Source organism: Streptomyces sp. NPDC016640 (genome assembly GCF_043076215.1).
Classification (GTDB): Bacteria; Actinomycetota; Actinomycetes; order Streptomycetales; family Streptomycetaceae; genus Streptomyces.
Map to the genome: position 1 here is coordinate 224,121 of NZ_JBIBRG010000008.1, position 56,621 is coordinate 280,741.

Annotated in this window: 51 protein-coding genes and 1 pseudogene (2 of these 52 cut by a window edge); 14 read left to right on the forward strand and 38 right to left on the reverse strand. The window is 71.7% G+C overall.

The window, feature by feature from the left end; all coding sequences use genetic code 11:
* A protein-coding gene (locus ACF07S_RS18850) for an amino acid deaminase/aldolase (protein ID WP_391964532.1) crosses the window boundary here: on the forward strand, positions 1-400 show its final stretch. 803 nt of this gene lie to the left of the window's left edge; only the last 400 of its 1,203 coding nucleotides appear in the window; its start codon lies beyond the left edge, outside the window; its stop codon occupies positions 398-400.
* On the opposite strand, the gene ACF07S_RS18855 is transcribed toward ACF07S_RS18850, so the two are convergent.
* The 4 genes from ACF07S_RS18855 to ACF07S_RS18870 are packed head-to-tail and all read right to left on the reverse strand — an operon-like array spanning position 397 to position 4,889.
* Complete coding sequence (locus ACF07S_RS18855) at positions 397-1,320, reverse strand: DUF2510 domain-containing protein (protein WP_391974668.1); 924 nt, start codon at positions 1,318-1,320, stop codon at positions 397-399. The two genes, ACF07S_RS18850 and ACF07S_RS18855, sit on opposite strands and share 4 nt — an antisense overlap.
* 27 nt (positions 1,321-1,347) lie before the next feature.
* Positions 1,348-2,130 (reverse strand): 3-oxoacyl-ACP reductase, encoded by a 783-nt coding sequence (locus tag ACF07S_RS18860; RefSeq protein ID WP_391964533.1) that lies wholly within the window; start codon positions 2,128-2,130, stop codon positions 1,348-1,350.
* A 6-nt stretch (positions 2,131-2,136) separates the two neighbouring features.
* Positions 2,137-3,510 (reverse strand): aldehyde dehydrogenase family protein, encoded by a 1,374-nt coding sequence (locus ACF07S_RS18865; protein ID WP_391964534.1) that lies wholly within the window; start codon positions 3,508-3,510, stop codon positions 2,137-2,139.
* A gap of 8 nt (positions 3,511-3,518) precedes the next feature.
* Complete coding sequence (locus tag ACF07S_RS18870; RefSeq protein ID WP_391974614.1) at positions 3,519-4,889, reverse strand: glutamine synthetase family protein; 1,371 nt, start codon at positions 4,887-4,889, stop codon at positions 3,519-3,521.
* An 85-nt stretch (positions 4,890-4,974) separates the two neighbouring features.
* Between ACF07S_RS18870 and ACF07S_RS18875 the strand changes: the two genes are divergently transcribed.
* From ACF07S_RS18875 to ACF07S_RS18885, 3 genes are all read left to right on the forward strand, one after another.
* Positions 4,975-5,709, forward strand: a complete 735-nt coding sequence (locus tag ACF07S_RS18875) for a FadR/GntR family transcriptional regulator (protein ID WP_391964536.1) — start codon at positions 4,975-4,977, stop codon at positions 5,707-5,709.
* A 251-nt stretch (positions 5,710-5,960) separates the two neighbouring features.
* Complete coding sequence (eat, locus tag ACF07S_RS18880; RefSeq protein WP_391974615.1) at positions 5,961-7,406, forward strand: ethanolamine permease; 1,446 nt, start codon at positions 5,961-5,963, stop codon at positions 7,404-7,406.
* A 26-nt stretch (positions 7,407-7,432) separates the two neighbouring features.
* Positions 7,433-8,164, forward strand: coding sequence for a gamma-glutamyl-gamma-aminobutyrate hydrolase family protein (locus ACF07S_RS18885; protein ID WP_391964538.1), 732 nt, complete (start codon positions 7,433-7,435; stop codon positions 8,162-8,164).
* Positions 8,165-8,356: 192 nt separating this feature from the next.
* On the opposite strand, the gene ACF07S_RS18890 is transcribed toward ACF07S_RS18885, so the two are convergent.
* A complete protein-coding gene (locus ACF07S_RS18890; RefSeq protein ID WP_391974616.1) occupies positions 8,357-9,292 on the reverse strand; it encodes a LysR family transcriptional regulator in 936 nt (311 codons plus the stop codon).
* Between the two features lie 70 nt (positions 9,293-9,362).
* Between ACF07S_RS18890 and ACF07S_RS18895 the strand changes: the two genes are divergently transcribed.
* Positions 9,363-10,514 (forward strand): TDT family transporter, encoded by a 1,152-nt coding sequence (locus ACF07S_RS18895; RefSeq protein ID WP_391964540.1) that lies wholly within the window; start codon positions 9,363-9,365, stop codon positions 10,512-10,514.
* On the opposite strand, the gene ACF07S_RS18900 is transcribed toward ACF07S_RS18895, so the two are convergent.
* From ACF07S_RS18900 to ACF07S_RS18915, 4 genes are all read right to left on the reverse strand, one after another.
* On the reverse strand, positions 10,426-11,154 hold the full coding sequence (locus ACF07S_RS18900) for a helical backbone metal receptor (RefSeq protein ID WP_391964541.1): 729 nt from the start codon (positions 11,152-11,154) through the stop codon (positions 10,426-10,428). The genes ACF07S_RS18895 and ACF07S_RS18900 overlap by 89 nt on opposite strands.
* Entirely contained in the window at positions 11,151-11,726 is a 576-nt protein-coding gene (locus tag ACF07S_RS18905) for a helix-turn-helix domain-containing protein (protein WP_391964542.1), read from the reverse strand. The genes ACF07S_RS18900 and ACF07S_RS18905 overlap by 4 nt, the downstream gene beginning before the upstream one ends.
* A 431-nt stretch (positions 11,727-12,157) precedes the next feature.
* Positions 12,158-14,767: an ABC transporter permease/substrate binding protein gene (locus ACF07S_RS18910; protein WP_391974617.1), complete on the reverse strand. Its 2,610-nt coding sequence runs from the start codon at positions 14,765-14,767 to the stop codon at positions 12,158-12,160.
* Entirely contained in the window at positions 14,760-15,851 is a 1,092-nt protein-coding gene (locus ACF07S_RS18915; protein ID WP_391964544.1) for a glycine betaine/L-proline ABC transporter ATP-binding protein, read from the reverse strand. The genes ACF07S_RS18910 and ACF07S_RS18915 overlap by 8 nt, the downstream gene beginning before the upstream one ends.
* A 253-nt stretch (positions 15,852-16,104) precedes the next feature.
* Between ACF07S_RS18915 and ACF07S_RS18920 the strand changes: the two genes are divergently transcribed.
* The 4 genes from ACF07S_RS18920 (at position 16,105) to ACF07S_RS18935 (ending at position 19,322) form a co-directional block, all read left to right on the forward strand.
* Positions 16,105-17,010, forward strand: coding sequence for a 5'-3' exonuclease H3TH domain-containing protein (locus ACF07S_RS18920; protein WP_391974669.1), 906 nt, complete (start codon positions 16,105-16,107; stop codon positions 17,008-17,010).
* Positions 17,011-17,114: 104 nt separating this feature from the next.
* The gene (locus ACF07S_RS18925; protein ID WP_391964545.1) at positions 17,115-17,960 is read left to right on the forward strand and encodes a siderophore-interacting protein; all 846 of its coding nucleotides are present in this window, start codon (positions 17,115-17,117) and stop codon (positions 17,958-17,960) included.
* A gap of 102 nt (positions 17,961-18,062) precedes the next feature.
* Complete coding sequence (locus tag ACF07S_RS18930; RefSeq protein WP_391964546.1) at positions 18,063-18,347, forward strand: hypothetical protein; 285 nt, start codon at positions 18,063-18,065, stop codon at positions 18,345-18,347.
* A gap of 24 nt (positions 18,348-18,371) precedes the next feature.
* Positions 18,372-19,322, forward strand: coding sequence for an RluA family pseudouridine synthase (locus tag ACF07S_RS18935; RefSeq protein WP_391964547.1), 951 nt, complete (start codon positions 18,372-18,374; stop codon positions 19,320-19,322).
* Here ACF07S_RS18935 and ACF07S_RS18940 read toward each other — a convergent pair.
* From ACF07S_RS18940 to ACF07S_RS19020, 17 genes are all read right to left on the reverse strand, one after another.
* Positions 19,316-20,821 (reverse strand): cytochrome P450, encoded by a 1,506-nt coding sequence (locus ACF07S_RS18940; protein ID WP_391964548.1) that lies wholly within the window; start codon positions 20,819-20,821, stop codon positions 19,316-19,318. The genes ACF07S_RS18935 and ACF07S_RS18940 overlap by 7 nt on opposite strands.
* Before the next feature lie 54 nt (positions 20,822-20,875).
* Positions 20,876-21,496 (reverse strand): ATP/GTP-binding protein, encoded by a 621-nt coding sequence (locus tag ACF07S_RS18945; RefSeq protein WP_391964549.1) that lies wholly within the window; start codon positions 21,494-21,496, stop codon positions 20,876-20,878.
* Positions 21,477-21,887, reverse strand: coding sequence for a DUF742 domain-containing protein (locus ACF07S_RS18950; protein WP_391974618.1), 411 nt, complete (start codon positions 21,885-21,887; stop codon positions 21,477-21,479). Before ACF07S_RS18950 ends, ACF07S_RS18945 begins: the two co-directional genes overlap by 20 nt.
* Positions 21,884-22,291: a roadblock/LC7 domain-containing protein gene (locus ACF07S_RS18955; protein ID WP_391964551.1), complete on the reverse strand. Its 408-nt coding sequence runs from the start codon at positions 22,289-22,291 to the stop codon at positions 21,884-21,886. The genes ACF07S_RS18950 and ACF07S_RS18955 overlap by 4 nt, the downstream gene beginning before the upstream one ends.
* Positions 22,288-23,895 (reverse strand): sensor histidine kinase, encoded by a 1,608-nt coding sequence (locus ACF07S_RS18960; protein ID WP_391964552.1) that lies wholly within the window; start codon positions 23,893-23,895, stop codon positions 22,288-22,290. The genes ACF07S_RS18955 and ACF07S_RS18960 overlap by 4 nt, the downstream gene beginning before the upstream one ends.
* A 389-nt stretch (positions 23,896-24,284) precedes the next feature.
* On the reverse strand, positions 24,285-27,143 hold the full coding sequence (locus tag ACF07S_RS18965; protein WP_391974619.1) for a DEAD/DEAH box helicase: 2,859 nt from the start codon (positions 27,141-27,143) through the stop codon (positions 24,285-24,287).
* Positions 27,144-27,183: 40 nt separating this feature from the next.
* Positions 27,184-28,074, reverse strand: a complete 891-nt coding sequence (locus ACF07S_RS18970) for a diacylglycerol kinase (protein ID WP_391964554.1) — start codon at positions 28,072-28,074, stop codon at positions 27,184-27,186.
* Between the two features lie 31 nt (positions 28,075-28,105).
* On the reverse strand, positions 28,106-29,047 hold the full coding sequence (tatC, locus tag ACF07S_RS18975; RefSeq protein ID WP_391964555.1) for a twin-arginine translocase subunit TatC: 942 nt from the start codon (positions 29,045-29,047) through the stop codon (positions 28,106-28,108).
* A 48-nt stretch (positions 29,048-29,095) separates the two neighbouring features.
* Positions 29,096-29,377: a Sec-independent protein translocase subunit TatA gene (gene tatA / locus ACF07S_RS18980; protein WP_366402923.1), complete on the reverse strand. Its 282-nt coding sequence runs from the start codon at positions 29,375-29,377 to the stop codon at positions 29,096-29,098.
* Positions 29,378-29,625: 248 nt separating this feature from the next.
* Positions 29,626-29,820, reverse strand: a complete 195-nt coding sequence (locus ACF07S_RS18985; protein WP_391964556.1) for a hypothetical protein — start codon at positions 29,818-29,820, stop codon at positions 29,626-29,628.
* A 10-nt stretch (positions 29,821-29,830) separates the two neighbouring features.
* Positions 29,831-30,124: a hypothetical protein gene (locus ACF07S_RS18990; RefSeq protein WP_391964557.1), complete on the reverse strand. Its 294-nt coding sequence runs from the start codon at positions 30,122-30,124 to the stop codon at positions 29,831-29,833.
* Positions 30,125-30,176: 52 nt separating this feature from the next.
* The gene (locus ACF07S_RS18995) at positions 30,177-31,172 is read right to left on the reverse strand and encodes a helix-turn-helix transcriptional regulator (RefSeq protein WP_391974620.1); all 996 of its coding nucleotides are present in this window, start codon (positions 31,170-31,172) and stop codon (positions 30,177-30,179) included.
* Positions 31,173-31,189: 17 nt separating this feature from the next.
* Positions 31,190-32,143 (reverse strand): helix-turn-helix transcriptional regulator, encoded by a 954-nt coding sequence (locus ACF07S_RS19000; protein ID WP_391964559.1) that lies wholly within the window; start codon positions 32,141-32,143, stop codon positions 31,190-31,192.
* Positions 32,144-32,266: 123 nt separating this feature from the next.
* Positions 32,267-32,638 carry an FKBP-type peptidyl-prolyl cis-trans isomerase gene (locus ACF07S_RS19005; protein WP_006132299.1) on the reverse strand — a complete coding sequence of 124 codons (372 nt, stop codon included), beginning with the start codon at positions 32,636-32,638 and terminating at the stop codon, positions 32,267-32,269.
* Positions 32,639-32,699: 61 nt separating this feature from the next.
* Positions 32,700-33,701, reverse strand: coding sequence for an FKBP-type peptidyl-prolyl cis-trans isomerase (locus ACF07S_RS19010; RefSeq protein WP_391964560.1), 1,002 nt, complete (start codon positions 33,699-33,701; stop codon positions 32,700-32,702).
* A 135-nt stretch (positions 33,702-33,836) separates the two neighbouring features.
* Positions 33,837-35,198 carry a Pup--protein ligase gene (pafA, locus tag ACF07S_RS19015; RefSeq protein WP_391964561.1) on the reverse strand — a complete coding sequence of 454 codons (1,362 nt, stop codon included), beginning with the start codon at positions 35,196-35,198 and terminating at the stop codon, positions 33,837-33,839.
* A 9-nt stretch (positions 35,199-35,207) separates the two neighbouring features.
* Complete coding sequence (locus ACF07S_RS19020; protein ID WP_391974621.1) at positions 35,208-36,467, reverse strand: MFS transporter; 1,260 nt, start codon at positions 36,465-36,467, stop codon at positions 35,208-35,210.
* A 64-nt stretch (positions 36,468-36,531) separates the two neighbouring features.
* Between ACF07S_RS19020 and ACF07S_RS19025 the strand changes: the two genes are divergently transcribed.
* Positions 36,532-37,593 carry a LacI family DNA-binding transcriptional regulator gene (locus tag ACF07S_RS19025; protein WP_391964563.1) on the forward strand — a complete coding sequence of 354 codons (1,062 nt, stop codon included), beginning with the start codon at positions 36,532-36,534 and terminating at the stop codon, positions 37,591-37,593.
* 219 nt (positions 37,594-37,812) lie between these two features.
* On the opposite strand, the gene prcA is transcribed toward ACF07S_RS19025, so the two are convergent.
* From prcA to arc, 6 genes and pseudogenes are all read right to left on the reverse strand, one after another.
* Positions 37,813-38,559 carry a proteasome subunit alpha gene (prcA, locus tag ACF07S_RS19030; protein WP_391964564.1) on the reverse strand — a complete coding sequence of 249 codons (747 nt, stop codon included), beginning with the start codon at positions 38,557-38,559 and terminating at the stop codon, positions 37,813-37,815.
* A 60-nt stretch (positions 38,560-38,619) separates the two neighbouring features.
* Positions 38,620-39,465, reverse strand: a complete 846-nt coding sequence (gene prcB / locus ACF07S_RS19035) for a proteasome subunit beta (RefSeq protein ID WP_391964565.1) — start codon at positions 39,463-39,465, stop codon at positions 38,620-38,622.
* Positions 39,417-39,611, reverse strand: a pseudogene (locus ACF07S_RS19040) (endonuclease domain-containing protein); the annotation flags it as partial. The pseudogene ACF07S_RS19040 and the gene prcB, both read right to left, overlap by 49 nt.
* 120 nt (positions 39,612-39,731) lie before the next feature.
* Positions 39,732-39,950 (reverse strand): ubiquitin-like protein Pup, encoded by a 219-nt coding sequence (locus tag ACF07S_RS19045; RefSeq protein WP_391964566.1) that lies wholly within the window; start codon positions 39,948-39,950, stop codon positions 39,732-39,734.
* 176 nt (positions 39,951-40,126) lie between these two features.
* Positions 40,127-41,638 carry a depupylase/deamidase Dop gene (dop, locus tag ACF07S_RS19050; protein WP_391964567.1) on the reverse strand — a complete coding sequence of 504 codons (1,512 nt, stop codon included), beginning with the start codon at positions 41,636-41,638 and terminating at the stop codon, positions 40,127-40,129.
* Between the two features lie 234 nt (positions 41,639-41,872).
* Entirely contained in the window at positions 41,873-43,639 is a 1,767-nt protein-coding gene (arc, locus tag ACF07S_RS19055; protein WP_391964568.1) for a proteasome ATPase, read from the reverse strand.
* Positions 43,640-43,884: 245 nt separating this feature from the next.
* Between arc and ACF07S_RS19060 the strand changes: the two genes are divergently transcribed.
* Positions 43,885-44,190, forward strand: a complete 306-nt coding sequence (locus tag ACF07S_RS19060) for a ferredoxin (RefSeq protein ID WP_391964569.1) — start codon at positions 43,885-43,887, stop codon at positions 44,188-44,190.
* Positions 44,191-44,269: 79 nt separating this feature from the next.
* Here ACF07S_RS19060 and ACF07S_RS19065 read toward each other — a convergent pair whose 3' ends face one another.
* The 3 genes from ACF07S_RS19065 to ACF07S_RS19075 all read right to left on the reverse strand — a co-directional run bounded on the left by ACF07S_RS19065 (position 44,270) and on the right by ACF07S_RS19075 (position 47,635).
* Complete coding sequence (locus ACF07S_RS19065) at positions 44,270-44,848, reverse strand: hypothetical protein (protein WP_391964570.1); 579 nt, start codon at positions 44,846-44,848, stop codon at positions 44,270-44,272.
* A gap of 229 nt (positions 44,849-45,077) precedes the next feature.
* On the reverse strand, positions 45,078-45,980 hold the full coding sequence (locus tag ACF07S_RS19070; protein WP_142196364.1) for a tRNA (adenine-N1)-methyltransferase: 903 nt from the start codon (positions 45,978-45,980) through the stop codon (positions 45,078-45,080).
* A 68-nt stretch (positions 45,981-46,048) separates the two neighbouring features.
* A complete protein-coding gene (locus ACF07S_RS19075; RefSeq protein WP_391964571.1) occupies positions 46,049-47,635 on the reverse strand; it encodes a site-2 protease family protein in 1,587 nt (528 codons plus the stop codon).
* A gap of 184 nt (positions 47,636-47,819) precedes the next feature.
* Here ACF07S_RS19075 and ACF07S_RS19080 point away from each other — a divergent pair, with 184 nt between their 5' ends.
* On the forward strand, positions 47,820-48,764 hold the full coding sequence (locus tag ACF07S_RS19080) for a RecB family exonuclease (RefSeq protein ID WP_391974622.1): 945 nt from the start codon (positions 47,820-47,822) through the stop codon (positions 48,762-48,764).
* Positions 48,765-48,778: 14 nt separating this feature from the next.
* Positions 48,779-49,450 (forward strand): response regulator transcription factor, encoded by a 672-nt coding sequence (locus tag ACF07S_RS19085; protein WP_184766662.1) that lies wholly within the window; start codon positions 48,779-48,781, stop codon positions 49,448-49,450.
* 89 nt (positions 49,451-49,539) lie between these two features.
* Here the strand turns inward: ACF07S_RS19085 and ACF07S_RS19090 are convergent, their stop codons facing one another.
* The 3 genes from ACF07S_RS19090 to metH all read right to left on the reverse strand — a co-directional run bounded on the left by ACF07S_RS19090 (position 49,540) and on the right by metH (position 55,933).
* Positions 49,540-51,147, reverse strand: coding sequence for an ABC transporter substrate-binding protein (locus tag ACF07S_RS19090; RefSeq protein ID WP_391964573.1), 1,608 nt, complete (start codon positions 51,145-51,147; stop codon positions 49,540-49,542).
* 445 nt (positions 51,148-51,592) lie between these two features.
* Positions 51,593-52,294, reverse strand: coding sequence for an HAD family hydrolase (locus tag ACF07S_RS19095; RefSeq protein WP_391964574.1), 702 nt, complete (start codon positions 52,292-52,294; stop codon positions 51,593-51,595).
* 126 nt (positions 52,295-52,420) lie between these two features.
* On the reverse strand, positions 52,421-55,933 hold the full coding sequence (gene metH / locus ACF07S_RS19100) for a methionine synthase (protein ID WP_391964575.1): 3,513 nt from the start codon (positions 55,931-55,933) through the stop codon (positions 52,421-52,423).
* Between the two features lie 297 nt (positions 55,934-56,230).
* On the opposite strand from metH, the gene ACF07S_RS19105 reads away from it, so the two are divergent.
* Positions 56,231-56,621 carry the 5' portion of an IclR family transcriptional regulator gene (locus ACF07S_RS19105; protein WP_391974623.1) on the forward strand. It continues 374 nt past the right edge of the window, so only the first 391 of its 765 coding nucleotides appear in the window; the start codon lies at positions 56,231-56,233; its stop codon lies beyond the right edge, outside the window.

Sequence of the window (56,621 nt, forward strand, 5' to 3'; positions counted from 1 at the left end):
GTCGGGGCTGTTCGTGCCGCGATTGTTCGACAACTACACGTCGTTCAGCGGGCGTCCGTCGGCCCTGTTCGCCCTGCCGGTGGTGCGGCGGCCGGGGGTCGGCGTGGTGACGGTGCTGGGCGGCGGGTATCCGGCCTCCGGCGCCCCCGGCGCGGACCGGCTGCCGGTGCCGTATCTGCCCGAAGGGCTGCGCTACGACGCGCAGGAGGGGGCCGGCGAGGTGCAGACGCCGTTGCTGGGCCCGCCCGCCGACGATCTGCTGATCGGCGACAAGGTGTGGTTCCGGCACGCCAAGGCGGGCGAGCTGTGCGAGCGGTTCGACGCGCTGCACCTGGTCGAGGGCGACTCGGTGACGGGGACGGTGCCGACGTACCGCGGCGAGGGCCGCGCTTTCCTCTAGGGCCGCGTCGGCCGGGGTCGGTCGGTGGGGCCGATGCCGCTGCCGACGCCACCGCCGGAGGCCGCGTCGGCGACCGAGCGGATGCCCTCGGTGATGCGGTCCATGTCGGCCAGGGGCGGACCGTCCTCGCCGGCGTCGAAGACGTAGCGGACGACGACCGGGGACTCGGTCCCGACGCTGGACGGGAAGACCGTCGACTGCACGTACCCGCCGGGGCCCTCGGCGGTGGTCACGCGCCAGCGCACGAAGTACCCGGCACGGCCCGCCACGGCGACCGTGCCGGACCCCACCACCTCGTGGGACTCGACGCCGCCGTAGGGGCGGTCGCCGACGGGGTCCTCGTCGAAGGCCTCGTCGGCCGCGTCCGGGATGTCCTCCTCGGCGAGCACCCGGGGCGTCTTCCCCTCCCCGGCGGACACCGTGCGGGAGATGACCAGGCCGTGGCGGCAGACGGTGCCCTCGCCGGGGCAGTCGTACGTGCCCTCGGTGGTCATGACGACGTCGTCCTCGGCCACGTGCTCGGGCCGGACCCAGCCGTCGAGGAGCGGGAAGGTGATCCCGTTGAGCTGGTCCTCGACCGTGTCCGGGTCCCCGGCGGAGGACGGCGAGGGCGACGGCGGCCCGGTCTCCGGTGCGGGGGCCGAGGCGGTGGCCGTCGGGCCGGTACGCGCCTGCGGGTCCCCGTCGTCACCGGCGAGGAACACCGCGCCGGTGACGATCGCGGCGACGAGCACCGCCCCCGCCGTGGTGAGCGCGACCGCCCGGGCGCGGCCGGTTCCCGCGCCGCCGTCCGGGGAGGGGTGCAGCGCCGCGGTGGGGACGTCCGGGGTGCGGCGGTGCTCGGTCCAGGCCGTGCCGTCCCACCAGCGTTCCAGGTGCGGGGCGTGCGGGTCGGGGTACCAGCCGGGCGGGGGCGTCATGCTCATCCCGGCACTGTAGGACGAGCGCTACAGCGGTGTGACGTACGCCCCCGAGATTCCGCCGTCCACCAGGAAGTCGGTGGCGTTGACGAAGGAGGAGTCGTCGCTGGCCAGGAAGGCGACGGCGGCGGCGATCTCCTCGGCCTCGGCGAACCGGCCGAGCGGGATGTGCACCAGGCGGCGGGCCGCGCGCTCGGGGTCCTTGGCGAACAGCTCCCGGAGGAGCGGGGTGTTGACCGGGCCCGGGCACAGGGCGTTGACGCGGATGCCCTCGCGGGCGAACTGCACGCCGAGTTCCCGGGACATGGCGAGGACGCCGCCCTTGGAGGCGGTGTACGAGATCTGGCTGGTGGCCGCTCCCATCCGCGCCACGAAGGACGCGGTGTTGATGATGGAGCCCTTGCCCTGGCGCCGCATGTAGGGGATGGCGGCCTTGCAGCACAGGTAGACGGAGGTGAGGTTGACCTCCTGGACGCGCTTCCAGGCCTCCAGGCCGGTCTCCAGGATGGAGTCGTCGTCGGGTGGGGAGATACCGGCGTTGTTGAAGGCGATGTCGACGCTGCCGTAGGTGTCGTAGGCGGTCCGGAACAGGGCCTCGACCTGCTCGGGGTCGGTGACGTCGACGTCGGCGAAGATGCCGCCGGTCTCCTCGGCGGCCGCCTTGCCGCGTGCCTCGTCCACGTCGCCGCAGACCACGTGCGCGCCCTCGGAGGCGAGCCGTCGGGCGGTGGCCAGGCCGATGCCGCTGCCCGCGCCGGTGACGACGGCGGTGCGGCCGGTCAGGCGGCGGCAGATGTTCTCTTCGCTCATGAGCGGTCAGGCCTCCGTGCTGATGAAGACGTTCTTGGTCTCGGTGAAGGCGGCGAGCGCGTCCGGGCCGAGTTCGCGGCCCACGCCGGACTGCTTGAACCCGCCGAAGGGGGTCCAGTAGCGGACGCTGGAGTGGGAGTTGACGGACAGGTTGCCCGCGCGGACCGCCTGGGAGACGCGCAGGGCGCGGCCGGCGTCCCGGGTCCAGACGGAGCCGGACAGGCCGTAGTCGGTGGCGTTGGCCAGGCGTACGGCGTCGGCCTCGTCGTCGAAGGGGAGGACGACGGCGACGGGGCCGAAGACCTCCTCGACGGCCACGCGCGCGGCGGGGTCGACGCCGGTGAGGACGGTGGGCGGGAACCAGTGGCCGGGGCCCTCGGGGGCCTTGCCGCGGATGCCGTCGAGGCCGTCGGGGACGTAGGAGCGGACACGGTCCAGCTGGGTGCGGGAGATCAGCGGGCCCATCCGGACCGTCTCGTCGGCCGGGTCGCCGACCCGGACGGAGTCGATCGCCGGCGCGAGCAGTTCCAGGAAGCGGTCGTGCACGGAGCGCTGGACGAGGATGCGGGTGCGGGCGCAGCAGTCCTGTCCGGCGTTGTCGAGGAAGGACATGGGGGCGGCGGCCGCGGCGGTCTCCAGGTCGGCGTCGGCGAAGACGATGTTGGGGCTCTTGCCGCCGAGTTCGAGGGTGACGCGCTTGAGGTGCGCCGCGCCCTTGGCCCACACCCGTCGGCCCACGGCGGTGGACCCGGTGAACACGATCTTGGCGACCCCGGGGTGCTCCACGAGTGCGTTGCCGGCGACGGGGCCGTGTCCGGGGAGCACCTGGAACAGGTGCTCGGGGAGCCCTGCCTCCAGGGCGAGTTCGGCCAGGCGCAGGGCGGTGAGGGGCGTGGTCTCGGCGGGTTTGAGGAGCACCGCGTTGCCGGCGGCGAGGGCGGGTGCGGTGCCCCAGGCCGCGATGGGCATCGGGAAGTTCCAGGGGGCGATCACGCCGACGACGCCGAGCGGTTCGAGGAAGGTGACGTTCACTCCTCCGGGGACCGGGATCTGCCGGCCGGTGAGGCGTTCCACTCCCCCGGCCGCGTAGTCGAGCAGGTCGCGGACGTTGCCCGCCTCCCAGCGGGCGTTGCCGATGGTGTGGCCGGCCTCGCGGACCTCCAGGCGGGCCAGTTCCTCGGTGTGCTCGTCGACGGTGACGGCGAACCGGCGCAGCAGCCGGGCCCGGTCGCCGGGGGCGAGGGCGGCCCAGGCGGTCTGCGCGCGGGTGGCGCGTACGACGGCGGCGTCGACGTCCGCGGGGGACGCGGCCGGGACGGTGGCGATCACCTCCTCGGTCGCGGGGTTGCTGACCTGGAGTTCGGTGGACCGGTCGGACACGGAGGGCCTCACATGCGTTCGAAGGAGCGGCGCAGCTCCCAGTCGGTGACCGCGGCGTCGAAGGCGTCGGTCTCGACGCGCGCCATGTTGCGGTAGTGCGCGACGACGTCGTCGCCGAAGGCTGCCCGGGCGATCGCGCTGTCCTGCCAGAGCTCGGCGGCCTCGCGCAGGGTGGTGGGGACGTGCTCGAAGCCGGCGGCGTAGGCGTTGCCGGCGCAGGGCTCGGGCAGCTCCAGCTTCCGCTCGACGCCGTACAGGCCGGCGGCGACCATGCCCGCCACGGCGAGATACGGGTTGGCGTCGCCGCCCGGGAGCCGGTTCTCGAAGCGCAGGGAGCGGCCGTGGCCGACCACGCGCAGGGCGCAGGTGCGGTTGTCGTGGCCCCAGGCGACGGCGGTCGGGGCGAAGGAGCCGGGCTGGAACCGCTTGTAGGAGTTGATGTGCGGGGCGTAGAGCAGGGAGAACTCGCGGAGCGCGGCGAGCTGCCCGGCGAGGAAGTGCCGCATCACCTCGGACATGCCGCCCGGGTCCCGGTCCGGGCCCGCCATGGCGTTGTCGCCGCCGGCGTCGGCGAGGGAGAGGTGGATGTGGCAGGAGTTGCCCTCACGCTCGTTGTACTTGGCCATGAAGGTGATCGAGACGCCCTCCTGGGCGGCGATCTCCTTGGCGCCGGTCTTGTAGATCGCGTGCTGGTCGCAGGTGACCAGGGCCTCGTCGTAGCGGAAGACGATCTCGTGCTGGCCGGGGTTGCACTCGCCCTTGGCGGACTCGACGGTGAGTCCGGCGCCGGCCATCTCGTTGCGGATGCGGCGCAGCAGGGGCTCGACGCGTCCGGTGCCGAGCACGGAGTAGTCGATGTTGTACTGGTTGGCCGGGGTGAGGCCGCGGTAGTTCGCGTCCCAGGCCTGTTCGTAGGTGTCCTTGAAGACGATGAACTCCAGCTCCGTGCCGACCTGGGCGGTGAGGCCGAGTGCGGCGAGGCGCTCCAGCTGGCGGCGCAGGATCTGGCGGGGGGCGGCGACGACCGGGGAGCCGTCGTCCCGGGCGAGGTCGGCGATCACCATGGCGGTGCCCTCGTTCCACGGCACGCGGCGCAGTGTGGCGAGGTCGGGGTGCATGGCGAAGTCGCCGTAACCGCGCTCCCAGGAGGACATGGCGTAGCCGTCGACGGTGTTCATGTCGGCGTCGACGGCGAGCAGGTAGTCGCAGCCCTCGGTGCCGTGCCGGAGCACCTCGTCGAGGAAGAAACGCGCGGCGAACCGCTTGCCCTGGAGCCGTCCCTGCATGTCGGGGAAGGCCAGGACGACGGTGTCGATCTCACCGCCCGCGACGAGGGCGTGCAGCTCCTCGACACCGAGCGGGGGTGTGCGCTCTGCCACGGGAGAGCCTCCTCGGGCTTCTTCGGTCAGCCGGGAGCCATAAGGTATTGCCGAGGACCATTGCTTGGGAAGGGGGCACGGCCAGATGCCACAGGAAGCGGCCGGCGGGGTCGGGGACCGCCTGGCGCCGGTGCTGCGGCCGGTCCGCGCGGGCAACGGCTTCGAGGAGGCGCTGGAGCAGATCCTCCAGGTGGTGCGCCTCGGCCTGGTGGCGGGCGGGGAGCGGCTGCCGGCCGAGCGGGAGCTGGCGGAGCGGCTCGGGATCAGCCGGGTGACGCTGCGCGAGGTGCTGAGGGTGCTCCACGACCAGGGGCTCGTGGAGTCGCGGCGCGGCCGGTACGGCGGCACCTTCGTGCTGCCCCGGCCGACGGACACCGGCGAGGCGGAGCTGCGGCGGCGGATCGCGGAGACCGACATCGAGGACGTGCTGCGCTTCCGGGAGGTGCTGGAGGTGGGCGCGGCGGGCCTGTGCGCGGCGCACGGGCTGACGGAGGCGCGGGCGGCGCGGCTGCGCGAGGCGCTGGCCCGCACGCACGACGCCCCGCTGGCCGAGTACCGGCGCCTGGACACGCTCTTCCACCTCACCCTGGCCGGACTGTGCGGCTCGCCGACGCTGACCGCGCAGTACGCGGCGGTGCGGGCGACGGTGAACGAGCTGCTGGACTGCATCCCGCTGCTGGTGCGCAACCTGGAGCACTCCCAGCGGCAGCACGTGGCGCTGGTCGGAGCGGTGCTGGAGGGCGACGCGGACGGGGCGCGGGAGGTGATGCGCGAGCACTGCGCGGGGACGGCGGCGCTGCTGCGGGGGTTCCTGGCGTGAGGGTGCGACGGCCACGGGTCGTCACGGACACGGGTCGTCACGGACACGGGGGTATGACGCCGCGGGCGTGGCGGACACGCAGGTGTGAGGTCGTGAGGGCGTGACGCGCCTCGGACCGGGGGAGGGTTCACTGCGGCTTGACGCACGGGTCTTGCGCTCACGGCGTCCACGCCGCGAAGGTATGGGCCCACAAAGGTCTGCATCCGTTCCATTGCCTCCTTCCTCGCCGCAGCCCCCTGGGGAGTCGCCCCGTGAGCCTTCCGTCCGCGTCCCACGAACCCGCCGGTGCGGCGGACGACTACCTCGAGCGCAGGAAGCTGCGCCGCGGCAGCGCCGGCTGGCTGCTGCTGACCGGCCTGGGCGTCGCCTACGTCGTCTCCGGCGACTACTCGGGCTGGAACTTCGGCCTGGCCGAGGGCGGCTTCGGCGGGCTGGCGATCGCCATGGTGCTGATGGGCGCCATGTACACCTGCATGGTCTTCGCCCTCGCCGAGCTGTCCTCGATCCTGCCCACGGCCGGCGGCGGCTACGGCTTCGCCCGCCGGGCGCTCGGGCCGTGGGGCGGATTCCTCACCGGCACCGCGATCCTCATCGAGTACGTCCTCGCGCCCGCCGCGATCTCCGTCTTCATCGGCGACTACGTCGAGTCCCTGGGCCTGTTCGGGCTGGAGTCGGGCTGGCCGGTCTACCTGGCCTGCTTCGTGATCTTCATCGGCATCCACCTCTGGGGCGTGGGCGAGGCGCTGCGTTTCAGTTTCGTCGTCACCGGCATCGCGGTGGCGGCGCTGATCGTCTTCGCCCTGGGGGCGCTGCCCGGGTTCGACGCCTCGTCGCTGGACGACATCCCGGTGGACCCCTCCGCGTTCGGCGCGAACTCCTGGCTGCCGATGGGGCTGCTGGGCATCTGGGCGGCGTTCCCGTTCGGCATGTGGTTCTTCCTGGGCGTCGAGGGCGTACCGCTGGCCGCCGAGGAGACCAGGGAACCGGCCAGGACCCTGCCGAGGGCGATCCGCTGGTCCATGGCCATCCTGGTGGTGCTGGCGGTGGTGACCTTCCTCGCGGCGGCCGGGGCGCGCGGCTCGGCCGCGGTGCAGGACGCGGGCAACCCGCTGGTGGAGGCGCTCCGGCCGGACGGGGAGGCGACGGCGCTGAGCCGGGTGGTGAACTACGCGGGCCTCGCGGGACTGGTCGCCTCGTTCTTCTCGCTGATCTACGCCGGTTCGCGCCAGTTGTTCGCACTGTCCCGCGCGGGCTATCTGCCGAGGTTCCTGTCCCTCACCAGCAGCCGCAGGGCGCCGTACCTCGGCCTGGTCGTGCCCGGCGCGATCGGCTTCGCCCTGGCCGCCGGGACGGGCGACGGCGCGCGCATGCTGAACATCGCCGTCTTCGGCGCGACGATCTCGTACGCGCTGATGTCCCTCTCCCACATCGTGCTGCGCCGCCGGGAGCCGGAGCTGCCTCGGCCGTACCGTACGCCGGGGGGCGTGCTGACCTCCTCGGTGGCGCTGGTGCTGGCCTGCGCGGCGCTGGCGGCGACGTTCCTGGTGGACGTGACGGCGGCGTTCATCGCCCTGGCCGTGTACATCGTGGCCGTGGCGTACTTCGGTCTCCACAGCCGCAAACACCTGGTGGCGAAGGCGCCGGAGGAGGAGTTCGCCGCGCTGGCGGCGGCCGAGGCGGAGTTGTCACGGGACTGACCGAGGGAGAGCGAGGTGTTGCCGGCATGGCGCCCAGACCGCTGATCGGCATCAGTACGTACGCGGAATCCGGTGTGCGCTGGGGCGTGTGGCAGATGGACGCCGCGCTGCTGCCCGCCGTCTACCCGAGCCTGGTGCAGCGGGCGGGCGGGCTGGCGGCGATGCTGCCGCCGGACGCGCCGGAGCACGCCCCGGCGGCCGTGGCCCGGCTCGACGGCCTGGTCGTCGCGGGCGGTCCGGACGTGGAGCCCGTCCGCTACGGTGCCGAGCCCGATCCGCGCACCGGGCCGCCCGCCCGGGCGCGGGACGCCTGGGAACTCGCCCTGATCGAAGCGGCCCTGGACCGGCGGATCCCGCTGCTCGGGATCTGCCGTGGCATGCAGTTGCTGAACGTCGCCCTGGGCGGCACTCTCGTCCAGCACGTCGACGGGCACGCCGGGACCCCGGGCGTCTTCGGCCGGCACGCGGTCAAGCCGGTTCCGGGCACCCGGTACGCCGCCCTGGTCCCGGAGCAGGCCTCCGTGCCGACCTACCACCACCAGGCCGTGGACCGCCTCGGCGAGGGCCTGGTCCCGTCCGCCCACGCGGAGGACGGCACGGTGGAGGCGATCGAACTGCCGTCGGCGCCCTGGGTCCTGGGCGTCCAGTGGCACCCGGAGATGGGCGAGGACCTGACGGTGACACGCGCCCTGGTCACCACGGCCCGCACCCGTGCGCCGGCCCACCCGGGAACCACCGCGGCGGCGCCGGCCCCGTGACACCCGCCCCGGCCGCCACACTCCCGGCACGGGCCGTCCCGGCCCCGGCCGGTCCGGTGGGCGGGCCGTCCGGCCCGTCGGCCGGCGGGCGGAGCGGTCCGGCCGACGTGGTCGGGACGGGCCGGGACGGGTGTCCTCGGTCGCGGGCCGGGGGCCGGGACCAGGGCCGGGGCCGGGCAGGGACAGGTGCCCTCAGGCGCGGGTCAGGGCCAGCAGGTCCCGTGCCGGGCCCGTGGGGCGGTGCCCCGTGGGCCAGACCGCGCGGAGGTCGCGGGCGAGGGCGACGCCGTCGACGGGGACGCGGACCAGACGGCGCATCGCCAGTTCCTCGCCCACCGCCAGTTCGCTGAGGACCGCCGGTCCGGCGCCGCTGACCACCGCCGCCTTCACCGCGGTCGTGGAGGACAGCTCGATCAGCGGGCGGGCCAGTCCGCCCAGGGCGGCGTCCAGCACCTGGCGGGTCCCGGAGCCCTTCTCCCGCAGGATCAGCGCGGTGGCCGCCAGTTCCGCCGCGGCGAGCGGGCGGCGACGGCGGGCCCAGGCATGCGTCGGGGCCGTCACGACGATCAGCCGGTCGCGGGCGATCACCGCGGAGTCCAGCCCCGCCGGCACCGTCAGCCCCTCCACGAAACCCACGTCCGCCTCCCCGGACACCAGCCGCTCCGCCACCGCCGCCGAGTTCCCGGCGAGCAGCGACACCGCCGTGTCCGGCCGCTGCGCCCGCAGCGCGATCAGCCACCCCGGCAGCAGGTACTCGGCGATCGTCATGCTCGCCGCCACCCGCAGCCGCGAGTCCCGGCGGTCCCGCAGCGCCTGCGCGCCCGCGTCGAAGGCCTCCGCCGCCTCCACGATCCGCCGCGCCCAGTCGGTGACCAGCGCCCCCGCGTCGGTCAGCCGTGATCCCCGCGGCGAGCGGTCGACCAGGGCCACCCCGAGCCGGCGTTCCATGGACCGGATCCGGCTGCTCGCCGCGGGCTGGGTGATGCCCAGCTCCCGCGCCGCGCCGCCCAGGCTCCCCAGCCGCGCCACCGCCAGCAGCAGCTCCAGCGCCCCGAGATCCGGCACCCGGTGGGCCAGGGACCCGGTGCTCACCGGCCGGTCACCGGCGTGCTCCTCCGTCGCGCTCATAAGTCCAGCTTATGCGGCCATAGGAGGGAACTCCCTGGTGACGGCCCTCCCCCACCGCCACCGTGGGACCATGGTCATCACCACCGTACGACCCCCGCGCGCCACGCCCGTCCGTCACCTCGGACCCAACTGGTACGCCTGCGTCATGGGCACCGCCGCCGTGGCCGCCTCGGGTACCGCGCTCCCCGTGCGCATACCCGGCCTGCGCACCGCCCTCGCCGCCGTCTGGGCCCTGTCCCTGGTCCTCCTCGTGGCCCTGCTCGCGGCCCGCGTCCTGCACTGGGCCCACCACCGCGACCAGGCCCGCGCCCATCTGCTGGACGCGTCCGTCGCCCCGTTCTACGGCTGTCTGTCGATGGCCCTGCTCGCCGTCGGCGGCGGCGCCCTGACCGTCGGGCGGGACTGGATCGGGACCGGTCCGGCCGTCGCCCTGGACGCCGTGCTGTTCGGCGCCGGTACGGCCGTCGGGCTGGCGGCCGCCGTGGCCGTCCCGTACCTGATGGCCGTGCGCCACCGCCTCACCCCGGAGCAGGCGACGCCCACGTGGCTGCTGCCGCTGGTCGCGCCCATGGTGTCCGCCGCCCTCGGGCCGCGTCTGGTGCCGCACCTGCCGCCGGGGCAGCCCCGGGCGACCCTGCTGCTCGCCTGCTTCACGCTGTTCGGGATCAGCCTGCTCGCGACCCTGCTGATGCTGCCGCTGGTCTTCGCCCGGCTGGTCACCGGCGGCCCCCTGCCCCTCGCGCTCACCCCGACGCTGTTCCTGGTGCTCGGTCCGCTGGGCCAGTCCACCACCGCCGTCGGCGCGTTCGCCGACATCGCCCCCGGTGTCGTACCGGCGCCGTACGACCAGGGCTTCGGCCTCCTCGCCGTCCTGTACGGGGTGCCCGTGACGGGCTTCGCGCTGCTGTGGTTCTGCCTCGCCACCGCCCATGTCGTGCGGGCCCGCCGCCACGGGATGCGCTTCTCGATGAGCTGGTGGTCGTTCACCTTCCCGGTCGGCACCTGTGTCACCGGCGCCGCGGCCCTGGCCCGGCACACCGGGCTCCTCCTCTACGACGGGCTGACGCTCCTCCTGTACGCCGTCCTCGTCGCCGCCTGGGGCACCGCCGCACGGCACACCGTGCGCGGCCTGGTCAGCGGCGCGCTGCTCGCAGCGCCCGGCCCAGTACCGCCGGTGCCTCGGCCAGCGACGGTCCGTACCAGGTCAGATGCCGTCCGCTGACCAGCGCGCAGGGCAGCCCGGCGAAGGCCTCGGGACCGTCGGCGGCGGTGAAGCGGTACGGCTCGTCGGGGAGCACGACGAGGTCCGGCCGCGCCGCGCGCAACTCCTCGAGCGGGACGCGCGGATAGCGTTCGGGATGGGTCGCGTACAAGTGGCCCACGCCCAGCCGGGAGAGCACGTCGCCCGCGAAGGTGTCCCGGCCCAGGACCATCCAGGGCCGCCGCCAGACCGGCACCACGGCCGTGCGGGGCGCCGCGGGCGGGGGCGGGGCGTCCCAGGCCGCCTCGGCCTCGTCCAGCCACCGGGGCCGCGCCCGCACTCCGCACGCCGCGAGCACCCGGGCCAGCTCGCCGAAGGCCTCCGGCAGCGTCCGCACCTGCGTCACCAGGACCTCCAGGCCCGCCGCGCGCAGCGCCGCCAGATCCGGCTCGCGGTTCTCCTCCTCGTTGGCGATCACCAGATCCGGGGCGAGGCCGATGATCCGGTCCACGTCCGGGTTCTTCGTGCCGCCGACGCGTACGACGTCCAGTCCGGCCGGACGCGTGCACCAGTCGGTGGCACCGGCCAGTGCGCCGGGTGCGGAGCGCGCCACGGCCTCCGTCAGGGACGGGACGAGGGAGACGGTCCTGACCGGAGTCATCGGCGCGGCCTGTCCCGCACCGCCTCGATGTGCTCGGCGACGGCGACCACGAGCAGCCGCGTCTCGGGGACCGTGGCCCGCCAGCGGTGCCGGACGCCGCCGGTGAGGTACAGGGTGTCGCCACGGCCGAGGCGGTACGCGCGGCCCTCCGCCTCGATCTCCACGGCACCGTCCGCCACGTACATCAACTGGTCGTTGCGGAACTGCAGTTCACGGCCGGCGTCGTGGTCGCCGGTGAACTCGGAGGCGGACATCTGGTGGTGGCCGCGCACCAGGGGGCGCACTCTCGGATCGGGCACCGGGCCGCCGCCGGCCCCGTCGGCGCGCACGACGTCCACGCTGCACGCCGGGTCGGCGGCGGCCAGGAGCTCCACGGCGGTGGTGCGCAGGGCGTCGGCGACCTTCTCCAGGGAGCTCTGGCTGGGACGCGCCCGCTCGTTCTCGATCTGGCTCAGGAACGGGACCGACAGACCGCTGCGCTCCGCCACGACGGCGAGGGTGAGCTCCAGCGCGCGGCGTCGCCGTCGCACGGCCGCGCCCACCCGCAGTGGCTGTTCCTTGTGGTCGCCCATCGCTCCGGCTCCCTCCTTCGCCGATCGCCCCCGCGCCCCGTGCGCCGATGGCCCGGCGCACTCCCTCTGTCGCGTTGTCTGCACCCTACGCACGTTCGGCGAACCGTTTCAGGCGCCCGTCACGTCGCCGTCCCGTGCGGGCGGAGCCGACCTCACACTTCACGCCAGCCGCCCGACGGGCCCCTCGGTTCCCCTCATGTGCGATACGGGGTGTTCCCGCCATTGTTCCCCCTCCCCGGCGGAAGGTCGCGGGGAGGTCCGGGCAGGACGTCGCGCTCCGTGGTTGTCCGGATTCCCACGTGTCCCCGCCGCGCTGCGCACACGGCCCGGGGGGCGGGCCCGCCGCGCCGTCGGACGCGGTCGTGGGCCCGCCCCCCGGGGACGGCCGGTACGGCGGCCGACCGCGCGATCGCCGGTCGCCGCCGTGCCGATTACTGCGGGGTCATCCGCTGCACCATGTCCGGGTGCTCCTCGAGCCAGGCGGCGACGGCCTCCTCCTCGTGGCCCTGGCCGCGGTCCTTGATCTCCGCCTCCAGGGTGCCCAGCTCGTCCTCGCTCATGTGGAAGCCCTTGATCCACTTCGTGAGCTGCGGGTACTGCTCGGGGAACTTCTCGCTCGCGATGGTGTGGATGGTGTTCCCCTCGCCGAAGAGCTTCTTGGCGTCCTTCAGCTTGGTCAGCTCGTACTCGGTGTACGCCCAGTGCGGCGACCACAGCGTGACGGCGATGGGCTCCTTCTTGGCGTAGGCACGCTTGAGCTCGGCCAGCATCGCCGGCGTGGAGCCGTCGACGACCTCGTACTCCTCGTCCAGGCCGTACCCCGGCAGGACCTTGGTCTTGAGCAGGTTCATCTCACCGGTGCCCGGCTCGATGCCGATGATCCGCCCGTCGAAGAGGTCGGCCTTGCCCTTGAGGTCCTCGAGGGACTTCACGTCCTTGACGTAGGAGGGCACGGAGACCTCCAGCGAGGTGGGCTCGTACCAGGTGCCGAGGTCGGTGAGTCTGTCCTTGTTCTCGTCCCAGTAGTTCTTCTGCGCGTGCGGCAGCCAGGCGTCGAAGTTGAGGTCGAGGTCCCCGGAGGCGAGGCCGGTGTAGACCGGGCCGACGTCCATCTGCTTGAGGTTCAGCCGGTAGCCGCGCCGTTCCAGGACGTTCTTCCACAGGTAGGTGACGGCGATGTCCTCGTCCCAGGGGAACCAGGCGATGTCCAGCGGGCGCTTCGCCTCGGCGGGGGCGGCGGACGCGACCGGGGCCAGCTCGTCGACGACGTCCGGGTTGGCCTTCAGCCAGGTGCGGACGGCGTCCTGCTGCCTGCCCTTGCCGGCCTTGTTGATCTCGGCCTCCAGGCCGGTCAGCTGCTCCTCGGTCATCGAGAAGTCCTTCAGCCACTTCCCGACGACGGGGTTCTCGCCGGCGAAGCCCTTGCGGGACAGCGTGTGCACGCCGTCGCCCTTGCCCCAGGCGCCCTCGGGGTCCTTCAGTTTCTTCAGGTCGTAGTCGCTGTACGCCCAGTGCGGCGACCAGAGGGTGACGAGGACCGGTTCCTTCTTGCTGTAGGCACGCTTGAGCTCGGCCAGCATCGCCGGCGTGGAGCTGTCGACGACCTCGTACTCCTCGTCCAGGCCGTACTCCTCGAGGACCTTGCTCTTGAGCAGGCCCATCATGCCGGCGCTGGACTCGATGCCGGTGATCTTCCCGCCGAAGCGGTCCGCCTCGCCCTTGAGGTCCTCGAGCGAGTCGATGTCCTCCATGTACGCCGGGACGCTCAGCTCCAGCGACGTCTCGTCGTACCAGGCCCCGAGGTCCTCGAGCCGCTCGCCGTACTTCTTCCAGTACGCCTCGTGGGTGGTGGGCAGCCAGCCGTCGGTCTGGAAGTCGACGTTGCCCTGCGCGAGCGCGGTGTAGAGCGGTCCGGCCTCGAACTGCTTGGCCTCGACCTCGAAGCCGCGCCGCTCGAGGATCTCCTTCCACAGGAAGGTGGAGGCGACGGCCTCGTCCCAGGGGATGTAGCCGATGGTGATCTTCTTGCCGTTGCCGACGTTCCCGCCGTCGGCGGTGGTGCCGGAGCCGTCGGCGGCGCTGCCGAACACCCCCATGCCGCCCGCCACCAGGGCGAGGACGACGACACCGATCACGGCGACCTGCGGGCGCGGCCGGTAGGACCAGATCTTCAGTCCCTGGGCGGCGCGTGCCTTGGCGGCGGCGCGGCGGCCCAGCGGGGAGACCTGGGTGCCCAGGGCGCTGGTCATGCGGTCCAGGTAGATCGCCAGGATGACGATGGCGACGCCGGCCTCGGAACCGAGGCCGATGTTGAGCTGGCCGATGGACTCGATGACCGCGCCGCCCAGTCCGCCGGTGCCGACCATGCCGGCGATCGCGGCCATGGACAGGCCGAGCATGATGACCTGGTTGACGCCCGCCATCACCGTCGGCAGCGCCAGCGGCAGCTGGACGCGCAGCAGGGTGTTGCGGGGGGTGGTGCCGAACGCCTCGGCGGCCTCGACCAGTTCCTTGTCGACCTGGCGGATGCCCAGCTCGGTCATGCGCACGCCGGGGGCGAGCGCGAAGATCAGGGTGGCGACGATGCCCGGGGCGGGGCCGGTACCGAAGAACAGGATGGCCGGGATGAGGTAGATCATCGCGGGCAGCGTCTGCATGAAGTCCAGGATCGGCCGGACGAATCCGCTGACCCGGTCCGAGCGGGCCGCCCAGATGCCCACCGGCACCGATATGACCAGCGCGATCACCGTGGCGACGATGACCAGCGCCAGCGTCACCATCGAGTCCTCCCACAGTTCGAGGGAGTCCAGGAAGGCGAACCCGGCGAAGGTGAGGACACCGGCGAAGGTGCCGCGCAGCCAGAAGGCGATCACCGCGAAGATACCGGCGAGCAGCAACGGCTCGGGCGCCTGCAGGACGGCGTTGACACCGTCGTAGGCGCCGGTGAAGACGGCCTTGAAGAAGTCGAACAGCCAGGTCACGTTGGCGAGCAGCCAGTCGACGGTGCTGTTGACCCAGTCGCCGAGCGGAATCCTAGGCACTGGCCATCACCTTCTCGCCGCCCTTGTCCCGCGAGGAGTCGCAGACGCCGGGGGCGGCCTCCTCGTCGCCGAGGAACCCGATGAGCCGCTGCCGGGGCACGACGCCGACGACCGCGCCCTCCCGGTCGAGCACGGCCACCGGGTGCGGCACCCGGGCGCTGATCGCGCACAGGTCGGTGAACGGCGTCTCGGGCGTCGCGGTCTCGCAGCCGCAGTCGGCCTCGTCGCCGCGCACCTCGCGCTCCATCACCGCGCCGGCGGTGAGCACGCGGGAGCGGTCGACGTCCTGGGTGAAGGAGGCCACGTAGTCGTTGGCGGGCCGGATCAGGATGTCCTGCGCGGTGCCGATCTGCACGATGCGGCCGTCGCGCATCACCGCGATGCGGTCGCCCAGGCGCATGGCCTCGTTGAGGTCGTGGGTGATGAAGACGATCGTCTTCTTCAGTGTCTTCTGCAGTTCGAGCAGCTGGTCCTGCATGTCGCGGCGGATCAGCGGGTCGAGGGCGCTGAAGGACTCGTCCATCAGCAGCAGGTCCGCGTCGGTGGCGAGCGCGCGGGCGAGGCCGACACGCTGCTGCATGCCGCCGGACAGCTCGTCGGGCCACGACTTCTCCCAGCCGGCCAGGCCGCACAGGGCGAGCGCCTCGTCGGCGCGGGCTTCGCGCTCGGCGCGGGGCACGCCCTGCACTTCGAGTCCGTAGGCGGCGTTGTCGCGGACGCTGCGGTGCGGGAACAGCGCGAAGTGCTGGAAGACCATGCTGATCTTCTTGGAGCGGACCTGGCGCAGCTCCCGGTCGGGCAGCGCGGTCAGGTCCTGGCCGTCGAAACGCACATGTCCGGCGGTCGGCTCCAGCAGGCCGTTCAGCATGCGCAGCAAGGTGGACTTGCCGGATCCCGAGAGGCCCATGACGACGAAGATCTCGCCCGGCTCCACGGTGAAGGAGGCGTCGATGACGGCGGCGGTGGTGCCGTCGGCGCGGAGCTCCTCCCGGTCCGCTTTCTTCTCACGCAGTCGTTCGACCGCCTGGTCCGGTCGTCTGCCGAACACCTTGAACAGATGCTCGGCCTCAAGCCTGGATGACACGCGTACCTCTTGTCTCGACGGCGGATGGCGAAGCGGTGCCCGTCGGACCTCACGCGGCCCACAACAGTTGAACCTGTAACCGGCATCGCTCCGGGGCCGCGCCTTCCCGCTTTTGCACAAGGCAAACGTGCGTGTGTGACGGACCGCGTCGATCACGCATGACGCAGCCCGTCGTGCGGGGCGTGACCGGTGAGCCGTCCGCGGGCCGCTGTCGGTGGTGTGCGGCATGATGCGGGGCGTGACCGGACGACTGATGCTCCTCGACACCGCCTCCCTGTACTTCCGCGCCTACTTCGGCGTCCCGGAGTCCGTCAGGGCCCCTGACGGCACGCCGGTGAACGCCGTGCGCGGACTGCTCGACTTCATCGACCGCCTGGTCAAGGACCACCACCCGGACCACCTGGTGGCCTGCATGGACGCCGACTGGCGCCCGCACTGGCGGGTGGAGCTGATCCCCTCCTACAAGGCGCACCGCGTCGCCGAGGAGCACACGGCGGGTCCGGACGAGGAGGAGGTGCCCGACACGCTGTCGCCCCAGGTCCCGGTCATCGAGTCGGTGCTCGACGCGGTGGGCATCGCGCGCGTGGGTGTCGCCGGCTACGAGGCGGACGACGTGATCGGCACGTTCACCGCCCGGGCGCCGGGCCCGGTCGACATCGTCACCGGCGACCGCGACCTGTACCAGCTGGTGGACGACGCGCGGGGGGTGCGGGTGCTGTACCCGATCAAGGGCGTCGGCACGCTCCAGGTCACCGACGAGGCGGCGCTGCGCGGGAAGTATGGGGTGGACGGCAGGGGGTACGCGGACCTCGCGCTGCTGCGCGGTGACCCGAGCGACGGTCTGCCGGGTGTGCCGGGCATCGGGGAGAAGACGGCGGCCAAGCTGCTGGCCGAGTTCGGCGACCTGGCCGGGATCCTGGCGGCCGTGGACGACCGGCGGGCCAAGCTCACACCGTCGCAGCGGGAGCGTCTGGATCAGGCGCGGCCGTATCTCGCGGTCGCTCCCAAGGTCGTCCGGGTCGCGGACGACGTCCCGCTCCCGGACGTGGACACGGCGCTGCCGCGCGCCCCCCGCGACCCCGCGGCGGTGGAGTCGCTGGCCGCCCGCTGGGGCCTGGGAGGTTCGCTGCAGCGTCTGCTGACGACCCTGTCGGCGTGAGCCGCGGACACGGCCGAACCGGACGGTCCGTCCGCCGATGAGGCGTCGACCGGAATCGAGGTGCTAACTTAGGTAACCCTAACTGTGACAGCTGGGAGGCCCTCATGGCAGAGCGACCGGGACGCTCACCGCGCACGCCGCACACCGCCGAGGTCGTCCGCACCGAGCGGCTGACCCCGCACATGCAGCGCGTGGTGCTCGGCGGCGAGGGCCTCGCCGGCCTCACCGCGGACACCTGCACCGACCACTACGTCAAGCTGCTGTTCCCGGTCCCCGGGGTGACCTACCCCGAGCCCTTCGACATGCGGCGCATCCACGAGGAGTTCCCGCGCGAGCAGTGGCCGGCGAGGCGGACCTACACCGTGCGCCAGTGGGACGCGGAGCACCGGGAACTGACCGTGGACTTCGTCATCCACGGCGACCAGGGCCTGGCCGGCCCCTGGGCGGCGAACGTCCGGCCGGGCGAGACCGTGCGGTTCCTGGGCCCCGGCGGCGCCTACGCCCCGGACCCGGCCGCCGACTGGCATCTGCTCGCCGGCGACGAGAGCGCGCTGCCCGCGATCGCCCGCTCCCTGGAGGCGATGAACCACCGCACCAGGGCGTACGCCTTCGTGGAGATCGCCGGTCCCGAGGAGGAACAGAAGATCGACTCCGACGTGGAGGTGCGCTGGCTGCACCGCGGCGGGCGCCCCGTCGGCGAGGCGCTGGTGGAGGCCGTCCGCGCCCTCGACTTCCCCGAGGGCCGGGTGCAGGCCTTCGTCCACGGCGAGGCGCACTTCGTGAAGGAACTGCGCCGTCTGCTGCGCGTGGAGCGCGGCATCCCGCGCGAGGACCTGTCGATCTCCGGGTACTGGCGGCTCGGCCACAACGAGGACGGCTGGCAGGCCTCCAAGCCGGAGTGGAACGCCCGTATCGAGGCGGAGCAGGAAGGGGTGCGGGCGTCCGCCTGACCTCTCCCGGGACGCCGACCGGGTGAACCGGGCCCCTTCGCTCCGGCCGCGGCGGCGTGGCGATGCGGTGCGGGGCGCGGCGCTCCCCCAGGATCCGGGCCCGTGGCACACACCTTCGACGAGCTCGTGGCCAAGCAGCGCGCGGCGGACGAGGCACACGCCCGGGTACGGCGGCTGCGGGAGGCCTACGGTTCGCCGACCCGGACCAGGTGGAGCGGGCGTCAGACCAGCACCTGGGAGACGGCCTGGCGGGCCTGGCGCGATCTCGCCCGCGACGTCCGGATCGCGGTGACCGAGTACGCCCGGGCCGAGGGCCGGCCGCTCCACGAGATCGAGGCGGAGCTGAAGCGGGCGACGGCGCACGGGGAAGGCGGCGGTTCCGGCTGAGCGGTCCCCGTACGCTTGCTCTCCGTGAGACGCAGACGCGCGGTTCCGCCCTCCCCCCTGCCGCAGCGCGAGGGGGTGGACCCGGTGCGGGTACGGCTGCCCGCGGGCGGGGAGTGGGCCACGGTGCGCGAGCATCTGGTCCAGCGGCTCTCGGCCGGCGCCGGTGTCATCGACGCGATGTTCGCCGCGGGGCTGATCGTCGGGGCGGACGGGCGGGCCGTACCGGCGGACACGCCGTACACGCCCGGCCTGTTCCTGTGGTTCCACCGGGAGCCGCCCGAGGAGGTGGCGGTGCCCTTCCCCCTGGAGATCGTCCACCGGGACGAGCACATCGTCGTCGTCGACAAGCCCCATTTCCTGGCCACCACCCCGCGCGGGGGCCATGTGACCCAGACCGCGCTCGCCCGGCTCCGCCGTGAGCTGGGCCTTGGGCAGCTGGGCGCCGCGCACCGCCTCGACCGGCTCACCGCGGGCCTGGTGCTGTTCACGGTGCGGCCCGAGGAGCGGGGCGCGTACCAGACGCTGTTCCGCGACCGGCTGGTGCGCAAGGAGTACGAGGCCGTCGCCCCGTACGACCCGGCGCTGGAGCTGCCCCGGACCGTACGCAGCCGGATCGTCAAGGAGCGCGGGGTGCTGACCGCCCGGGAGGTCGCCGGCGAACCGAACGCGCTGACCCGCGTCGAGCTCGCCGGCCACCGGGCGGACGGCCTCGGCCGCTACCGGCTGGTGCCCGCCACCGGGCAGACCCATCAGCTGCGGGTCCACATGAACGCCCTCGGCGTGCCGATCCTCGGCGATCCCCTGTACCCCGAGGTGACCGGCCCCGTCCCGGCCGGCGACTTCCGGCGCCCGCTGCAACTGCTGGCGCGGGCACTGGAGTTCACCGACCCGGTGACGGGCGTGGCGCACCGGTTCACCAGTGGCCGGAGCCTCGCGGCATGGACCGCGTACGAGGACTGGGCGGCCGGTCAGTAGCCGCGCCACCACCGCAGGAGACGCTGCCACGCGGACCCCGGCCGGTCCGGTTCCCCGGCCGCAGCCGGCGGCGGCACCGGTACCGGCGGCTCGACGTGCGGGGCGGGCCACACCGGGGGCACGGGTTCCGGCGCGGGCTGCGGCCGGCCGGTCCGGTCGGCACCGATGTGCCAGTCCTGTTGCGGGAACGGCTCGTTCTGGTGGCTCGGCCGCTGCATCACGTCCTGCGGCGGACGGGGCGTGAAGTGGACGGGCAGCTCCACGAGGTGCCGTGAGGCGATGGATTCGGTGTAGTGCAACTCGCTTTCGTCGATGCTCAGTTCGACGTCGGGCAGTCGCATGAGCAGGGCGTCGACGCCGACTTCGGCGATGGCGCGGCCGATGTCCTGCCCCGGGCACTCGTGCGGGCCGCCGCCGAAGGCGAGGTGCGAGCGGTTGCCCTGCATGTCGGCGGTGGGGTCCGGGCGGATGCGTGGATCGACGTTCGCCGGCAGGGGTGCGAACAGCAGTCCGTCGCCCTTGCGGATGCGCTGGCCGCCGAGTTCCGTGTCCTGCTTGGCGAAGTAGCCGAGGGTGGTGCTGAACGGCGGTTCGTCCCAGAGCAGTTGCTCCACCGCCTCCGGCACGGTCATCTGGCCGCCGTTGAGCTGGGCGCGGAAGCGCGGGTCGATCAGCACCTGGCGCAGCACGTTGGCGAGGAGGTTCGCGGTGGTCTCGTAGGCGGCGATGAGCACCAGTCTGAGGTGTTCCCTGACCTCCTCGTCGGTCAGTCCGGCCGGGTGGGTGATGAGGCGGCTGGCGAAGTCGTTCGACGGCTCCGCGCGGCGTTGGGCGGTGAGACGGCCCAGCACCTGGACGATGTACGCGTTGCTGGCGTTGGCCGTCTCGGTGCCCTTGATCATGTCGCGGGCGGCCTCGACGAGCCGGTCGTCGTACTCGTCGGGCATGCCGAGGATCTGGCACATCACGGCCATCGGGAGGTGCTCGGCGTACTGGCCGACGAGGTCGGCCTCGCCGTCCTCGCAGAACGCGTTGACGACGCGCTGGGTGCTGCGGTTGATGTGCCGGCGCAGGGTGCGGAAGTCGATGGTCGCCACGGCGGCGTCGAGGGCGCCGCGCAGCCGCTTGTGCTCGTCGCCCTCGGCGTGGGCGCAGATCGGCTGCCAGGCGATGTGCGGCATCAGCGGATGGTCGGGCTTGACCAGGCCCTCCCTGAGCGGGGACCAGATGCGGGTGTCGCGGCAGTACTGCCCGGGCGTGCGCAGCATCTGCTGGCTCTCGGCGTGGCCGAGGACCACCCACACCGGCACGTCGTCGTGGAGCAGGGCGGGCGCGACCGGACCGTGTTCGGCCCGGAGCTCCTCGTAGAGCTGCTTCAGGTCCCCCGACTCGTGCAGCCGGCGCAGCCCTCCGGGGCCGGAGCCGTGTGCGGGGCAGCCGGGGGGCGGGCCGGGCCGGGGGGCGTCCGTTCGGGCCGGGGAGGGGGATTCAGGCGTCACAGTGGTCGCTCCGAAGAGGGGGAACAGGGTTCGGGTCGGGGCGGGGCACGGGGATCAGGCGCGGGCGCCCGTCATGGTCAGCGAGTGCAGGAACCGCATCAGGGTCATCAGCACGTCACGACTGGAGGCCCGGCGCCGCACATCGCACTCGACGATGGGGATGTCCGCGGACAGGTCGAGGGCGGTCCGCAGGTCCGCGAGGGGGTAGCGGGGCGCGTCCGGGAAGCTGTTGACCGCGACGACGAACGGCACCCCGCGCTCCTCCAGCCGGCCCATGACGTCGAAGCTGACCTCGAGGCGGCGGGTGTCGACCAGCACCACCGCGCCGAGCGCCCCCTCGAACAGCCCGTTCCACAGGAACCAGAACCGTTCCTGGCCCGGGGTGCCGAAGAGGTACAGCACGAGCTGGTCCGTGATCTTGATGCGGCCGAAGTCCATGGCCACCGTGGTGGCCGTCTTGGACGCGGAGCCGAAGTCGTCGTCGACCCCGATGCCGGCCTGCGTCATGGTCTCCTCGGTGGTCAGCGGTTTGATCTCGCTGACCGAGCCGACCATGGTCGTCTTGCCGACCCCGAATCCGCCCACGATCACGATCTTCGCCGCGGACTGTGCCGTGTGCGGCAACTGGTCCTCGGCCCGCGGGCCCGGGATGGTGTCAGAGCCTTTGAAGTCCATGCATCACCGCTTCGAGAAGGGAACGGTCGGCGACCGCCTTGCGGGCGATCGGGGCCCGCGCCTGCACCAGCTCCGCCGCCAGCATCTCGGTGAGCAGCACGGTCACCACGCTGAACGGCAGGCTGAGATAGGCCGACAGTTCGGCCACGGACAGGGGGGCGGCGCACAGCCGGAACAGCGCCGCCTGCTCGGGGGTGGCGGAGGGCGGAGGGTCCGGGGAGCGCGCCACGATCAGCGTCACGAGATCGAGGTCCGCTCGTTGGCCGTCCGCGCCGGCGACCACGTACAGCCGCTCCGGGTTGCCGCCCTCGCCCTCCTTCCTGGCCGGTCCGGCCGGTTGCGGAGGGGGTTCGTCCCGGGGAAAGCGCCTCTGGCGTTGCGGAGGAGTCATACGGTCTGCCCGTTCCGTCGGGGCGGACTGGTCAGATGGGCGCCGATGCGGACGACGAGGTCGCGCATCATGCCGCCCATGCGGCCCGGTTCGCAGGTCATGTCGGAGAGCACCGCGAGATAGGCGTTGGCGCCGGCCGCCATCAGGTAGAAGTAGCCCTCGTTGATCTCGATGAGCACCATCTTCATCTCGCCGTCGCCTCCCGGGAGTTCCTGGGCGACGGCTCCGGCGAGGCTCTGCACTCCCGCGCAGGCCGCGGCGACGCGGTCGGCGGCGTCGGGCTCGCCGCCGTAGCGGGCGATGCGCAGACCGTCGGCGGAGAGCACCACGATCATCTCGACGCCGGGTACGCCGTCGGCGAGCTCCTTGAGCATCCAGTCGAAGTTGGCTCGTTGCCGGATCACTTGAGGTCCCCCTCGTCATCGGCCTCGGTGCGGGCCGGTTCGTTGATGAGATGCAGGTAGGCGGTGGGGTTGCGGGTGAAGTCGGTGGGGTGGACGCCGGGGTCGAGGCCCTGCTTCATGCCGTCCCAGAAGGCGTCGACCCACAGTCCGGGTTCACGGTCGTTCCTCTTCTTCTCGGGCTCGGGCGTGGCCCACGGGTCGTGGTACGTCTCGCCCCGCGCCTCGGCCTCCTGCCGGGCCTGTTCGGCGGCCGCCGCCTCGGCGTACCGCTGGGACAGCGGGGTCTTCACCCGGCTGCGGCGCTGCGGCAGACCGCCGGCGGTCCACTCGGTGACCTCGGGGACGTCGTCCTCCATGGCGACCGTGGCGGGGATGCGCGGGCTGGTGGGCCGGCGCTTCTTGGGCGCGCGCTCGGGGCCCGGGAGGGCGTCGACGGGGCGGGGGACGGCGGTCGCCCCGATGCCGTGGGCGAGGCCCACGCCGGGCTCGTCGGTGATCATCTCGCTCGGCACGACGAGGACGGCGCGGACACCTCCGTAGGCGGAGGCGCGCAGCGAGACCTGCATGTCGAACGCGGTGCAGAGACGGCCGACGACGGCGAGGCCGAGGCGCGGGGACTCGCCGAGGTCCTGGAGGTCGACGCCCCGCTGGGCGCGGTCGAGCATGCCCTCGATCCGGGCCCTGGCCTGCTCGTCGAGGCTGACGCCCGAGTCCTCGATCTCGATGGCGACGCCGGTCTGCACCTCCGTGGCGGTGACGTGCACCTTGCTGGTCGGGGGCGAGTAGCGGGTGGCGTTGTCGAGGAGTTCGGCGGCCGCGTGGATGACCGGCTCGACGTAGATGCCCTTGATGTTGATCTTGGCGATCGACTTCAGGTCGATGCGGCGGTACTCCAGGATGCGGGACATGGCACCGCGCAGCACGCTGTAGAGCGCGACCGGCTTGGGCCACTGACGTCCGGGGCGGCCGCCGCCGAGGACGGAGATGGAGTCGGCGAGGCGGCCGATCAGCGCGGTGCCGTGGTCGATGCGCAGCAGGTCGTCGAAGACCTCGGGGTTGCGGCCGTGGTCCTCCTCCATCTCCCGCAGTTCCTTGGCCTGCTGGTGGACGATCGCCTGGACGCGGCGGGCGATGCTGACGAAGGAGCGCTGGGAGGACTCGCGCAGGTTCTCCTCGTCGTCGATGATCGTCAGCATCGTCTCCAGCAGCTTGAGCTGGTACTTCGGCAGGTCGCGCCAGGCCGGGTCGAGCAGGTGCAGGTGGCGGAGCACCTCACCGGGGTCGTTGCCGCGGTGCAGGTGGTCCAGGGCCGCGGGCGCGACCCGCCGGGTGAAGTACTCCGTCTCCGTGTCGTGGGCCGCGATCCGCGCCTCCAGGTGTGCGCGGTGGCGGTCGTGCTCGGCCTGCGCCCGGCGCAGTGCCCGGCCGCGGCGCACCGCCTCGGCCGCGGCGACGGTCACCAGCAGGGTCGCGACGGCGCCGCACACACCGACGGCGATCCGGGCGGGCTCCGTCACCAGGGCGACGGCGGCTCCGGTCGCCGCGGCCATCACTATGGCCGGCAGCAGCAGCACACGTGCATAAGGAAGGTGGACACTCGCCATGGGGGCCCTCTGAAGCGAATCGACTGGTGGTCGGGACTTGCGCATAGGGGAACAAGCGCCCGAATTCATCTCAACTCGGTGCGCTGCGGGCGAGCTTAGTCCGGCAGGATCATCGCCATGTCATATTCAGCAAGTGCCGGAAATGACCTTCGGGGCAGGAGTACGCTCAGGTCATTTAAACGGTGCGCGTCCATTCGAACACACTCGGTCACCGCACACGGGTGTACGAAAACCACTCACCGTCACGGGTGAGGAAAGCCCTGCCGTTTTGATCCTGCCCGTGGAGCCGGCCGGTGACGCTCCGGACGAAGGCACGGCGAGGGCACACGGAACGCAGAAGCCCGGCGCGCCGGGGGCGCGCCGGGCTCCGGGACGGTGTCGGCGGCGGGTCACCCCACCGACGAGTAGGCCACCACACCGCGCAGCAGCGCGTCCACCGCCTTGCGGGCGTTCCTGGCGACCGACGAGCCGTCGGCGGCGGGCGCCGCGGCCGAGATCTGGCCGAGCACGTCGATGACCTGCTTGCACCAGCGCACGAAGTCCCCGGCCGGCATCTCCGCCTCGCGCAGCACCTCGTCCAGACCCTTGCCCGAGGCCCACATGTAGGCGGCCCAGGCGAAGCCGAGGTCGGGCTCGCGCTGGCCCACGCCCTCGGTCTGGCTGATCCGGAAGTCCTCCTCCAGGGCGTCCAGCCGGCCCCAGATGCGGACCATCTCGCCGAGCGCCGCCTTCGCCTTGCCCGAGGGCACCTTGGGCGCCATCGCGTCGTCGGCGACCCTGGCCTCGTACACCAGAGCCGACACGCAGGCGGCGAGTTCGGCGGGGGCGAGCCCCTCCCAGACGCCCTCGCGCAGGCATTCGCTGGCCAGCAGGTCGAGTTCGCCGTACAGCCGCGCCAGCCGCTTGCCGTGCTCGGTGACCTCGTCGCCGCGCAGGTAGTCCATCTCGCTCAGCAGCGCGACGATGCGGTCGAAGGTGCGGGCGATGGTGTTGGTCCGGCCCTCGATGCGCCGCTCCAGCTGCGAGGTGTCGCGCAGCAGCCGGTGGTAGCGCTCGGCCCAGCGGGCGTGGTCCTCACGGTCCTGGCAGCCGTGGCACGGGTGCGCCCGCAGCGCCTTGCGCAGGCGGGCGATCTCCCGGTCGTCGGCCGCCTGGGAACGCGTCCTGCGGTGCCCCTCCGCGGTGATGTGCCCGGCCTTGGTGCGCAGCGCGGAGGCGAGGTCCCGACGGGACTGCGGCGAACGCGGGTTGAACGACTTCGGGATCCGCATCCGCTCCAGCGCCTCGACGGGCACCGGGAAGTCGATCGACGCCAGCCGCTTGACCTGCCGCTCGGCGGTCAGCACCAGCGGACGCGGACCGTCGTGGTGCTCGAGGCCGCGGTGGCCGTTGGAACGGCCCGCGGGCAGCCCCGGGTCGAGGACCAGCGCCAGCCCCGCGTACTTGCCGGTGGGCACGTGGATGACATCGCCCGGTTTCAGCTTCTCCAGCGCGACGGCGGCCTCCGCGCGTCGCTGCACCGCGCCCTGCCGGGCCAGCTCGTTCTCCCGGTCCTTCAGCTCTCGGCGCAGCCGCGCGTACTCCTCGAAGTCGCCGAGGTGGCAGGTCATGGAGGCCTTGTAGCCCTCCAGCCCCTCCTCGTTGCGCTGCACCTGCCGCGAGATGCCGACGACCGACTTGTCCGCCTGGAACTGTGCGAACGAGGTCTCCAGCAGTTCGCGCGAGCGGTGCCGGCCGAACTGCTCGACCAGGTTGACCGCCATGTTGTACGACGGCTTGAAGCTGGAGCGCAGCGGATACGTCCGCGTGCCGGCCAGTCCCGCCAGGTGTTCGGGGTTCATGGCGCGCTGCCACAGCACGACCGCGTGGCCCTCGACGTCGATGCCGCGCCGGCCGGCCCGTCCGGTCAGCTGGGTGTACTCGCCGGGGGTGATGTCGGCGTGCTGCTCGCCGTTCCACTTGACGAGCTTCTCCAGCACCACCGAGCGGGCGGGCATGTTGATGCCGAGGGCGAGCGTCTCGGTCGCGAACACGGCCTTCACCAGCCCGCGTACGAACAGTTCCTCGACGACCTCCTTGAACGTCGGCAGCATGCCCGCGTGATGGGCCGCGATGCCGCGCTCGAGCCCTTCCAGCCACTCGTAGTAGCCCAGGACGTGCAGGTCCTCGGCCGGGATGGAGGCGGTGCGCTCCTCGACCAGGGCGCGGACCCGGGCCCGCGCCTCCTCGTCGTTCAGCCTGAGGCCCGCGTACAGGCACTGCTGGACGGCGGCCTCGCAGGCGGCCCGGCTGAAGATGAAGGTGATCGCGGGCAGCAGGCCCTCGGCGTCCAGCCGCTCGATGACCTCGGGCCGGCTCGGCGTCCACACGCGCGAGCGCTGTCTGCGCTCGCGCTCCCGGTCGGCCTCGCGCAGGTTGCCCCGCCCGCGCTTGCGGTCCCCCCAGGACGGGCGGCTCGCCTCCAGACGGGCCATGCGCGTGAGGTCGGGGTTGACGGCCTTCTTCTGGCCCTCGCCCTCCTCGAACAGGTCGTGCAGCCGGCGTCCGGCGAGCACGTGCTGGAAGAGCGGCACGGGCCGGTGCTCGGAGACGATCACCTCGGTGTCACCGCGGACGGTGTCCAGCCAGTCGCCGAACTCCTCGGCGTTGGACACCGTCGCCGACAGGGACACCAGGGTCACCGACTCGGGGAGGTGGATGATCACTTCCTCCCAGACGGCGCCGCGGAAGCGGTCGGAGAGGTAGTGCACCTCGTCCATCACCACATGGCCGAGGCCGAGGAGGGTCCGGGAACCGGCGTACAGCATGTTCCGCAGCACCTCGGTGGTCATCACGACCACCGGGGCGTCGGAGTTGACGCTGTTGTCGCCGGTGAGCAGGCCCACCTTGTCGGTGCCGTAGCGACGGCACAGATCGGCGTACTTCTGGTTCGACAGCGCCTTGATGGGCGTCGTGTAGAAGCACTTCTTGCCCTGCTGCAGAGCGAGGTGGACGGCGAACTCGCCGACGATCGTCTTGCCGGAGCCGGTGGGCGCGGCGACCAGCACGCCCTTGCCCGCCTCGAGCGCCTGGCAGGCCTCTGTCTGGAAGGGGTCGAGGCCGAAGTCGTACATCTCGCGGAAGGAAGCGAGCGCGGTGGCCTGCTCGGCAGCGCGCCTGCGTGCTGCCGCGTACCGCTCGGCCGGTGAGAGGTCCTCTGTCATCGTGCTTTCGAGCGTACCGGGCCGCACCGACAAGGGGACGATCATTATCCGGATCGATTGCGGTGAGACGTGGCAAGCGTCCAGCTCAGGGGCCCACGACCCGCACGGCCCCGCGCACGCAGTGCGCGGTCAGCGGCAGCGGACCGAGCGGCTCGCCGTCCGCGTAGCCGGTGACCGACTCGGCGGCGAGCTCCACCCGCGCCGCGCGGAACACGGTGACCTCGGGGCGGTCGACATGGGTTCCCCGGTACACCGTCGGGAACACCCGCAGCAGCGTGGCCCGGCCGCAGTCCCCGACCACCGTGACGTCGAACAGCCCGTCGGTGAGATCGGCGCCGGGACAGATCCGCATGCCGCCGCCGTACGACGATCCGTTGCCGACGGCGACCAGCGTCGCCTCGACCTCCCGGGTGTCGCCGCCGTCCAGGGTGATCCGGTAGGGGAACGGGCGGAAGGCGGCGAGCTCGGCGGCCATGGCGAGGTCGTACCTGAAGCGCCCCGCGGGCAGCCGCATCCGGTTGCCGCGGTCGTTGACCCGCGAGTCGAAGCCGGAGGCGAGGACGGTGCCGAACCAGCGGTCGCCGACCCGCCCGAGGTCGATGTCGCGGACCCGGCCGGTTCTGAGGGCGTCGGCGGTCATCCGGGCGGCGGCGGCCGGATCCCGCAGCGGCATGCCGAGGGCGCGGGCGAAGTCGTTGCCCGTACCGGTGGCGATCAGGCCGAGCGGGGTTCCGGTGCCGACCACGGCCCGCAGCGCCAGGTTCGCCATGCCGTCGCCGCCCACCGCGATCAGGGCGCCCGTGCCCTCCTCGACGGCGGCACGCGCGCGTGCCAGGGCGTCCTCGGTGTTCTCGCCGAGGACGGTCCGCACCGAGAAACCGGCGTCCCGCAACGCGGAAGCGGCCGGCCGCGCCGCGCGGGCGCCCCGGCCGCGACCCGCGGTGGGGTTGACGAAGAGGGTGATCTCGCTGGTCACGGAAGTGACCCTATGAGCTGCGGGCCGATCCTCAGGTCACGTCGTCATAACCGTTGACCCGGTCCTTGGCCGTCTGCTCGGGCAGGGCGGCCACGGGTTCCACCGGTTCGACGGCCTCGGGGACGAGATCCAGCTCGGACGCCTCGTCGTCGGCGGGGCCCAGCGCCTCCAGCCGACGCCTGCGGCGGTCGTTGAGCAGGGACAGGGCCACCGCGCCGAAGTACAGGATCCAGATCGGCCCGGCGAGCGCCATCATGGTCAGCGGGTCGGTGCTCGGCGTGGCGATGGCCGCGAACAGCGTGATGCCCATGATCATGCCGCGCCACCAGCCGAGCATCCGCTTGCCCGTGATGGCACCGGTGAAGTTGAGCATGACCAGTAGCAGCGGCAGCTCGAAGGAGAGGCCGAAGACGATCACCATGCGCGTGACGAGGTCGAGCAGATCGTCCAGCGGCAGCAGGTTGTCGACGCCGAACGGCGTGAACGTGATGAGCACCTCGGCGGTGGTCGGCAGCACCGCGTACGCGAAGTAGGCGCCGGCGAGGAAGAGCGGGAAGCCCGTCGCGACGAACGCGTAGGCGTACTTCCTCTCGTGCCGGTGCAGGCCGGGGGCGACGAAGGCCCACAGCTGGTACAGCCAGACCGGCGAGGCCAGTACGACGCCCGCCATCAGGGAGACCTTCAGCGCCAGCGTGAACGGCGTGAGCAGACCGTTGATCGTGATCTGCGCGCACGGAGCCGCGTCGTCCGTGGCGCGGGCGAGTTCTTCGAACGACTGCGCGCACCCGACGGACTCGAGGACCGGCTCGGTGAAGAAGTTGATGATGTCGTTGTAGAAGAAGGCTGCCACGACCGTGACGGCGACGATGCCGAGCAGCGCCTTCGCGAGCCGGTTGCGGAGCTCACGAAGGTGCTCCGCGAGGGGCATCCGCCCCTCGGGGTCCCTCTCCTTCTTGCGGGCAGACTTGAGCAACCCACGTTCCCATCTCGTGCGGCGGGCCGGAGCGTCCCCGGCCCTGCGTCAGCGCTTGGTGGTGTCCGTCGGCTCCGTGACCGGGCGGGAGCTGGTCACGTCGCCGGGGGCGGCCTGGATGGTGCGCTGCGCCGGAGGCTGCTCGCCGGGGGCCGGCGGATCGGCGGGGGCGGAGGACTTGTCCTCCTTCATCGCCTTGGCCTCGCTCTTGAGGATGCGGGCGGACTTGCCGAGCGACCGCGCCATGTCCGGAAGCTTCTTCGCGCCGAACAGCAGGATGATGACGACGAGGATGAGAATGATCTCGGGGGCTCCGAGCCTTCCGAACATAAGTCTTTACCTTCTCACCGAGGCTGCTGGGGGTGGGGTGCCGTCCGATCGGTCGGACATGTGTCCGAACGACCGTGTCGTCAGCGATCGTAACGCTCGGGGGTGAACGTGAGGCAATCCCCTTGCGTACTCCCGTCCGCGGTCCGGGCCTCGTTCTCCGGGCCGCGATCAGCAGCGTACCTGCCGGGGCCCGGGAGGTGACAGGGCGAAGGGAGCCCGAGCGGCGTGGGGGAGAACACCCCGAGCGCTCAGAGCGCTTCGGCGGAGCGGGCGGCGCCGGCCGCCGCGCTCTCCAGGTCATCCGCCGCCCGGCTGATCCGGCGCGCCGAATCCGTCACCTGTCTGCCGAGGCGCTCCGCCTCGACGAAGACCCGCACGGCGAGCACCCCGAGCACCAGCAGACCCAGGAACCCCACGGCAACCGCGAACATCGGCCAGAACATGAGGGCGAGCCTAGACGGTCGAGTGCAGCCGCAGTGTGCGGACCCCGCCGCCGGTCAGCAGCTCGACGATCCGCTCCCCCGCCGGCTTGCGGACGGCCGCGCCGCACTCGGGGCAGGTGAAGGAGTAGAAGGTGGTGCGGCTGGTGGCGCCGATGGCCAGACGCAGCGCGCTCGCGGCGAGCTCGAAGCGCTCCCGGCAGTCCGGGCAGCCCGCCCGGAACACCACCGGCGCCACGCTTCTCATCCCGGCGAACGCGGACGCCGCCGTCATGCCCCGCGCTTCTGAGGTCGCCGACTCGCTCACAGCCCTCGCTCCTGCCTGTCGTCCCGCCCGTGCCGCGTCAGCTGCGGCCCGTTCATCCGGCCGTCTCGATGCCGTCGTACGCCGCCAGCGCCTCGCGGGCGGCCTGCCGGGCACTGTCCGCCAGCTCGTGCGGCTCGACGATGCGGCCGTCGCGGCCGAGCCGGAGCGCCAGCCGTCTGAGCGAGGCCGGGTCCGGCGTGCGCAGGGTGATGCGCAGCCCGCCGTCCGGCAGCTCCTCCGCGCTGTCGTGCGGGTAGTACTCGGCGACCCAGCGCCCGCCCGGCGCGACCTCGACGACGACCTCGGGGTCCTCGGCCGCGGGCTGCACCAGCCCTTCCGACAGGTCCCGCAGCTCCACCTCGGGCGGCGCGGACGGCTCATCGAGGATCCTGATCTCGGCCACCCGGTCGAGCCGGAAGGTGCGGCGCGCCTCGGAGCGGCGGCACCAGGCCTCGACATAGGTGTGTCCGACGCTGACCAGGCGGATGGGATCGATCTCGCGCTCGGTGACCTCGTCACGCGCCGGCGAGTAGTAGCGGATCCACAGTCTGCGCCGCTCGGCGATGGCCCGGTCGACGTCCGCGAAGACGCCGCCCTCGGACTCGAAGGTCACCGACAGCCGCGCGCTGGCGCCGGCCGCCTCGCCGGCCGCCGTCTCCACCTTGGCGGTGGCCCGCAGCAGGGCCTGCCGGTCGCCCTCGCGCAGTCCGGGCAGCGTGGCCACGGCACGGGCGGCGACCAGCAGGGCGGTGGCCTCGTCGGCGGCGAGCCGCAGCGGCTCGGCCGCCTCGGCGCCGAGGGCGGCCGGGTTGTGCCACCAGATGCGCTCGCCGTCGGTGTCGATGTCCAGCAGATCGCCGCCCCGGAAGCTGGTGCCGCACATGGGCAGCACGTCGAGGTCGGAGACCAGCTCGTCCTCGGTGATGCCGAAGGCGCGCGCCACGTCCTCGATCCGGGCGCCGGGGCGCTCCCGCAGATAGGTCACCAGGGAGAGCATCCGCCGGGTCTGGTCGATGGCGTTCACGGGCCTGACCGGTTTGCCTGCCACGTCCTGTCCGCTCCCCCTCAGCCCTTGGCCACGGCACGCAGCCGGTCCACCACGTCGGCCCGCAGCTCGGCGGGCGCCAGGACCACCACGTCCGGTCCGAACTCCACCAGCCAGGCATCCAGTCCGTGCCCGTACGGAATCTCCAACTCGTCCCAGCCGTCGCCGAGTTCCCGGAGCACGGTGGCCTTCGCCCGAAGAGGGTAACCGGCGTCGGAGCGCAGCCGGATCCGCGCCGAGCGGTCGGCGGTCTCGCCCGCCCAGCTCGCCACGGTCTCCCGCACGGTGACGACGTCCGGCACCGGGACGGTGAACCGGCCGCTGCGCGAGCGCACCTTCCCGGTGATCCGGGAGAGCCGGAAGACCCGCTCGGCGCCCCGGTCGCGGTCCCAGCCGGCCAGGTACCAGTGGCCGCGCCAGCACTCCAGCGCCCACGGCTCGACGTGCCGCTGTCCGGGCTGGGCGGCGTTGGCCTTGCGGTAGTCGAAGACGACCGGGCGGCGGTCTCGGAGGGCCAGCATCAGCGGCTCGAACGCGGCCTCGTGCACCGGGATGCGCGGCTCCAGCGCGCCATGGGCCCCGTACGGGTCGACGTCCTCGGGGAGGCCTGCCGCGCGCAGCTTCTGCAGGGCGCCGCTGGCCGCTCCGGCGAGCCGGGCCTGCTGCCACACCTTGGCGGCGAGTCCGAGGGCGGCGGCCTCCTCGGCGTCGAGGGTGATGGGCGGCAGCCGGTTGCTGTCGCGGCGGGCCAGGTAGCCGGTCTCGCCCTCGAGGTTCTCGACGGTCTCGATGACCAGTCCCAGTTCGCGCAGATCGTCCTTGTCGCGCTCGAACATGCGGTTGAAGGAGTCGTCCGAGCCCGCCTCGAGGTAGGCCTCGATGGACTCGCGCAGCTCGCGCTTGCTGAGCGGCCGCCGGGTCCCGAGCAGACACAGCGCCAGATTCATCAGCCGCTCGGCCTTGGCAATGGCCATCGACGCGCTTCGCCTCCCTATGGTGCTTACGAGCGATGACCGTACCGCCCCGGGGTGGCGTGGTAAAAGCCGAGGGCCCACGCCCGGACAGGCATGGGCCCCGGACGATCGACTCCGGTCGGATCAGACGCCGAGCAGGTCGACCACGAAGATCAGGGTCTCACCGGGCTTGATCGCCGGGGTCGGACTCTGGTTGCCGTAGGCGAGGTGGGCGGGGATGGTCAGCTGGCGGCGGCCGCCGACCTTCATGCCCTGCACGCCCTGGTCCCAGCCCTTGATGACCCGGCCGCCGCCCAGGGGGAAGCGGAAGGGGGTGCCGCGGTTCCAGCTGGCGTCGAACTCCTCGCCCGTGCTGAAAGCGACGCCGACGTAGTGCACGGTGACGGTCTGGCCCGCCTTCGCGACCTCGCCGTCGCCCTCCCAGATGTCCTTGATCTCGAGGTCCGCCGGGGGCTCGCCGCCCGGGAAGTCGATCTCGGGCTTGTCGATGCTCACGTCTAACGCTCCTGCTTGTCTGCGGAAAGGCGAACACGCACAGTCTTACATCCTCACGGCGTCACAGCTTCGCGAGGATGTCGACCGAGAAGACCAGCGTGGAGTCCTTCTTGATGCCGCTGCCCTGCGGCGGCTCGTCGCCGTAGCCCAGCTCCGGCGGGATCACGATGAGGACCCGGCTGCCGACCTTCTTGCCGGTCAGCCCCTGCGCCCAGCCCTTGACGACCTGCTGGAGCGAGAACGACGTCAGCTGTCCCCGGCCGTAGGTGGAGTCGAACTCCTTGCCGCCGTCCCAGAGCACGCCCTTGTACTGCACGAGGACGCTGTTCTCGGCGCCGACCTCCTCGCCGTCGCCCTCGATGACGTAGCTCGACACGAGCTTCGTCGGGGCGTCCGCGTCCGGCACGTCGACGGAGGGGGCCTTGCCGTCGGTGTTGGTGCCGACCTTGGGCAGGTCGGTGTTGTCCTGGGCCACCTCGCCGCCCTTGGCGGAGCTCCTGGCGTTGAACGTGTCCTGCACGTCGACCACGAACACCAGCGTGTCGGTGCCCTTGATACCGGCCTGCTCGTTGCCCTGCTCGCCGTATCCCCAGGTCGGCGGGACGGCCATCTGGACGCGGCTGCCGGCCTTCTTGCCGGCCAGCGCGTACCGCCAGCCGTCGATGATGCTGCCCTGGGCGAGCTGGATCGCCAGCGGGGTCTTGCGGTCGTAGGAGTTGTCGAACACCTTGGCGGTGTTCCACACCTGGCCGAGGTAGTGGGCCACCACGAAGTCGCTCTCGGCGACCGTCTTGCCGCTGCCCGCGACGACCGTCTTGACCGCGAGCTGGCCGGAGGGGTCACCGCCGCCCTTGGCGACCGTCGGCTTCTCGCCGAACTCCGTCCCCGCCGTGATCGCCGGCAGCGGCCCGTCGACGATCTTGGGCGGCGGCGCCGCGCCCGTCTCCGGCGCCGAGGGCGAGGCGCTGTCGCTGGCCTTGCCGGAGTCGGACTCGTCGTCGCCGCACGCGGCGAGGGTGGCCAGTCCAGCGGGAACGGCAATGAGAAGTGAGCGTCGGCGCACGGTGGGGCCTCGTAATCGTCGATCTTGTGGATGGCGTCCGCGCAACTCTACGACGTGGGAAGGGCGCCGCACGTGTAACGTACGGCGCCCGTGTGACGTTCCGGGAATGTCGGGGCCCCTGCCGGAACGCGTCCCTCACATTCCGGCGATCAGCTTCTCCACCCGTTCGTCCACCGAACGGAACGGGTCCTTGCACAACACCGTGCGCTGGGCCTGGTCGTTGAGCTTGAGGTGCACCCAGTCGACGGTGAAGTCGCGGCGCTGCTCCTGGGCCCGCCGGATGAAGTCGCCGCGCAGCCGGGCCCGAGTGGTCTGCGGCGGGACCGACTTGCCCTCGAAGATCTTCAGATCGTCGCAGATCCGGGCCGCTTGCCCCCTCTTCTCCAGCAGGTAGTACAGGCCTCGCCGGCGATGGATGTCGTGGTAGGCGAGGTCTATCTGCGCGACCCGGGGATGCGACATGGTCATGTTGTGCTTGGCCCGGTACCGCTCGAGGAGCTTGTACTTCATGACCCAGTCGATCTCGGTGCCGATGCGGTCGAGGTCCTCGGACTCGATCGAGTCCAGCGTGCGGCCCCACAGCTCCAGCACCTGATCGATGGTGCCGGTGCGGATGCCCCGGCGCTCGCAGAAGTCCAGCGCCTTCTCGTAGTACTCGCGCTGCACCTCCAGCGCGGAGGCCTCGCGGCCGCTGGCCAGACGCACCTTGCGCCGGCCGGTGATGTCGTGGCTGACCTCGCGGATCGCCCGGATCGGGTTCTCCAGGGTCAGGTCGCGCATCACGGTGCCCGCCTCGATCATGCGCAGCACCAGGTCGGTGGCGCCGACCTTGAGCAGCATGGTCGTCTCGGACATGTTCGAGTCGCCCACGATGACGTGCAGCCGGCGGTAGCGCTCGGCGTCCGCGTGCGGCTCGTCGCGGGTGTTGATGATGGGCCGCGAGCGGGTGGTCGCCGAGGAGACGCCCTCCCAGATGTGCTCGGCCCGCTGGCTGACGCAGTACACGGCCCCGCGCGGCGTCTGCAGCACCTTGCCGGCGCCGCACAGCAACTGCCTCGTCACCAGGAACGGAATGAGAATGTCCGCGAGCCGCGAGAACTCTCCGTGCCGGGCCACCAGGTAATTCTCGTGGCAGCCGTAGGAGTTGCCGGCGGAGTCGGTGTTGTTCTTGAAGAGGTAGACGTCGCCCGCGATTCCCTCCTCGTGCAGGCGTCGTTCGGCGTCCACCAGGAGTCCTTCGAGAATGCGCTCGCCGGCCTTGTCGTGGGTGACCAGTTCGGTCACGTTGTCACATTCCGGCGTTGCGTATTCCGGGTGTGACCCCACGTCGAGATAGAGGCGGGCGCCGTTCCGCAGGAAGACATTGCTGCTTCGGCCCCATGACACGACACGGCGGAAGAGGTACCGCGCCACCTCGTCAGGCGACAGGCGGCGCTGTCCCCTGAACGTGCACGTGACGCCGTACTCGTTCTCCAGCCCGAAAATGCGGCGGTCCATGAGGGAACATTACGCCCGATCCCCCGAACTGAAACGGGGTTCGGGGGCACGGTTCGGATCATTTTCCGAACGGGCCGCAACCAGCCCTCTCCCGGGCGGAACTGTCATTACCCGTCCGGTGGCGATCAAAACCACCAGCGACACGCCACCCGCGACGCCCGGCACGGCGAATCCCCACAGCGCCCCGCCGGTCTCGACCACCGGGCCCGTCAGGCCCGTTCCGACCGACGCGCCCACCGTGAAGGTCGTCACCAGCCAGGAGAACGCCTCCGTGACCGTCCCGCGCGGCGCGTGCCGGTCGACCAGGACGAAGGCGCAGGCTATGGCGGGTGCGAGGAAGAGACCGGCGACCACGGTGAGCAGCGTCATGGCCACCGCACCGGGCATCAGCATCAGCGGCAGGTAACACACCGCCAGAAGGGCCACCAGCACCTGCAGACGGCGCGCGGGCTCGCCACTCCACTGTCGCGCCCCGTACGCCGAACCGCCGATGAGCGCGCCGAGCCCGATGCCCGCCATCAGCCAGCCGTACACGTGGTCGCCGCCGTGCTCGTCCGCGTACGGCACCGCCGCCACGGTGATCGATCCCAGCGCCATGCCCACGGCGAGGAAGGCGCCCAGCAGCGCGAGCAGCCCCGGCGAGCGCAGGGCGCCCAGCCAGTGCGCCTCGCGGGGCGCCGACCGCCAGGCACGCGAGGGCGGCGAGACGACCACGGACAGCGCGCCCAGCACCCCCAGGCCGTTCACCACCAGCAGAGCGCCCTGGGCGGACCACAGCGAGACGCACACCGTCACGAGCAGCGGCCCGAGGGTGAACATCACCTCCTGCGCCACGGCGTCCATGGCGTACGCCCGGTGCACGTGGTCCTCCTTGTGCAGGACGGAGGACCACAGCGCCCGCAGCCCGCCCTCCAGGGGCGGCGTGAACAGGCCCGCCGCGGCCACCGCGGCGTACGCCACCACCGCCGTGCCGGTCCCCGCGAAGGCGAACACGGCCATCGACAGCGCCGACAGCACGGCGGCGGGCAACTGCACCCCCGGCTGCCCCCGCAGGTCCACCAGCCGGCCCAGCACGGGCTGGCCGACGGCGTTGGCGACGCCGTACACCGCCGCCAGCGCACCGGCGAGGCTGTAGGTGCCGCCCTCCGCCCGCACGAACAGCACGATCGCGATGGCGGCGGTCGCGTTGGGCAGCCGTCCCACCAGGGTGCCCACGAGCAGCCGGGTGGCGTGCCGTGCCCGGAGGATCTCCAGGTATCCCGTGGCCATGCGGAGCCCTCCATTCACGTCGTCTCTCGACGTTTTACGTATAACTAAGTCGTCCATACGTACCATGTCCGCTGTTCAGCAGTCCAGACGAAGGAGCGGCCCGACGGTGCCACCAGCCAGCACCCGCCCCACGAGCCGGGACGTCGCCCAGGCCGCCGGCGTCTCCCAGGCCGCGGTCTCCCTGGTCCTCGGCGACAAGTGGCGCGGCCGGGTCTCCGAAGCCACGGCACAGCGCGTCCGCGAGGCCGCGCGCACCCTGGGCTACCGCCCCAACCTCGCCGCCCGCAACCTCCGCCTCGGCCGCACCCGCACCGTCCTCCTGGTGGTCCCCGCCCTCACCACCGAGTTCTTCGCCGGCGTCTACACCGGTGCCGCCCGCATCGCCTCCCGGCACGGTTTCGGCGTCGTCCTCTACCCCTCCCCCGAGGGCATCGGCCCCGCCCGCGATCCGTTCGCCTCCGCGCAGGCCGCCCTGGACGGTGTCATCGCCTCCTCCATGGCCGCCGAGGCGCTGACCGCGATCCGCGGCGACCAGCTGCCGCTGGTGATGCTGGACAGCGACCCCGACGGCAGCGTGGGCGCGGCCACGGTCAACCTCGACATCGCCGACGGCGTCCGCCAGGTCACGGACCACCTGCTCGCCCTCGGCCACCGCCGCTTCCTGCACCTGGCGGCGGACGTGGCCTCCTGGACCTTCGAGGTACGGGCGCGGGAGCTGGCGGCACGGCTGCGGAAGGCGCCCGGCACCTCGCTGCGCACGACGCGGGCGCCCATCTCCATCAGGGGCGCGGAGCTCTCGGCACGGGCCGCGCTCTCCGGTGCGTCACCCCATCCGACCGCCGTGATCTGCGACGACGACCAGCTGGCGGCCGGCGCCTACAAGGCGGCCCGTCGTCTGGGGCTGCGCGTCCCCGAGGACCTGTCCGTCACCGGTCTGGACGATCTGGCCCTGGCGACCGCGATCGATCCGGAGCTGACGACGGTGCGTCTCGACGCGGAGCTGTTCGGTGAGCGGGGCATGCAAGCCCTGCTGGCTGTCCTGGAGGGCCGGACCCCCGCGGCCGACGCCATCCCGGTCGACCTGGTGGTACGGGGCTCCACGGCACCGGCGCGAAGCCGCCTCTGACCAGCCCTCGGGGGTGGTCCCGGGCAGCCCGGGCGCCGCGAGGTGCCCGGTGCCGGTCCGGGGAGTGTTCTCGCGGCCCGGCACCGGGGGCGCCGCCGCGCCCACCCGTGCCGCCCGCGGGCGGCACGACTGCCCGCAGTGGCCGCCGTACAACCGAGGGGCGGGGCCAGGGATGCCTGCCCGCCGCCCCCGGACCTCCCACCGGCCGCCGACGCGGGCCTACTCGCCGTCCTCCTCGGACTCCGCCTCCGACGCGGTCTCCGCGCCCCCCGCCTCCAGCAGGCGCGCCAGCTGCCGCCCCCCGATGCGCTTGAACTTCCGCTTCTGCGGCCGCGTACGGTCCAGCACCGCCACCTCCAGCCGCTCCGCGGGAATCTCCCGCTCACTGCCATTGGTGTCCCGCGACAGCGCCTGCACCGCCAGTCTCAGCGCCTCCGCCAGCGTCATCCCGTCCCGGTGCCGCTGGTCCAGGTACGAGCTGATCTGCTCCGCGTTTCCCCCCACCGCCACCGAGCCGTGCTCGTCCACGATGGAGCCGTCGTGCGGCAACCGGTAGATCTGGTCCTGCTCCGGGGTCTCCCCGACCTCGGCCACCACCAGCTCCACCTCGTACGGCTTCTCCCCGACACTCGAGAAGATCGTTCCCAGCGTCTGCGCGTACACGTTCGCCAGGCCCCGCGCGGTCACGTCCGCGCGGTCGTAGGTGTAACCGCGCAGATCGGCGTACCGCACCCCGCCGATCCGCAGGTTCTCGTACTCGTTGTACTTACCGGCTGCGGCGAAGCCGATCCGGTCGTAGATCTCGCTGAACTTGTGCAGCGCACGGGACGGGTTCTCGCCGACGAACACGATGCCGTCGGCGTACTGCAGCACAACGAGGCTGCGGCCACGGGCGATGCCTTTGCGGGCGTACTCCGCCCGGTCGGCCATCGCCTGCTGGGGTGAGACATAGAACGGCGTCGACACCGGTTATCCGTCCCTTTCTGTCGAAGTCACTGGACCACCCTGAACAACAACGCCCGCGGCCTACAGCAGCGAGGCCCGCGGACCGTCCGGCTGCTCCAGCCTCCGCTCCAGCACGGACCGGGCGATCCCGGACGCCTCGTCCTCGTCGAGCCGGCGGAAGCCGTCCTCGGTGATCACGGTGATGATCGGGTAGATCCGGCGGGCCACATCGGGACCACCGGTCGCCGAGTCGTCGTCTGCCGCGTCATACAGCGCCTGCACCACCAGCGTGGTGGCCTCGGTCTCACTCAGATCGCCCCGGAACAGCTTCTTCATCGCACCGCGCGCGAAGATCGAGCCGGAACCGGTGGCGGCGTACCCCTGCTCCTCGGAACGCCCGCCCGTGACGTCGTAGGAGAAGATCCGCCCCTTGTCACGGTCCACGTCGAACCCCGCGAACAGCGGAACCACGGCCAGGCCCTGCATGGCCATGCCCAGATTCGAGCGGATCATCGTCGACAGCCGGTTCGCCTTGCCCTCCAGCGACAGCTGCGCGCCCTCGACCTTCTCGAAGTGCTCCAGCTCGAGCTGGAACAGCTTCACCATCTCCACGGCCAGACCCGCCGTACCGGCGATGCCCACCGCCGAGTACTCGTCGGCGGGGAACACCTTCTCGATGTCCCGCTGCGCGATGACGTTCCCCATGGTGGCCCGCCGGTCACCGGCGAGCACCACACCACCGGGGAACGTGACGGCGACGATGGTCGTGCCGTGCGGCGCCTCGATCGCGCCCTGCACGGGCGGCAACTTCCTCTTCCCCGGCAGCAGTTCCGGCTGCTGTTCGGAGAGGAAGTCCATGAAGGAGGAGGACCCCGGCGTCAGGAAGGCAGCAGGCAGACGCCCGGTGCTACGAGTGTTGGCTTCCACGAAGTTCCTTCCAGGTAGGCGGCTGCCCGACGAACAGCGTCGGGATCATCTCCCAACTTGCCGATGGACGAATTGCAGTTGAAGCACAGTACGCCACGGACCCTACCCGCCTTACGGTAATGATCCACATTCACGGCGGAGGCTTTCCGCGCGGTGCCCCGAAGCGAGAACGCCGCCCGCGGCCGGTACTGCCCCGCACCGCGAACAGCGCTCCACACCACCTTCGCATGCCGCCCGGGGGCGCCCCCGCGCCTCCGACCGGAAGGCTACTGGCCACCCTTCTGGACGAAGGACCGCACGAAGTCCTCGGCATTGGCCTCGAGGACGTCGTCGATCTCGTCCAGCACGTCGTCCACGTCGTCCGACAGCTTCTCGTGACGCTCCTTGAGGTCCTCCGAGGCCTGCGTCTCCGCCGCCTGCTCCTCGACCTCCTCGGTGGACCGGGTGGCCTTCTGCTGCCCGCCGCCGGTGTCCTTGGTCGCCATCACCCTCACCCCGCTCGCTTCGCCCGACACACTTGCTCGGTCAAGATCAGACCCTACAAGCCGGGTCCGACAATGCCCCCGCAGTTGCTCCAACGTACGGGGACCACCTCGATGATTCCCGGACCCGGCGTTTTCCACCCTGTCCGGCCGGCCCTTCCCGGGCGCCCCGGGCCCGCTCAGCTCCCGGACAACACCCTGACCAGGTCTTCTGCCGTCCGGCAGCGGTCCAGGAGCTCCTTGACGTGATTACGCGTTCCGCGAAGCGGTTCCAGGGTTGGCACCCGCTGGAGCGAGTCCCGGCCCGGCAGGTCGAAGATCACCGAGTCCCAGGAGGCCGCCGCCACGTCGTCCGCGTACTGCTCCAGGCACCGCCCGCGGAAATAGGCGCGGGTGTCCTCCGGAGGGCTGGTACGGGCCCGCTCGACCTCGCCCTCGTCCAGCAGCCGCTTCATCCGGCCCCGGGCCACCAGACGGTTGTACAGGCCCTTCTCGGGGCGCACGTCGGCGTACTGCAGGTCCACCAGGTGCAGCCGGGCGGCGTCCCAGTCCAGGCCGTCCCTGCGCCGGTAGCCCTCCATGAGCTCCCGCTTGGCGACCCAGTCCAGCTCTCCGGCCAGGCTCATCGGGTCGTTCTCCAGGCGCGTGAGCGTGTCCTCCCAGCGGGCCAGTACGTCCTTGGTCTGCTCGTCGGCGTCCGCCCCGAACCGTTCCTCCACGTACTTGCGGGACAGCTCGTAGTACTCCATCTGCAGCTGGACGGCGGTCAGCGTGCGACCGCTGCGCAGCGTGACGAGCCGCTTCAGCGTGGGATCGTGCGAGACCTGGTGCAGCGTCCGCACCGGCTGGTCCACCGCCAGGTCGACCGCGATGAAGCCGTCCTCGATCATGGAGAGCACCAGAGCCGTCGTGCCCAGCTTCAGGTACGTCGAGATCTCCGACAGGTTCGCGTCACCGATGATCACGTGCAGCCGCCGGTACTTCTCGGCGTCGGCATGCGGCTCGTCGCGCGTGTTGATGATGGGCCGCTTCAGGGTGGTCTCCAGACCCACCTCGACCTCGAAGTAGTCCGCGCGCTGGCTGAGCTGGAAGCCGTGTTCGTGACCGTCCTGGCCGATGCCCACCCGGCCGGCGCCGGTGAAGACCTGCCGGGAGACGAAGAACGGCGTCAGGTGGCGCACGATGTCCGAGAAGGGGGTCTCCCTCTTCATCAGGTAGTTCTCGTGCGTGCCGTAGGACGCGCCCTTGTTGTCGGTGTTGTTCTTGTACAGGTGGATGGGCTGGGCGCCGGGGAGCTGGGCGGCCCGCTCCGCCGCCTCGGCCATGATCCGTTCGCCCGCCTTGTCCCAGAGCACGGCGTCGCGCGGGTTGGTGACCTCGGGGGCGCTGTACTCCGGATGCGCATGGTCCACGTAGAGCCGCGCGCCGTTGGTGAGGATGACGTTGGCCAGGCCGATGTCCTCGTCGGTGAGCTGGCTGGAGTCGGCGGCCTCACGGGCGAGGTCGAAGCCTCGCGCGTCCCGCAGCGGATTCTCCTCCTCGAAGTCCCAGCGGGCCCGGCGGGCCCGGTGCATCGCCGCCGCGTAGGCGTTCACGATCTGGGACGAGGTGAGCATGGCATTGGCGTTGGGGTGGCCGGGGACGGAGATGCCGTACTCCGTCTCGATGCCCATTACTCGCCGTACGGTCATGCGGCCCTCCTTGCCCGGCGGCACCCTCGGTCGAGGGGGCCGCTCACGTACCGCTGGCGCTCCGGTGCGTGTGCGGTGTCCGTCCCCGCACTGCGCGACTCGGCGGTACGGACGAGCCTAGAACGCCTTCGCCCCGGTGGGGAGATCATTTGCGTCATTGCTGTGCTCCAGCCGTGGCCCGAAAAACAGTCGGCTGCGGGTACCCGCTGAGGGCACCCGCAGCCGCCCTGGCTTTTACAGGTACTGACCGGTGTTCGCCACCGTGTCGATGGAGCGTCCGGTGTCGGCACCCTGCTTTCCGGTGATGAGCGTACGGATGTACACGATCCGCTCGCCCTTCTTTCCGGAGATGCGGGCCCAGTCGTCCGGGTTGGTGGTGTTGGGCAGGTCCTCGTTCTCCTTGAACTCGTCCACACACGCCTGGAGCAGGTGGGAGACGCGGAGACCCTTCTGGCTCTTCTCCAGGAAGTCCTTGATCGCCATCTTCTTGGCGCGGCCCACGATGTTCTCGATCATGGCGCCGGAATTGAAGTCCTTGAAATAGAGGACTTCCTTGTCGCCGTTGGCGTAGGTGACTTCCAGGAAGCGGTTCTCCTCGGATTCGGCGTACATGTGTTCCACGGCGGTCTGGATCATGCTCTGGACCGTCATGACCTTGTCGCCGCCGTGCTCGGTGAGGTCGTCGCCGTGCAGCGGGAGGCGCTCGGTGAGGTACTTGCCGAAGATGTCCTTGGCCGCCTCGGCGTCCGGGCGCTCGATCTTGATCTTCACGTCCAGCCGGCCGGGCCGCAGGATGGCGGGGTCGATCATGTCCTCGCGGTTGGAGGCACCGATCACGACCACGTTCTGCAGGCCCTCCACGCCGTCGATCTCGGCGAGCAGCTGCGGGACGATGGTGTTCTCCACGTCCGAGCTGACACCGGAGCCACGGGTGCGGAAGAGGGACTCCATCTCGTCGAAGAAGACGATGACGGGCGTGCCCTCGCTGGCCTTCTCCCGGGCCCGCTGGAAGACCAGGCGGATCTGCCGCTCGGTCTCGCCGACGTACTTGTTCAGCAGCTCGGGACCCTTGATGTTGAGGAAGAAGCTCTTGCCGGCGGCCTGGCCGGTGACCTCGGCGACCTTCTTGGCCAGCGAGTTGGCGACGGCCTTGGCGATGAGCGTCTTGCCGCATCCGGGGGGCCCGTACAGCAGCACGCCCTTGGGAGGCCGCAGTTCGTGCTCCTTGAACAGGTCCGGGTAGAGGTACGGCAGCTCGACCGCGTCGCGGATGGCCTCGATCTGGTTGCCGAGGCCGCCGATCTGCTCGTAGCCGATGTCGGGGACTTCCTCGAGGACGAGTTCCTCGACCTCGCTCTTGGGGACGACCTCGTAGACGTACCCGGAGCGGGGCTCCATGAGCAGGGCGTCGCCGGGGCGGATGGTGACGTCCAGCAGCGGCTCGGCGAGCCGCACCACCCGCTCCTCGTCGGTGTGCCCGAGCACGAGGGCCCGCTCGCCGTCCTCGAGGATCTCCTTGAGGGTGACGATGTCGCCGACGCGCTCGAACTGCATGGCCTCGACCACGTTGAGCGCTTCGTTGAGCATCACTTCCTGGCCGCGCCTGAGCTCGTCGAGCTCGACGCCCGGGCTGACGTTCACCCGCAGCTTGCGGCCGCCGGTGAAGATGTCGGCCGTGCCGTCCTCGTTCGCCGTGAGGAAGACCCCGAAGCCGGCCGGGGGCTGCGCCAGCCGGTCGACCTCCTCCTTGAGGGCCACGATCTGGTCGCGGGCCTCGCGCAGCGTGCCGGCGAGTCGTTCGTTCTGGGCGGACACGCCGGCCAGGTTCGTCTGCAGCTCGACGATCCGCTCTTCGAGAATCCTCGTGTGTCGCGGCGAGTCGGCGAGCTTGCGTCGCAGGACGGCGATCTCCTGCTCAAGATAGGCGATCTGCCCGGCCGGGTCATCGGACCCGCGTCCCGGGCGGATGCCGCGGTTCATGTCGTCGTCGTGGGCTGCCACGGTCCTCACCTCCTCCAAGGGGAGCTGGACGCTTCCAGACCCTACCTGGGCGGGTGTCGATTGAAACCCCTAGATCACAAAGACGGTCGGGGTGTGTCCGATCTTCACCCTTGCGCTCTCCCTCACGCCAGGGGAATACCCACGGAAGATGATTGGAACCCAGGCGAAGGTAGGGTCGAAGTGTTCAACACCCTTCGGAGCTGGCCGGATTCCCGTCCGGTTCCGCACAGGAAACGGCAGGGGACATGAGCGTGCAGCAGGAAGCCGGAGCCGGCGGCGAGGACCTGGAGGTGTGGATCGACCAGGACCTGTGTACCGGCGACGGCATCTGCGCCCAGTACGCGCCCGAGGTCTTCGAGCTGGACATCGACGGTCTGGCCTACGTGAAGGGCCCGCAGGACGAGTTGCTGCAGGACAGGGGGGCGACGACGCCCGTGCCGCTGCCGCTCCTCACGGACGTGATCGACTCCGCGAAGGAATGTCCGGGCGAGTGCATCCACGTCCGCCGGGTGCCGGACGGCGTCGAGGTGTACGGCCCGGACGCCGGGTGACCGCAACGACACGACGCGTCACGGCCGTCCGATTGCTCACGCCCCGGCGCAAGCGCCGTTCCGCACGCCCGCGCGCGGGTCACACACGTGCGGCGCCGGACGGCGCGGACCGGACGAACGCGCCGTCCTCCCACCGCCATTTCACGCTCTCGCGCACATCGGGGCAGCAACTGGGCACGGCCGCGGACGAGTAGCCGAGGAGGGTGGCGGTGACCTCGCCGTCACGTACGGCGAAGTCGTCGACGTTGGTGCGGTCCCCGGGGTCGACGAGGGTGGCGACCACGCGCGGTCCGGTGCTGCCGGCGGCCCGGGTCAGGACGTAGACGCCGTCGGGCGGGGTGCCCATGGGGGCGTCGCAGTGGACCGCCGCCACCGTCTCGGGGCGCCCGTCGCCGTCGAGGTCGCCGGACGCCTTCTTCTCCACCACGGCCTTCACCGGCCCGCACTCGAGGGGGAACTCGACGGCTGCGGGGTCGGGCGGCGCGACGTGCGCCGGAGCGCTCTTCGCCTGCGGCCCGGGCGTGGGGGCCGCGGTCGCGGCACCGGGCCCCAGGACCGAGGACAGGGCGACGACCCCGGCGACGGCCGTGGCGGTGGCGACCCAGTGGATGGGGCGGGTGTGCGTGTGGGCGAGCTCCGGGACGGCGGAGGGCTGCACGAGGAGTGTCTCCTGTGAGGGCTGTGCCGGTGTGGGTGGCCAGCATCGTGCCACACGTCACAGCACGGAGGGAACGGCGGGGGTGTGCGGTTCCCGGCGCCGGGGAACCGGGGAGGGTTGTGCTTCTTCCGTCGCCTCAAGACGAGGGCGCCGTGGCGCAGTTCCCCGTGAATACGGGGAACTGCGCCACGGCGCCCGTGCGTTGAAGCTGAAGCGGTGGCGGGCCGCCTCAGCGGGCGGCGCCTCCGTCGGCGTTGGGGCCTGCGTAGTCCTCGCCGTAGGCGCCCTTGGCGGGGCGGCGGCGGCGCATGGGCGGCTCGACGCCGTCGGCGAGGCGGCGCGCGGTGAGCAGGAAGCCGGTGTGGCCGATCATCCGGTGGTCCGGGCGGACGGCCAGGCCCTCGATGTGCCAGTTGCGGATCATCGTCTCCCAGGCGGTCGGCTCGTTGAAGCAGCCGATCTCGCGGATGGACTCGACGGTCCGGGCGAGCTGGGTGGTGGTCGCGACGTAGCAGCACAGGATGCCGCCGGGCACGAGCGCCTTGGAGACGGCCTCCAGGCACTCCCAGGGGGCGAGCATGTCGAGGATGACGCGGTCGACGTCGGTGTCGGACAGGTTGTCCTGGAGGTCGCCGACGGTGAGCTGCCAGGCGGGGTGCGGGCCGCCGAAGTAGCGCTCCACGTTCTGCCGGGCGATGTCGGCGAAGTCCTCGCGGCGCTCGTAGCTGTGCAGCATGCCCTGGTCGCCGATGGCGCGCAGCAGGAAGCTGCTGAGCGAGCCGGAGCCGACGCCGGCCTCGACGACGCGCGCGCCGGGGAAGATGTCGGCGAAGGCGAGGATCTGCCCCGCGTCCTTGGGGTAGACGACTGCCGCCCCGCGGGGCATGGACAGGACGTAGTCGGGGAGCAGGGGGCGCAGCGCGAGGTAGGCGACGTTCCCGGTGGTGCGGACAACGCTGCCCTCGGGAGCACCGATCAGTTCGTCGTGCGGGAAGGAACCCTTGTGGGTGTGGAAATTCTTCCCGGCCTCGAGCGTGAACGTGTAGTGGCGGCCCTTGGGGTCGGTCAGCTGAACCTGGTCCCCGACCTTGAAGGGCCCGCGCCTGCGGGCGGCACCGGTCGGTTCGGACATGTGACCAGCCTACCGGTCCGCGCGGGGGCAGCCGACCACGCCCACCGGCCGCCCCGGCCACGCCGGGACTACGAGGGGCGGGCCATGGCCTTGACGAAGGCGCGCTCGACGTCGGCCGCGGACAGGACGCCGTAGATCTCGCCGGTGTCCTCGACCACCAGGTACTCGGTCGCGGGTGTCGTGCGCAGGGCGTCCAGCAGGTCCTCCCCCGCGAGCTCGGCGGAGACGCGCATGCCGTCGGTGAGGTCCTGGGCGAGTCCGCTGACCGGTACCCAGGGACGGCGGTGTTCGGGTACGCCGACGATGGCGGCCTCGCGGACCAGGGAGAGGGGCACGCCGTCGGGGTCCACGACGACCAGGGCGCGGGCGCCCGCGGCGTTGGCCCGGCGCAGGGCCTCGGACAGGGGGGTGTCGGTCTCGACGGGCACCGCGCGGCGGGTGAGGGCGCGGGCGCGCAATTCGGGGAGGTGTTCGCGCAGCCGGGCCATGCGCAGGCTGTTGCCAGCGCCGGTCCAGATGATCGCGGCCAGGATGGCGGCGAGCAGGGCGTCCAGGACGGTGTCCATGCCGACGTTGTCCACGGCTTCGGAGCCGAGGGCTCCGGACTGGGTGAGGAGCGGCAGACCGATGAGGACGCAGACGGCGAGGGCACGGCCGACCCATGCGGCGGCGACGGTGCCGGTCATCGGCTTGCCGGTGATCTTCCAGACGACGGCGCGGAGCATGCGGCCGCCGTCGAGGGGCAGGCCGGGCAGGAGGTTGAAGAGGGCCACGATGAGGTTGGAGACCATCAGGCCGGCCAGCAGGACGCCGGGGACGCTGCTGGGGTCGACGGCCAGCAGCGCGAGGTAGAACAGGCCGGACAGGACGAGGGAGAGCAGCGGGCCGACGAAGGCGAGGACGAACTCGCGGCCGGGTGTCTCGGCCTCCTTCTCGATCTCGGAGACGCCGCCGAAGAACTGCAGCTGGATGCGGCGCACCGGGAGTTTGAAGCGGAGGGCGGCGAGGGTGTGGGCCAGCTCGTGGACCAGCACGGAGGCGTAGAAGGCGACCGCGAAGAACAGGGAGACCAGGTAGCTGGCGGCACCGAGCCCGGGCAGCACCCGGTCGATCTGCCCGCCGAAGACCCAGGTGATGAGGATGGCCACGAGGAACCAGCTCGGGGCCACGTAGACGGGCACCCCGAACGGCCGCCCCATCAGCAGTCCGCCGCGCTGCCGCTCCTGCGGCCGCCGCGGCCCGGGGCCCGCGTGGGCGAGCGGGCGCTCGCCGCGCCGGTGGGACGCCTGGTCCCCGGTGGGGTCCTGCCCGGCCTCCGCGGTCCGGCCCGGACCGGCCGGGGCGGCCTCGGTGCCGGGCGCGCCCTGTCCGGCGGGCGGGCCGGCCTCCGCGCCGGAGGACGGGCCGGCGTGGGCATCCTGTTGCCGGGGCGCCGCGGGTGCCGGCGGGGCGTCGGGGACGGGCTGCTCGCCCCCGGGTCCGGGGGCGCCCGGCCCCGTGGTCCCCTCGGGCGCGTGAGGCGTGCGGTCGGTGGGGCCGGACGTGGTCGTGGAGTGACCGCCGGCGTCGTCGGTGGCCGGGAGCCGGGGCTCCGTGTGCGCGGCCGACTCGTCGTTGCCGGACCGCGGCTGCCCGCGCCCGCCGCTTACATCCACCGGTGTCCCCTCGCTCGCTGCGTCTCCCGTGCCTGCCGGACGGGAGGGTCTGGAGTCGATGGTATGCGGCGTTCGTCGCCCGTTCCGCCCCGGCACCCCCGTCTTCGCCCCTCCTTCCCCTCCTCCCCCTCCTCCCCCTTCGATCGCACCGCGCTGTCGGTGCCGGGCCGTAAGGTCTGTGGTCATGGAGACGAGCACCGAGGGCACGGAGCGGCCCGACAGCAGCCAGGTCACGGCGGACGTGGCGGTGGAGACGGCCGTGGTGGCCGGGGCCGCCGCCCCACCGCCCGCCTCGCTGTCCCCCTCGCGTGCCGGTGACTTCATGCAGTGCCCGCTGCTGTACCGGTTCCGGGTCATCGACCGGCTGCCGGAGAAACCGAGCGCGGCGGCGACCCGGGGCACCCTGGTGCACGCGGTGCTGGAGCGCCTCTTCGACGCTCCCGCGGCGGAGCGCACCGCGCCGCGGGCGAAGGCGATGATCCCGGGTCAGTGGGACCGGCTGCGCGAGTCCCGTCCCGAGGTCGTGGAGCTCTTCGCCGACGACCCGGAGGGCGAGCGTCTCGCCGGCTGGCTGGCGGAGGCCGAGGCCCTGGTCGAGCGGTGGTTCACGCTCGAGGACCCGAGCCGGCTGGAGCCCGCCGAGCGGGAGCTGTTCGTCGAGGCGGAGCTGGACTCCGGACTGAGGCTGCGCGGCATCATCGACCGGGTGGACGTGGCGCCCACCGGTGAGGTGCGCATCGTCGACTACAAGACGGGCAAGGCCCCCCGGCCGGAGTACGCCGAGGGCGCGCTCTTCCAGATGAAATTCTACGCGCTGGTGGTGTGGCGGCTGAAGAAGGTGGTCCCGCGCCGGCTCCAGCTGGTGTACCTGGGCAGTGGCGATGTGCTGACCTACGATCCCGTCCTCGCCGATCTGGAGCGGGTGGAGCGCAAGCTGCTCGCGCTGTGGGACGCGATCCGGGCGGCGACCGAGACGGGTGACTGGCGGCCGCGGCCCACGAAGCTGTGCGGCTGGTGCGACCACCGGGCGCACTGTCCGGAGTTCGGCGGCACCCCTCCGCCCTATCCCCTGCCGGTGAGGGCGGCTGAGCCCGGCGGGGTCCAACAGGGCAGAATGGGGCCGGACTAGCGAAGGAGACTTACGTGGCCATCCGCGTCCTACTGGTCGACGACCAGCCGCTGCTGCGTACCGGCTTCCGGATGATCCTGGAGGCCGAGCAGGACCTCGCGGTCGTCGGCGAGGCCGGAGACGGCCTCCAGGCCCTGGACCAGGTGCGGGCGCTGCAGCCCGACGTGGTGCTGATGGACATCCGCATGCCGCGGATGGACGGGGTGGAGGCGACCCGGCAGATCACCGGGCCCGAACGCAACGGGCCGGCGAAGGTGCTGGTGCTGACGACGTTCGATCTCGACGAGTACGTGGTGGAGGCCCTGCGGGCGGGGGCCAGCGGCTTCCTGCTGAAGGACGCCCCGGCCAACGAGCTGGTGCAGGCGATCCGTGTGGTGGCGGCCGGGGAGGCGATGCTCGCGCCGAGCATCACCCGGCGGCTGCTGGACAAGTACGCCACGCACCTGCCGTCCGGTGACGAGCCGGTGCCGGACACGCTGCACACGCTGACCGAGCGTGAGGTCGAGGTGCTGAAACTGGTGGCGCGCGGGCTGTCCAACGCGGAGATCGCCGCCGACCTGTTCGTCAGCGAGACCACCGTCAAGACGCACGTCGGTCACGTCCTGACCAAACTGGGGCTGCGCGACCGGGTGCAGGCGGCGGTGTACGCCTACGAGAGCGGGCTGGTGCGTCCCGGCGCGCAGTAGCGCGACCGGTTCCGCCGGTATGACGAGGCGCCCTCCCCGGCCGGGGAGGGCGCCTCGTCATACCGGCGGAACCGCCGTCCACCGGTCCGTCAGCCGCTGACGCCGCGGCCGAGCTCCCACAGCTGGAGGGTCGCGGAGGAGTTGACGGCGTAGGCGGTACCGGTGATGTCGTCGCGCGCGGCGACGTACTGCTTGCCCTGCCACAGCGGCAGCACCGGGACCTCGGCGGCGACGATGTCCTGGATCTCCGTCAGGCTGTCGGAGGCGGACAGCCGGTCGGCCTGGCGGCGCGACTCCGGGATCAGGTCCTCCTGGATCTCGGTGTTGGTGTAGGGCGAGTTGAGGAAGTTGTCCTCGGCGAGGAAGGGCGCGATGAAGGCGTCGGCGTCCGGGAAGTCCGGGAACCAGCCCATGCCGTAGACGTCGTACTGGCCCTTCTGGCCGGCGGGCCGGAAGGTGGCCCAGGGGGCGCCCTTGATGTCGGTCTGGAACAGACCGCTGTCGTTGAGCTGCTTGCTCAGCTGCTCGAACTCGACCTTGGTGGCGGGGCCGTAGTGGTCGGTCGTGTAATGCAGCGTCAGCTTCACCGGGGTCTCGACGCCGGCCTCTTCCAGCAGCTCGCGGGCCTTGGCGGTGTCCGGGTCGCCGTACTTGTTGAAGAACGCGTTGGAGTGGCCGGTGACGCCGGCGGGGACCAGCGAGAACAGCGGCTCGGCCTGCGAGCCGTAGACGTTGCCGATCAGCTCGCTGCGGTTGATGAGCTGGGCCATCGCCTGGCGGACGGCCTTGTCCTTGACGGTCGTGGCGTCGGTGTTGAAGGCCAGGTACCGGATCTCCAGGCCCGGCGACTCGACCAGGTCGATCGGGCCGTCGGCGGCGTTGCCGAGCTTGCGGATCTGCTCCGGCGACATGCTGCGGGTCATGACGTCGATGTCGGCCTTCTCCAGCGCGTCGCCCATGGCGTCGGCGCTCTCGAAGGAGACCATCTCGACCTGCTCGTTGTTCACCTTCAACGCGCCCTTGTAGGAGGCGTTCCTGGTGTAGGTGGCCCGGACCAGCGCGCCGTCCTCGACCTCGCTCTTCAGGGTGTACGGGCCGGAGCCGTCGACCTCGAAGCCCTCGCGCAGCTTGTCCTTGTCGTAGTTGTCCGGGTTGACGATGCCCGCGACCGGGGTGGACAGCTTGTACGGGAAGGTGGCGTCGGCCACCTTGAGGTGGAAGATCACCTCTCGGTCGCCCTGCGTCTCGACGGTGTCGACGGTGGACAGCAGCGCGAACACACCGCTGTCGGCCTTGATGGAGCGGGCGCGGTCGATGGAGAACTTCACGTCCGCCGCCGTGACCGGGTCGCCGCTCGCGAACTTCAGTCCGTCGCGCAGGGTGCAGCTGTAGCGCTCGTTGCCGGCGTCGGTGAACGTGCAGGACTCGGCGGCGTCGGGAACCGGCTCGCCGTCACCGCGGGGCTGGACCATCAGGGTCTGCACGGTCTGCCGCAGGATGTTCCAGGTACCGACGTCATAGGCGTAGGCCGGGTCGAGGGGTGCGAGGCCCTCCTCCTCCGATGCGGTGAACCGGTCCGTGGTGCCCACCACGATGGCGTCGCCGTCGCCGCCCCCACCCTCGGTGTCGCCACAGGCGGCGAGCACCGGGGCGAGCAGGCCCATCGCGGCCGCCAGCACCAAAGTCTTGCGGTTCATGCTCGAGTTTCTCCAGGACTGTCGACTCCGTGTATCCGGCACGCGGGGGTTGTTGCAGCGGATCACGGGGATGGGGGCGAGGTTCTCGCGACGACATTAGTCCGCGGCCGCAGGGGGGCTCGCGGCCGCCGGAGTTGAGGGCTCATCACGCAGTGAAACCGGGTGCGAACGGATCGGCGAAGGTGACCGGGGAAGGATTAGTGCACCTTCCCACCAATCGGGACACAAGGGCGCACCGCCGACTTCCAAAACGGGGCGGACGGCACAGGTGGACATCGTTGTCGACCCCACGCGCTGTGGCGAACGTCACAAATGAAAACGAGCTCGAGGGTCGGAATGCGGCCATCTGGAACGGGGGTGAATTGTTTCGGGGGCCATGAGCCCGCCACCCGGCCCCGAGCGGCCGGAATTCCGGCGGTAACACTACTGCACGCTGGGTGAACGCTCAGCGCATTTCCGTCATCAGACCACGCAGGAATGTCAGGTCCACGACTTCCAGCGAGGGGACGACCGTCCGCCGGGCGGCCGGTGTGATCGGACCCACCGACGGCACGGCGACGACGTGGCAGCCCGCGGCCTCCGCGGCGGTGACACCCGTCACCGTGTCCTCGACGACGGCGCACCGCACCGGGTCCACACCGAGACCGGCGGCGGCCGCGAGGTAGGGGTCCGGGTGGGGCTTGGTGCGCGGCACCTCGTCACCGGCGACCGACAGCGCGAAGTGCTGCGGCCCCAGCGTCTTCAGCACCCGGTCGATGATGCGCCGGTGGGAGGCGGAGACGAGCGCGGTGGGGATCTCGTGCTCGGACAGCTCGGCGAGCAGCCGCGCGGCGCCCGGCATCAGCGGCAGGGCGTGGTCGATACGGTCCTCGAAACCGTCGTTGAGCAGCACCGTCAGCTCGGCGAGGCCGATGTCGGCCCCGGTCGCCTCGATGAGGAACCCCGCGCTGCGGGTCATGGGGCCGCCGACCACGACGTGACGCCAGGAGTCGTCGAGGGTGTGGCCGAGGGAGGCGAAGACCTCGACCTCGACGTCCCACCAGAAACCCTCGGTGTCCACCAGGGTTCCGTCCATGTCGAGGAGTACGGCCTGGAGGGCCGAGCCTTCCTCCGTGAGCGTTCCGAGCGCGGGGACCGTGCTGGTCATCCATGTACCTCCTTGAGGGACGACCAGGCCGGCTCCCACGAGGGGAACCGGCCTGCGGTGGACCGACCAGTGTACGTCGCGCGGTACGGGAACGCCCGGTGCGACCCGTGGAGCGACGCTCGCGCCTCAGCGTGCGTTGAAGTACTTGGCCTCCGGGTGGTGGATCACGATGGCGTCCGTGGACTGCTCCGGGTGCAGCTGGAACTCCTCGGAGAGGTGCACGCCGATGCGTTCCGGCTGGAGCAGGTCGGCGATCTTGGCGCGGTCCTCCAGGTCCGGACAGGCACCGTAGCCGAGGGAGAACCGCGCGCCCCGGTACTTCAGGGCGAACATGTCCTCCATGGCGGCCGGGTCCTCCCCGGCGAAGCCGAGTTCGGAGCGCACGCGCGCGTGCCAGTACTCGGCGAGGGCCTCGGCCAGCTGGACGGACAGGCCGTGGAGCTCGAGGTAGTCGCGGTAGGCGTTGGCCTCGAACATCCGCGCGGTCTCCTCGCCGATGCGGGAGCCGACGGTGACGACCTGGAAGCCCACGACGTCGGTCTCGCCGGACTCCTCCGGGCGGAAGAAGTCGGCCAGGCACAGGCGGCGGCCGCGGCGCTGGCGCGGGAAGGTGAAGCGGGTGCGCTCGTTGCCCTCTTCGTCCAGGACGATCAGGTCGTCGTCCTTGGAGACGCAGGGGAAGTAGCCGTAGACGACGGCCGCCTCCAGCAGGTTCTCCGTCTGCAGCCGGTCGAGCAGCCCGCGCAGCCGCGGCCGGCCCTCGGTCTCGACGAGCTCCTCGTAGGTCGGCCCCTCACCGGTGCGGGCCTGCTTCAGGCCCCACTGGCCCTTGAACAGGGCGCCCTCGTCGAGCCAGCTCGCGTACTCCTTGAGCTGGATGCCCTTGATCACGCGGGTGCCCCGGAAGGGCGGCTCGGGCACCGGGTTGTCGGTGGCGACGTCGGAGCGGACGTGGCCGGTCTCGGGGCGTTCCTCGACCTCCACGGTGGCCGCGCGGACGCGGCGCTGCCGCAGTTCGGGCAGCTGGGCGCCGGGCACCCCGCGCTTGATGCCGATGAGGGCGTCCATCAGGCGCAGGCCCTCGAACGCGTCGCGGGCGTAGCGCACCTCGCCCTGGTAGATCTCGTGCAGGTCCTGCTCGACGTAGGCGCGGGTGAGCGCCGCCCCGCCGAGGATGACCGGGTAGTCGGCGGCGAGTCCGCGACTGTTGAGCTCCTCGAGGTTCTCCTTCATGATCACCGTGGACTTGACCAGCAGCCCGGACATGCCGATCACGTCGGCCCCGTGCTCCCTGGCGGCGTCCAGGATCGCCGAGACCGGCTGCTTGATGCCCAGGTTGACCACGTTGTAGCCGTTGTTCGACAGGATGATGTCGACCAGGTTCTTGCCGATGTCGTGCACGTCGCCGCGCACGGTGGCCAGCACGATGGTGCCCTTGCCCGCCTCGTCGGTCTTCTCCATGTGCGGCTCCAGATGGGCCACGGCCCTCTTCATCACCTCGGCGGACTGGAGCACGAACGGCAGCTGCATCTGGCCGGAGCCGAAGAGTTCGCCGACGACCTTCATGCCGTTCAGGAGGGTGTCGTTGACGATGGCGAGCGCGGACCGCTCCTCGAGGGCGTCGTCCAGGTCCTGCTCGAGGCCGTTGCGCTCACCGTCGATGATGCGGCGCTTGAGGCGCTCCTCCAGCGGCAGCGCGGCCAGCTCCTCCGCCCTGCCGGCCTTCAGCGACTTCGCGGTGGCTCCCTCGAACAGCTGCATGAGCTTCTGCAGCGGGTCGTAGCCCTCGCGGCGGCGGTCGTGGATCAGGTCGAGGGCGGTGGTGACCTCCTCCTCGCTGAACCGGGCGATCGGCAGGATCTTGGAGGCGTGCACGATCGCGGAGTCCAGGCCGGCCTTGACGCACTCGTCGAGGAAGACCGAGTTCAGCAGGATCCGCGCGGCCGGGTTGAGGCCGAAGGAGATGTTCGACAGGCCCAGCGTGGTCTGCACCTTCGGGTGGCGGCGCTTGAGTTCGCGGATGCCCTCGATGGTGGCGATGCCGTCCTTGCGGGACTCCTCCTGACCGGTGCAGATGGTGAAGGTCAGGCAGTCGACGAGGATGTCCTCCTCGTGGATGCCCCAGGTGCCGGTGAGGTCGGCGATCAGCCGCTCGGCGATCTCGACCTTCTTCTCGGCGGTGCGGGCCTGGCCCTCCTCGTCGATGGTCAGCGCGATCAGCGCGGCGCCGTGCTCCCTGGCCAGCGCCGTGACCTTGGCGAACCGCGACTCGGGGCCGTCGCCGTCCTCGTAGTTCACCGAGTTGATCACCGCGCGGCCGCCCAGCTTCTCCAGGCCCGCGCGGATCACGTCGACCTCGGTGGAGTCCAGCACGATCGGCAGCGTGGAGGCGGTGGCGAAGCGGCCGGCCAGTTCCTCCATGTCGGCGACGCCGTCGCGGCCGACGTAGTCCACGCACAGGTCGAGCATGTGCGCGCCCTCGCGGATCTGCTCGCGGGCCATCTCCACGCAGTTGTCCCAGCGGCCCTCCAGCATGGCCTCGCGGAACTTCTTGGAGCCGTTGGCGTTCGTCCGCTCGCCGATCGCCAGGTAGGAGGTGTCCTGCCGGAACGGCACGGTCTGGTACAGGGAGGCCGCGCCCGGCTCCGGACGCGGGTCGCGCTCCGCGGGAACCAGGTCGCGCACCCGCTCCACCAGCTGCCGCAGGTGCTCGGGCGTCGTACCGCAGCAGCCGCCCACCAGGGACAGGCCGTAGTCCTGCACGAACGTCTCCTGGGCGTCCGCCAGCTGCGCCGGGGACAGCGGATAGCGGGCCCCGTCCTTGGTGAGCTCGGGCAGGCCGGCGTTCGGCATGCACGACAGCCGGACGCGGGAGTGGCGGGCCAGATAGCGCAGGTGCTCGCTCATCTCGGCGGGGCCGGTCGCGCAGTTCAGGCCGATCATGTCGACGCCCAGCGGCTCCAGCGCGGTCAGCGCGGCGCCGATCTCGGAGCCGAGCAGCATGGTGCCCGTCGTCTCCACCGTGACCGACACGATCAGCGGGACCTCGTACCCGGCGGTCTCCATCGCGCGGCGGGCGGCGACGACGGAGGCCTTGGTCTGCAGCAGGTCCTGGGTGGTCTCCACCAGCAGCGCGTCCGCGCCGCCCGCGAGCAGGCCCTCGGCGTTGCGCTGGTAGGCGTCGCGGATGACCCCGAACGTGGTGTGGCCGAGCGTGGGCAGCTTGGTGCCCGGCCCCATCGATCCCAGCACCCAGCGCGGGCGGCCGTCCCGGGCCGCGAACTCGTCCGCCGTCTCGCGGGCGATGCGCGCACCGGCCTCGGACAGCTCCGCGACGCGCTCCGGGATGTCGTACTCGCCCAGGGCGGTGAGGTTGGCGCCGAAGGTGTTCGTCTCGACGCAGTCGACTCCGGCGCCGAAGTACTCGGCGTGGACCGAACGGACGATGTCGGGGCGGGTCAGGTTCAGGATCTCGTTGCAGCCCTCGAGGTTCTGGAAGTCCTCGAGGGTGGGGTCCTGGGCCTGGAGCATGGTGCCCATGGCTCCGTCGGCGACCACCACTCGGGTGGCGAGCGCCTCACGGAGGGCGGACGCGCGGGTCCGGCTGTCGGCGGAAGGGGTCAGCGGCGACGAGGCCATGAAAGGGGCTCCCTCAGGTGCGACGGCTGTCGGCTTTGCGGTGGCCCGGAAAGCTCCCTTGCGAGCTTCCCCGGCGAGGCGCACGCCGCCAGGGTATCGGGGACCGGGGCCTGATGTTCGGAGCGTCCACGGGCCGGACGAAGATGGCCGACAGCCGCCGTACGGAGCGGGAGTGACGGAACCGGCCTCGTCCGACCATTAGCGGGAGGTCGGCATCGGCCGGTAGTGTTCGGCATTGCCGAACGGCGGCAGCGGCGTCGCGGGTCGACGGTCGAAGGGGACGGAGGCAGTACGGCGATGGCACGGAACATCCAGTCGCTCGAACGGGCGGCAGCGATGCTGCGGCTGCTCGCGGGCGGCGAGCGGCGGCTCGGCCTGTCGGACATCGCCTCGTCGCTGGGCCTCGCCAAGGGCACCGCCCACGGCATACTGCGCACCCTCCAGCACGAGGGGTTCGTCGAGCAGGACGACGCCTCCGGCCGCTACCAGCTGGGCGCCGAGCTGCTGCGCCTGGGCACCACCTACCTCGACGTCCACGAGCTGCGGGCGCGCGCCCTGGTGTGGACGGACGACCTGGCCCGCTCCAGCGGCGAGAGCGTCCACCTGGGCGTGCTGCACCAGCAGGGCGTGCTGATCGTGCACCACGTCTTCCGGCCCGACGACAGCCGGCAGGTCCTGGAGATAGGGG

Excerpts from the sequence above, each read along its gene's own strand:
- ACF07S_RS18855 (WP_391974668.1), bottom strand. The coding sequence starts at position 1,320 with ATGACGCCCCCGCCCGGCTGGTACCCCGACCCGCACGCCCCGCACCTG.
- ACF07S_RS18860 (WP_391964533.1), bottom strand. The coding sequence starts at position 2,130 with ATGAGCGAAGAGAACATCTGCCGCCGCCTGACCGGCCGCACCGCCGTC.
- ACF07S_RS18875 (WP_391964536.1), top strand. The coding sequence starts at position 4,975 with ATGCCACAGGAAGCGGCCGGCGGGGTCGGGGACCGCCTGGCGCCGGTG.
- ACF07S_RS18885 (WP_391964538.1), top strand. The coding sequence starts at position 7,433 with ATGGCGCCCAGACCGCTGATCGGCATCAGTACGTACGCGGAATCCGGT.
- ACF07S_RS18890 (WP_391974616.1), bottom strand. The coding sequence starts at position 9,292 with ATGAGCGCGACGGAGGAGCACGCCGGTGACCGGCCGGTGAGCACCGGG.
- ACF07S_RS18895 (WP_391964540.1), top strand. The coding sequence starts at position 9,363 with ATGGTCATCACCACCGTACGACCCCCGCGCGCCACGCCCGTCCGTCAC.
- ACF07S_RS18900 (WP_391964541.1), bottom strand. The coding sequence starts at position 11,154 with ATGACTCCGGTCAGGACCGTCTCCCTCGTCCCGTCCCTGACGGAGGCC.
- ACF07S_RS18905 (WP_391964542.1), bottom strand. The coding sequence starts at position 11,726 with ATGGGCGACCACAAGGAACAGCCACTGCGGGTGGGCGCGGCCGTGCGA.
- ACF07S_RS18920 (WP_391974669.1), top strand. The coding sequence starts at position 16,105 with ATGCTCCTCGACACCGCCTCCCTGTACTTCCGCGCCTACTTCGGCGTC.
- ACF07S_RS18925 (WP_391964545.1), top strand. The coding sequence starts at position 17,115 with ATGGCAGAGCGACCGGGACGCTCACCGCGCACGCCGCACACCGCCGAG.
- ACF07S_RS18945 (WP_391964549.1), bottom strand. The coding sequence starts at position 21,496 with ATGGACTTCAAAGGCTCTGACACCATCCCGGGCCCGCGGGCCGAGGAC.
- ACF07S_RS18950 (WP_391974618.1), bottom strand. The coding sequence starts at position 21,887 with ATGACTCCTCCGCAACGCCAGAGGCGCTTTCCCCGGGACGAACCCCCT.
- ACF07S_RS18960 (WP_391964552.1), bottom strand. The coding sequence starts at position 23,895 with ATGGCGAGTGTCCACCTTCCTTATGCACGTGTGCTGCTGCTGCCGGCC.
- ACF07S_RS18965 (WP_391974619.1), bottom strand. The coding sequence starts at position 27,143 with ATGATCGTCCCCTTGTCGGTGCGGCCCGGTACGCTCGAAAGCACGATG.
- tatA (WP_366402923.1), bottom strand. The coding sequence starts at position 29,377 with ATGTTCGGAAGGCTCGGAGCCCCCGAGATCATTCTCATCCTCGTCGTC.
- ACF07S_RS18985 (WP_391964556.1), bottom strand. The coding sequence starts at position 29,820 with ATGTTCTGGCCGATGTTCGCGGTTGCCGTGGGGTTCCTGGGTCTGCTG.
- ACF07S_RS19000 (WP_391964559.1), bottom strand. The coding sequence starts at position 32,143 with ATGGCCATTGCCAAGGCCGAGCGGCTGATGAATCTGGCGCTGTGTCTG.
- pafA (WP_391964561.1), bottom strand. The coding sequence starts at position 35,198 with ATGGACCGCCGCATTTTCGGGCTGGAGAACGAGTACGGCGTCACGTGC.
- ACF07S_RS19020 (WP_391974621.1), bottom strand. The coding sequence starts at position 36,467 with ATGGCCACGGGATACCTGGAGATCCTCCGGGCACGGCACGCCACCCGG.
- ACF07S_RS19025 (WP_391964563.1), top strand. The coding sequence starts at position 36,532 with ATGTCCGCTGTTCAGCAGTCCAGACGAAGGAGCGGCCCGACGGTGCCA.
- ACF07S_RS19045 (WP_391964566.1), bottom strand. The coding sequence starts at position 39,950 with ATGGCGACCAAGGACACCGGCGGCGGGCAGCAGAAGGCCACCCGGTCC.
- dop (WP_391964567.1), bottom strand. The coding sequence starts at position 41,638 with ATGACCGTACGGCGAGTAATGGGCATCGAGACGGAGTACGGCATCTCC.
- ACF07S_RS19060 (WP_391964569.1), top strand. The coding sequence starts at position 43,885 with ATGAGCGTGCAGCAGGAAGCCGGAGCCGGCGGCGAGGACCTGGAGGTG.
- ACF07S_RS19070 (WP_142196364.1), bottom strand. The coding sequence starts at position 45,980 with ATGTCCGAACCGACCGGTGCCGCCCGCAGGCGCGGGCCCTTCAAGGTC.
- ACF07S_RS19080 (WP_391974622.1), top strand. The coding sequence starts at position 47,820 with ATGGAGACGAGCACCGAGGGCACGGAGCGGCCCGACAGCAGCCAGGTC.
- ACF07S_RS19090 (WP_391964573.1), bottom strand. The coding sequence starts at position 51,147 with ATGAACCGCAAGACTTTGGTGCTGGCGGCCGCGATGGGCCTGCTCGCC.
- ACF07S_RS19095 (WP_391964574.1), bottom strand. The coding sequence starts at position 52,294 with ATGACCAGCACGGTCCCCGCGCTCGGAACGCTCACGGAGGAAGGCTCG.
- metH (WP_391964575.1), bottom strand. The coding sequence starts at position 55,933 with ATGGCCTCGTCGCCGCTGACCCCTTCCGCCGACAGCCGGACCCGCGCG.